This window comes from Devosia psychrophila (assembly GCF_000971275.1).
Classification (GTDB): domain Bacteria; phylum Pseudomonadota; class Alphaproteobacteria; order Rhizobiales; family Devosiaceae; genus Devosia; species Devosia psychrophila.
Genome location: NZ_LAPV01000239.1, coordinates 1 through 53,451 on the forward strand (window position 1 = coordinate 1; position 53,451 = coordinate 53,451).

Sequence of the window (53,451 nt, forward strand, 5' to 3'; positions counted from 1 at the left end):
CCCTCAATCCCTCCCCATTCAGGGGAGGGCGGCGCCAGAACACTGATCACGGCTTTTCCTAATCCCTCCCCCCTGTGGGGAGGTGGCCCCGAAGGGGTCGGGTGGGGTAGGTTTACGCACGGTGTAAACTGTCCCCTTGCGGGATGGCCAGATGCCGCTTGGTGCGCGGGCTAGCATCAATGATTTCGATACAGACTCGCAAAACGCAACTGTGGTTGGCAAATCGGTAACCAACGGGCTGCTACAATTGCAGACAGTTTGTACCGAGTATCCGGCTGTTCCCCCATGATGTTCTCCCGTGCCGAAAAAACGCCTCTGGCGGAGTGGTGGTGGTCGATTGACCGGGAACTGCTCGGCGCACTGATCCTCCTGATGACCTGCGGGATGGTGCTGAGCTTTGCGGCCAGCCCTCCAGTGGCCGAGCGTATCGGCCTGTCGCCATGGTTTTTCGTCATTCGCCATGCGCTGTTCTGCCTGGCGGCATTGCCGGTGATGCTGGTGACGTCGCTGCTCAATCACCGGCAGGCGCGTCTTGCGACACTGGTCACGCTGGTGGTGAGCCTGCTGCTGCTCTGGGCTACGCTGCGGTTCGGCACCGAGGTCAAGGGCGCGCGGCGCTGGATTTCCTTCGCGGGGCAATCGGTGCAGCCCTCGGAATTCGTCAAACCGGGCTTTGCCGTGCTGGGCGCGTGGCTGTTTTCGGAATCGATGATCCACAAAAACGTGCCGGGCAAAATCCTGGCAACGCTGCTGCTCGGCGCCATCGTCGGCGCGTTGTTGCTGCAGCCCGATATCGGCCAAACGGCGCTGGTGATCGGCACCTATGCGGCGCTGCTGTTCCTGTCGGGTATCTCGTGGTTCCTGATTTTTGGGCTCGGCGCTGCGGGCGTCGGCCTGCTGTTTGGCGCCTACATGTTTTTCCCGCACGTATCGCGTCGTATCGATACATTCCTCAACCCGGAAGGTGGCGGCAATACCTACCAGATCGACCGCGCCCTCCAGTCGCTGCTCGAAGGCGGCTGGTTCGGTCGCGGCCCGGGTGAATCCATCGCCAAGAAGCTGATCCCCGACGCCCATGCTGACTATGTGTTTTCGGCAGCGGCCGGCGAGTTCGGCATCCTGTTCTGCATGGTGCTGGTGACGCTGATCGCCTTCATCGTCATTCGCGCCATGATGGGAGCGCAAAGGCAGAGCAGCCTGTTTGCGCGTCTGGCCGCCTCGACGCTGGCCATCCAGTTCGCCATGCAGTCGGGGATCAATCTGGCCGTGAACCTCAACCTCATTCCCCCCAAGGGCATGACGCTGCCATTCGTGTCCTATGGCGGCACGTCGATGATCGCCATCGCCTTCGGCATGGGCCTGATGCTGGCCTTTACCCGAACCAAGCCCGAAGAGCGCATGGCAACTGGTATCCCGAGCTATCGCAGCGCGGTCGCGCCGCTGGCGCCCGCCGAATGAAGACTTTCATGTTGATGGCAGGCGGCACGGGCGGACATCTGTTCCCGGCCATGGCGCTGGCGCAGGAACTGGTCCGTCGGGGCCACCGCGTCGAGTTGATGACCGATCATCGGGTAGAAAGCTATGGCAGCGACTTCCCGGCGGCGCAGATTCATATCGTGCCTTCGGCCACGCCGTCCTTGCGCAATCCGATCAAGTTCGTGACCGCCGGCTTCACGATCCTGCGCGGCATTGCGGTGGCCTTTGGCATGCTGCGCGCCAACCGCCCGGACTGCGTCATCGGCTTTGGCGGCTACCCGACGTTCCCGCCCTTCATGGCGGCGAACCTGCTGGGCATTCCCGGTATCCTGCATGAGCAGAATGCCGTGATGGGGCGCGCCAACCGCGCCCTGGGCCGGTTTGCGGACATACTGGCCCTGAGCTTTGGCGACACCAAGTTCGCGGACAGGCTGGGCCTCGAAAAGGTCATCACCGGCAATCCGGTGCGCGATCGGGTACGGGCCGTTGCGAGCACACCCTATCCGGAACTGACCGAAATTGGTCCGATCCGCTTCGTCATCTTCGGCGGCAGCCAGGGTGCCAAGGCACTGTCCGATGTGGTGCCCGCTGCCATCGGCAACCTGCCCGAAGCGCTGCGCCATCGTGTGCAGATCGTGCAGCAATGCCGGGCCGACGATCTAGACCGTGTCACCGAGAGCTACAGGCAGGCCAAGGTCAATGTCGAGCTGGCCACCTTTTTTAGCGACCTGCCGGAGCGCATTTCGCGTAGCCATCTGGTCATTGGCCGCTCCGGCGCCTCAACCATTGCGGAGCTGACGGTCCTTGGGCGGCCGGCAATCCTCGTGCCGCTGCCCGGTGCGCTCGATGCCGACCAGAAGAACAATGCGCTGGTGATGGAAAATGCCGGGGCGGGCTGGGTCGCCGAACAGGCCACGCTGTCGCCGCAATCGCTAGGCACTCGCCTCACGACCCTGTTATCAGACCCATCAACCCTCATCAAAGCTGCTGCCGCCGCCCGCTCGCTGGGCCAGCCGCGCGCCGTCGAGAAGCTGGCCGATATCGCCGAAATGCTCTCCGGCAGGAACCTCGAAGTGGATACTCGTTCATGAAAATGCCGCGCGATATTGGCCCCGTCCACTTCATCGGCATCGGCGGCATCGGCATGAGCGGTATTGCCGAAATCCTGCACAACCAGGGCTATACGGTGCAAGGCTCCGACGCCGCGCTTAATCCCAACGTGCAGCGCTTGCTCGACATGGGCATCAAGGTAGCGATCGGCCAAAGCGGCGATAATCTCGGCCAGGCCGAAGTGGTGGTGGTGTCCTCGGCCATCAGACGGGACAATCCCGAGCTGGTCGCGGCCCGCGCCAGGGCGTTGCCGATCGTGCGCCGCGCCGAAATGCTGGCCGAGATCATGCGCTTCAAGACCGCCATCGCGATTGGCGGCACGCATGGCAAGACGACGACGACGACACTGGTGGCGACCCTGCTCGATGCCGGCAATCTCGATCCGACCGTGATCAATGGCGGCATCATCAATGCCTATGGCACCAACGCGCGGCTGGGCGCCGGCGAGTGGATGGTGGTCGAGGCCGACGAAAGCGACGGCACCTTCACCAAGCTGCCGGCCGACGTTGCCATCGTCACTAATATCGATCCGGAGCATCTCGACCACTATGGCGACTTCGAGGGGGTCAAGAAGGCGTTCCGCCAGTTCGTCGAGAACGTGCCTTTCTATGGCTTTGCCGTAATGTGCCTCGATCATCCAGAGGTGCAGGCGCTGGTCGGCCAGATCAAGGACCGCCGCGTCATCACCTACGGCCAGAACCCGCAGGCCGACGTGCGGCTGGTGGACCTCGAAACCATCGATGGCGTCAGCCATTTTGCGGTCGAGATCCGCGACCGTATCCGCCAGACCCAGCTGCGTATCGATGGGCTCGAACTGCCGATGCCCGGCGTGCACAATGCGCTCAATGCGACTGCCGCCATCGCCGTGGCCGACCAGTTGCATGTGCCGGCCGAAGCCATCCGCAAGGGGCTCAAGGGCTTTACCGGCGTCAAGCGCCGCTTCACCAAGACCGGCGTGGTTGGCGGCATCACGGTGATCGACGACTACGGCCATCACCCGGTGGAAATTGCTGCGGTGCTCAAGGCCGCGCGCTCCTCGACCAAGAACGACGTCATCGCCGTGGTGCAGCCGCATCGCTATAGCCGACTCAACGATCTGTTCGACGATTTCGCTGCCTGCTTCAACGACGCGGATACCGTTATCGTCGCGCCGGTCTATGCGGCGGGCGAACAGCCGATCCCCGGCGTCACCCACGAAGAGCTGGTCAACCGCATCCGCGCCCGCGGCCATCGCGACGCCCGCGTCATCGACCGCCCCGAAGCTCTGGCGCCACTGATCGCCAGCCGCGCCGCCGATGGCGACTATGTCGTGTGCCTTGGCGCCGGCAACATCACCCAATGGGCCGCAGCACTGCCGGCAGAGCTCGGCGCGCTGATTGGCAAGGAGCCGGAATAATCATGACCAAGCACGTCGCCGTCCTGATGGGGGGGCTGTCCAATGAGCGCCCGGTGTCGCTGAGTTCCGGCGCTGGTTGCGCCGAGGCGTTGCGCAATGCCGGCTATCGGGTGACCGAAGTCGATGTCGGCTATGACATTGCGGAGCGGCTGCGCGAGTTGGCGCCCGACGTCGCCTTCAATGCGCTGCATGGGCGCTTTGGCGAAGACGGCACGATCCAGGGCGTGCTGGAATTCCTGCGCATTCCCTATACCCATTCTGGTGTATTGGCCTCGGCGCTGGCGATGGACAAGCACCAGGCCAAGATCATGCTCAAGGCGGCCGGTGTGCCGGTGACTGACCACGTGATCGCCAGCCGCGCCGAGGTCGGTCGGTCGCACGTGATGGCCACGCCGTATGTGGTCAAGCCGGTGGCCGACGGATCGAGCTTTGGCATCATGATCGTCAAGTCGGACCAGTCGCACCCGCCGCAGGAAATCCTCGGCGAGGACTGGAGGGGCGGCGAAGAACTGATGGTCGAGCGCTACATTCCGGGCCGCGAGCTGACTTGCGCCGTGATGGGCGACGTGGCCCTGGCAGTGACCGAAATCGTCACCGACCTGGCATTTTACAATTACGAGGCGAAATACTCCGCTGGCGGATCACAACATGTAATCCCGGCTCAAATTTCACCGAAAATTTACGACAAAGTCCAAAAGATGAGCCTGAAGGCGCATGCCGCGCTTGGTTGCCGCGGCATCACTCGAACTGACTTCCGCTTCAACGACGCGGCGGGAGAAGATGGTGAGCTTGTCTGTCTGGAAATCAACACCCAGCCGGGCATGACCCCCACCTCCTTGGCGCCTGAACAGGCGCTGCACGCAGGGCACTCCTTCGAAGAACTGGTCGCCTGGATGGTGGAGGACGCGAGTTGCAACAGGTAAAAAGCGAGACTTTTCTCGCTGGCGCAAGGATCGTCGATCCTCGCGCATTGCCTGTTCCTGTCCGCTCCCCACGGCGCAAGCTGCGCAATAACCTTGGCCGCGCCTGGGTATTGCACCGCAGAGGCATGCTGCGCAGCGCGGTCGCTGCGGCACTTCTGGTGACCGCCGCCGTCATCTATCAGGTTCGCGAGCCCATCGCTTTTGGAGCCACTGTGCTGGCTGAAGTAGCGCAGGGCCGCTTTGTCGATGCCGGTTTTGCCATCGGCGAGATTTCCATCACCGGCCAGACGCTGACCAGCGAACAGTCGGTATTCGACGCGCTGGGCATCGAGCCGCATACCTCCACCGTTTCCTTCGACGCCGAAGCCGCACGCCAGCGAATTGCGGAACTACCAGCAGTCGAGACGGTCAGCGTCCGCAAGACCTATCCGGGCGACGTTATCGTCGAGATCACCGAGAAAACCCCGGTTGCCCGGTGGCGTGTCGATGGCATCACCTTCGTGGTGGATGGCGCCGGCGAGCAGATCGGCGAAGATCGCGGCGCCTATGGCGAGCTGCCGCTGGTGGTTGGCGACGGCGCAAATGACGATGCCATGGTGATGATCCGGGCGCTCGACCAGCATCCCTTGCTGCAGGATGGGTTGATGGCCCTGTCGCGTATCGCCGATCGTCGCTGGGACCTGATCTATGATACCGGCCTGCGCATCCAGCTGCCCGAACTCGGCGTGGCTCGCGCTCTGCGCAATCTCGAGGCCTATCAGGCGGAGTATGAACTGCTCGACCGCGATCTCACGGTGATCGACCTGCGCGTTGCCAGCCTCGTCGCCGTCCGCCCGACCAAGACCGAAGAAGAACTGGCAGCAGCCGAGGAGGCCCGCAAGGCGACCATCATCGAGCGCGCCAAGTCGGGCCAGCCCTATCCCATGCCGCCGCGCAACCTTCCCTCCCAAACTTTTTCCGAACCGATGCTCCCGCAATGATGACCGATGCCATGACCTCCCGGCTCCGCCCCGTCCAGCCCGGCAAGACCACGCTGGTAGCGGTGCTTGATATCGGTTCGACCAAGATTTGCTGCGTCATCGCCCGTCTCACCCCGCGGGCCGAGGGCAGGGCGCTCAGGAGCCGTTCGCATCAGGCCGAGGTGATCGGCTTTGGCTACGGCCCGTCCGCGGGCGTCAAGAGCGGCGTCGTTACCGATATCGAAAAGGCTGAGCATGCCATCCGTTCGGTCGTCGGCATGGCCGAGCGCGCTGCCGGGCTGACGCTGGAATCCGTCATCGTCAATGTCACCGCGGGCCGGCTTGGCTCGGAGACCTTCTCGGCGGCGGTGTCGCTCGACGGTCAGGAAGTCGAAAAGGCCGACCTGCATCGCGTGCTGCGCGCCGTCAACGAGCGTAGCGTACGACCAGAGCGTTCGATCATACACGCGCTGCCGATCGGTTACGCGATCGATGGGCAGAAGGGCATTCGTGACCCCAAGGGCATGGTCGGCGACAAGCTTGGCGTCGATGTCGCCGTGGTCAGCTCGGAAACCCTCGCCATGCGCAATCTGGAGCTGGTGCTGCATCGCTGTCACCTGCAGATCGAGGCGTTGATCGCCACGCCCTATGCTTCAGGCCTTGCGACCCTTGTCGATGACGAAGCCCAGCTTGGCGTGGCCTGTATCGACTTTGGTGGCGCGACCACCACCGTCTCGGTGTTCAACGACGGCCACCTGGTCTACGCCGATGCCATCGCCATCGGCGGCCATCACCTGACCCTCGATATCGCCCGCCAGCTCTCGGTCAGCGTCGCCGACGCCGAGCGACTCAAGACCTTCTACGGCTCAGTGCTACCCGGCCAGGCCGACGAGCGTGACCTCATCGCCATCCAGCCGGTCGGTGCATCGCATGACGAAGCCCCAGGGCAGGTGGCCCGTTCGGTGCTGACCCGCATCATGCGGCCGCGCATCGAAGAAATCCTCACCGCCATCCGCGACCGCATGCAGGCAACCGGTATGATGGATGTGTGCTGCCGCCGCTTTGTACTGACTGGTGGCGCCAGCGAAATGACCGGCCTGCCCGAAGTTGCGCGCCGCACACTGGCCCGCAACGTCCGCACCGGCCGCCCGATGGGCATTGCAGGCCTGCCCGAAATGGCCAAAGGCGCCGCCTTCGCCACCGTTGCCGGCATGCTGATCTATCCGCAGGTGTGTTCTCAGGAATATCAGGAGCCCCGCGGTTCCCGCAAGTTGACCGGCACGGACGGCTATTTCCACCGCGTCGGCAATTGGCTCAAGACCAGCTTCTAGGCCAGGGTGTCGGCCGGGATGGCGGGTGTCGGCGCCGTGCGTTCCAGCACGCCCCATTTGCGGGAGCGAAAAGCCAGCACCATATTGTTGGTACCGGCGACCAGTCCCTTTATCATGGCGATTTGCACCGGGTTGGCCGACGACAGCTTGCGCGACAGGTTGTTGTCGATGCCCCAGCACAGGCAGGCGCCGGCAATCAGCAGGCCGCCCGCGGTAAGCGACAGGCCCGTGCCGGTCGAGGACAGCACGGCCGCGCCGAGCACTATGGCAACGGCGCCCAGCAGCAGCCGGCGATCGACATTCTCGCGGAACACCAGCCAGGCGACCGCCATGGTGGCAATACCCTCTAGGTTGAGCAGCAGCGACCCGCTAGACGCAGTGGTTAGCGACAGGCCGAACATCAGCAACAGCGGCTCCAGCAAGCTACCGAACAGGATGACTCCGGCCAGCCGGGGCAGGTCGCCGCGCCGCAACCTGGCTTCGCTTTCACCAGCCGGATCGCGCTGCGCGCCAGATGGACGATGGCAAGCCCCGGGCCCGCGCCTAGATAGCGGATACCCGCCAGCAGCCATGGATCGACCGAGCCGATAGCGCCTTCGCCAAGGCGCGGACAGTCCGAACCGCGCCGCCGAGGCAAGCGCAAGCGGCACGCCCGGAAACAGGGATTGGGATGATCATAAGCCACATCCCATTGTAGCCTGCCACTTTTTTCTGGCTAGCAGGCAGTGATCTTACCCACCCGCATAGGCGCTTTCCAGGTCGGCTACGATCAGCTTGCCCATTTTCAGCATAGCCTGAGTGGCGCGCTGGGAACCAGCTTTGTCGTCTCCCATAACGGTGCTGTAGATTTGCTTGGGCACGACTTGCCATGACAGGCCGAACCGGTCCGCGCACCAGCCGCACATGCTGGCCTTGCCGCCATTGTCGACGAAGCCGTTCCAGAAGTGGTCGACCTCGGCCTGGTCGGCGCATTCGATCATGAAGCTGACGGCCCAGGAAAAGGGAAACTTGCTCGGCTCACCGCCGCTGCCGTTGAGCAGGAAGAATTTCTGGCCTGCCAGTTCGATGACGGCGGTGAATGCGGCTCCGTTGGGATCCTGGCGGTTCAGCTGTATCACCCTCGCGTCCTTGAAGGTCTCGGCGTAAAATTTGACGGCATCGTCGATGCGGTCGTCAAACCACAGGCAGGGCATAATGCTGGTCATAGTCGTTTTTCCTCGTTGGGTCGGCGCTCAAGCGACGAACGGGTCAGGCTCACTTCGACATGAAAAGCGACTTTCTTGGTTTATGAAAGCTGAACAGGTAACCGCCGAGCGTCGCAAATTGCGATCACGTTAACACCGGCGAGACAATTGTTAGGAGCCGGTTAACGTTTGGCAGGGTAAATCTTTACCAACAACGCCACTGCGAGGCCACTCATGACCATCAACCTCACCATCCCCGATATTCAGGAACTGAAGCCACGCATCACCGTCTTCGGTTGCGGCGGCGCTGGCGGTAACGCCGTCAACAACATGATCGAGTCCGGGCTGGATGGGGTCGACTTCGTCGTCGCCAACACCGACGCGCAGGCACTGGCGCTGTCCAAGGCCCAGCGTATCATCCAGCTTGGCGTCAATGTAACCGAAGGCCTCGGCGCCGGTTCGCACCCTGAAGTGGGCCGCGCGGCTGCCGAAGAGAGCTGGGACGAGATCAATGATCATCTGTCCGGCTCGCATATGGTGTTCATCACCGCCGGCATGGGCGGCGGCACCGGCACCGGCGCAGCACCAGTTATCGCCCGCGCAGCCCGCGAACAGGGCATCCTGACCGTCGGCGTAGTCACCAAGCCCTTCAACTTCGAAGGCAATCGCCGCGCCCGCCTGGCTGAAGATGGCATCGATGAGCTGCATCGCCATGTCGATACGCTGATCGTCATTCCGAACCAGAACCTGTTCCGCGTTGCCAACGAGAAGACCACCTTTGCCGACGCATTCGCGATGGCCGACCAGGTGCTGTTCTCCGGCGTCGCCTGCATCACCGACCTGATGGTCAAGGAAGGCCTGATCAACCTCGACTTTGCCGACGTGCGCGCCGTGATGCGCGGCATGGGCAAGGCAATGATGGGTACCGGCGAAGCATCGGGCGAAGATCGTGCCCGCCACGCTGCGGAGGCTGCCATTGCCAACCCGCTGCTTGACGATGTGTCGATGCACGGTGCGCGCGGCCTGCTGATCTCGATCACCGGCGGCCCGGACCTGACCCTTTATGAAGTCGACGAGGCGGCAAGCCGTATTCGTGAAGAAGTCGATCCCGATTGCAACATCATCCTCGGCGCCACCTACGATCCGACCCTTAGCGGCACGATCCGGGTCTCCGTCGTGGCCACTGGCACCGACGCAACCATGGTGCAGGCGCTTGAGCCGGCAAAGCCGCATGCTTCGCGCACGCCGCTGGAAGTGCGCCGCCACGTGCCGGTCGAGCCGACCCGCGCCCAGATCGAACGTGCTGCTGTCGCGACTGCCGCGCCGGTGCCGCAGATGATCGAGCATGATGTCGAAGCCGCCATGGTCCAGGCATTCAATATGGCAACGCATGCTTCGTCGCAGCCGCAGGCCTATGATGCCCGCGAAGACGATGGCGTGTTCGTCGAGCCTTACATTCCGGCTGCCGAAAGCATGCACGAGACCGAAGACTCCCCTGCCATGGATGATTCGCCGGTTCCAAGCGTCTATGTGCCGTCCCACGCCGCTCGCCCCGAGGGTCAGCGCCGCATGCCGCGCACGGAAGAGCTTCCAGTTGTTGCGAGGCGGTCACAGGGGCCGCAGGAACGGCATGAGGCCGAGCCGCGCAATGCGCGTGCGCTGTTCAAAAAACTGGCGTCCAATGTTGGCCTCAACCTGGGCCAGCAGGCGCCTGCCGCCAAGGATGAAACCGCCTATTCGGTAGCCGACGACGCAGCTGCTCGAAGTGCAATTGAGGCAGGCGGCGCAAGGGGTTCCCGCGTTGCTCCGGCCGTCGACGGTGCGCGTGGCAATCTTGATGCCCACGGTCGCCAGCCGACCCCGGCACCACAGAAAGATAGTCTCGAAATACCGGCTTTCCTGCGCAAGCACGGTTAATATCTTAAGTGTAATTTCGAAGAAGATTGCTCGGTGCGACTTTCGCACCGAGTTTTTTTTGGCTAACACCATCCAGGACGTGTTGGGCTTGTGGTCGGAGTCATTCGAGTATGTATAAACTGTCCACGCGTCAGCGTACCCTTGCGGCTGCGATCAATTTCGCCGGCTATGGTGTTCACAGCGGCCAGCCGGTGACGCTGACCATCAGTCCCGGCGCTCCCGATAGCGGCTTGACCATCTGTCGCGTGCGCGGCGATGGCACCATTACCGGCCCCGTCCCGGTGCATTTTTCCCGCGTTACGCGCACCACGCTTTGCACCACGCTCGACCTTGGCGACAGCTTCAGCGTCGCGACCATCGAACATGTCACCTCGGCCCTCAGCGGCATGGGCGTCGACAACGCGCTGATCACGCTCGATGGCGGCGAATGCCCGATTCTTGACGGCAGCGCGCGGCCCTTCGCCGACGCCATACTGGCCGTCGGCCTCGACATCCAGCCGGCGCAGCGCAAGTTCCTCAAGGTGCTGCGAGCCGTTACCGTGCGCAACAATGACGCTTTCGCGGCCCTCGAGCCCTACAATGGTAGAGCGCTCGATCTCGAGATCGACTTCGACAGCAAGGTCATCGGCCGCCAGCGCATGATCTTTGACTGGACGCCGCGCCGCTACTACGAAGATGTGTCCCGTGCGCGCACCTTCGGCTTCGTGCGCGATGCCAAGATTCTCCGCCAGGCCGGCTATGCCCTGGGCTCCAGCCTCGACAATTCCATCACGGTGCACGAAGACCGCATTCTCAATCCGGGCGGCCTTCGCTACGAGGACGAATTCGTGCGCCATAAATTGCTCGACGCGATCGGCGATCTATCGCTGGGCGGGCTGCCGATTTGGGGGCGTTTCCGCTCCTACAAGGGCGGCCACGCGCTCAACGCCCATGTGCTGACCGGTCTCTTTTCCAGTGAAGCCAACTATGAGATAGTTGGCGCCGAAGACCTGCCGCTCGAATACGAGGCTTTCGAAGACCAGCCCAAGGGGCTAGAGGTCAATCATTTCCTGCGGTCCGTGCGCCGGTCCTGATCTGGATGGCGTCGCGCCACAGTTTTGATCAATTTACTAACTACGCCGCCTGCAGGCAGTTTCGTATAAGGACGGGGCACTTCGTGACAGTTGACGCTATTGGTGCTTTCACCGGCCGGGCATCCCGGTTCCTTGCCGTTGCCCTGATGGCAGCCATTCTCGCCGGCTGCAGCATGTTTGGTGCGCCCAAGGTCAAGGACGAGCCGATAATTCCGGCTGCCGCTCTGTATCAGCGGGCGCTGGACGACATGGATCGCCAGTATTTCGCGACGGCCATCAAGTCGCTCGAACAGCTGGACCGGCAGCATCCGGGCGACCCGATGGTCGAGAAATCCAAGTTGATGCAGGTCTATGCCAGCTATCGCAGCGGCAAGTTGCCGGAGGCGATCCTCGCCGCCGACCGTTTCATGGCGCTCTATCCTAATGGCCAGGACGCCGCTTACGTTCTCTATCTCAAGGGCAATGCCTACTTTGCCCAGATCAAGGACATTACGCGCGACCAGCAGCTTTCGGCTGACGCCATCGAAACCTACAGCCTGGTGATTTCGACCTATCCCAAGTCCGAATATGCAACCGACGCCAAGGAAAAGCTGCTGGTGGCCTATGACCAGCTCGCCGGCAAGGAAATGTCGGTTGGCCGCTACTATCTCGGCCAGGGCCAGTATACCGCCGCCATCAATCGCTTCCGCGTCGTCGTGGAAACCTGGCAGACCTCGACCCAGATCGAAGAAGCCCTCTATCGCCTGACCGAAGCCTATCTGCTGCTTGGCCTGACCAATGAAGCCAGCACCGCCGCTGCCGTTCTGGGACACAACTACCCGTCCAGCAGCTGGTATAAGGAAGCCTTCGAACTATTGGGCAAGCAGGGGCTGGCCCCAACCGTCAACAGCGGCAGCTGGATGGCCGGCCTGAAGAAGTAAGGACTTCCAACTAATATGTTGCTAGTTTGTTCCGGGGCGCTACAATGCGTCCCGGTTCGTTTGTACGACCAGTCCTGTGCGTAATGGCGAATCCCGCTTTCGCGGAAATCACTCGGCAATGGTAAGACACGTGCAGTATCCGCGCCTTGCGGCACGAAGTTTGGGAATACGCGCATGCTGAACGCGCTTTCGGTTCGCAACATTGTCCTGATCGACCAGCTCGATCTGGCGCTCGACGGCGGTATGACCGTGCTGACTGGCGAGACCGGCGCCGGCAAATCCATCCTGCTTGACGCGCTGACACTGGCGCTTGGGGGCAGGGGCGATGCATCCCTCGTTCGCAGCGGGCAGGAGAGCGGGCAGGTGGTCGCCGTGCTGCAGCTGGCCAAGGATCACCCGGCCCGCGCTGCCTTGCGTGACAATGCCATTCCAGACGATGAAGACGTCATCTTGCGCCGCGTGCAGTTTGCCGATGGCCGCACCCGCGCGTTTATCAACGACCAGCCTGTCTCGGCGGCGCTGCTGCAAAAAGTCGGCAGCCAGATTGTCGAAATCCATGGCCAGCACGATGACCGCGCGCTGGTTGATGTCGCCACACACCGCTCGGCACTCGATGCCTTTGGTGAGCTGGAAAAGCAGGTCGAGAAGGTCCGCGACGCCTGGCAGGAGCTGAGCGACGCGCAGGACGCGGTCGTGGCGCAGAAGGGGCTGGTCGCGCAGGCTCTCGCCGCCGAGGACTATGCCCGGCACACCGTCGAGGAACTGTCCAAGCTCAAACCGGTGGTCGGCGAGGAGGCCGAACTCGCCGAACGCCGCCAGCACCTGCAACAGGTCGAGCGCTCGGCTTCAGACGTCACCGAAATCGACGACATGCTCAATGGACCCTCGGCGCCGGCGCCGGCCTTGGCCAGCCTGATGCGCCGCCTGATGCGCAAGATCGACGGCGGCTCGACACTGTTCCAGCCCATCGTCGATACGCTCGACGCATCGCTCGTCTCGCTGGACCGCACCAGTGACGCGCTCGAAGAGCTGAAGCGCGAAATGGCATATGATCCGTCCGAGCTGGAAAGCGTCGAGGAACGGCTGTTTGCCATGCGCGCCGCCGCCCGCAAGCACCAGACATCATGTGATGGCTTGGTCGAGGTTTTAGCGAAATACAGCGCCGATCTGGATACGCTGCAAGGCGGGGAGACGCGTCTGGTAGCGCTGGTTGCCGCCGAGGCAAAGGCCTCAGAGACTTATCGCAAGCTGGCCGAGGCGCTGAGCGCGGGCCGCGCCAAGGCCGCAGGCGCGCTGAGCAAAGCCGTCGGCGCGGAACTGCCCGACCTCAAGCTGGGCGCGGCCAAGTTCATCGTCGATCACCAGGTCGACAGGTCCCGCATTGCCGCCTCCGGCTTCGACCAGATCCAGTTCCACGTGCAGACCAATCCTGGCACCACGCCCGGTCCATTGCTCAAAGTCGCCTCCGGCGGCGAGCTCAGCCGGTTTCTGCTAGCACTCAAGGTGGTATTGGCCGACCGAGGCTCGGCGCCCGTGCTGATCTTTGACGAAATCGACACCGGCGTCGGTGGTGCCGTCGCCGATGCCATCGGCAGGCGCCTGGCGAGGCTCGCGGGCAAGGTCCAGGTGCTCGCAGTCACCCACGCGCCCCAGGTCGCCGCCCGCGCCCAGCGCCACCTGCTCATCGAAAAGCAGGCCGTCAAGGAAGGCGCCTTCATGCGCACCCACGTTAAGCCGCTCGACGTCGCCGCCCGCCAGGAAGAGGTGGCGCGCATGCTGGCCGGGGCCAAGGTAACGGATGAGGCGAGGGCCGCGGCGAGCAAGTTGCTCAGCGAAGTGGGGTAGGCTGGAGTATCCCATGACCGACCTGTTCAAAAAACCCGTCGATGACCTGACTCCGGATGAAGCTGAAGGCGAACTCGCACGTCTCGCGACAGCCATTGCCGCAGCCGATATCGCCTATCACCAGAACGACGCGCCTAAACTCACCGACGCGGACTATGACGCGATGCGTCGCCGCAACGACGCCATTGAGGAGGCCTTCCCGGCGCTGGTGCGGCCTGACAGTCCCAACAATGCCGTTGGCGCGCCGCCTGCCGAAGGCTTTGCCAAGATCCGCCACGCAGTGCCGATGCTCAGCCTCGCCAAGGCCTATACCGACGAAGACGTGGTCGACTTCCTCCAACGTGGCAAACGCTTCTTCGAGCGCGACAAGGACCTCGAGATCGCCTTCACCGCCGAGCCCAAGATCGATGGCCTGTCCGCCTCGCTGCTATATGAAAATGGCGTCTTCGTGCGCGGTGCGACACGGGGCGATGGCACGGTTGGTGAGGACATCACAGCAAATTTGCGGACCATCGCCGATATTCCGCACAAGCTGAGCGGCAATGGCTGGCCTGCCAGCATCGAGGTTCGCGGCGAGGTCTACATGACCTATGCGGAATTCCAGGCGCTGAAGGCACGCTCGACCGCTGCCGGCGGGCAGGATTACGTCAATCCGCGCAACACCGCCGCCGGCTCGCTGCGCCAGAAGGATGCCGCGGTCACCGCCAGCCGCAACCTCAAGTTCTTTGCTTATGCCTGGGGCACTACGAGCGAAGACCCGGCACCGACGCAATTCGAGGCGGTGCAAAAATTCGCCGATTGGGGATTCAAGGTCAGTCCACTGATGGTGCGCGCCAAATCGGTCGAAGAACTAATCGCGCAATACCGGTTGATCGAGGAGCAGCGCTCCTCGCTCGGCTATGACATCGATGGCGTGGTCTACAAGGTCGACCAGCTCGAGCTGCAGCGTCGCTGGGGCTTCGTCAGCAGTGAACCGCGCTGGGCCGTGGCGCACAAATTTCCCGCCGAGCAGGCGACCACAGTCGTCAAGAAGATCGACATCCAGGTCGGCCGCACCGGCACGCTGGCGCCCGTCGCCAGGCTGGAACCCGTCACCGTTGGTGGTGTCGTGGTCGAAAACGTCACGCTGCACAACGAGGACTATATCTCCGGAATCGACAGCAACGGCCTGCCGATCCGCGGCGACGAGCCGATCGATATCCGCATCGGCGACACGGTGGTGATCCAGAGGGCAGGGGATGTCATCCCGCAGATCGTTCGCGTGGTGCTGGAAAAGCGACCTGCCCATGCTGTGCCGTATCAATTCCCGCATGAATGCCCGCGCTGCGGCTCTCCCGCCACGCGTGAGATCAACGAGAAGACCGGCAAGGAAGATTCTCGCCGCCGCTGCACTGGCGAGTTGATCTGCCCGGCCCAGGCCGTCGAAGGCTTGCGCCATTTCGTATCGCGCGGCGCGCTGGATATCGAGGGGCTCGGCGCCGAGAATATCGACCTGTTCTTCAATGCTGGGCTGATCAAGACCGCCGCCGACATCTTTACCCTCAAGGATCGCCGCCCCGCCGTCACCAAAGCGCTGGCCGAGCGCCGCGAGGTGCAGGCCAAGGTGCGCGAGGCCGCCTCGGGCAAGGCGCGGAAAAACGTTCGCGGCGTCGAGGACCGCAACTACGAGGGCCTCGACAAGCTGTTCACCGCGATTGATGCGCGCCGCGAGCCCGAACTCGACCGCTTCATCTTTGCTCTCGGCATCCGCCACATCGGCGAAACCACTGCGGCCACGCTGGCCCGCACTTTCTCGACTATGGAAGAGCTGATCCGCGTCGGCAAGGAAACCGCCGCGGCCGAAGACCCCAAGACCGTGTTCCCGTCAGTCGACGGCATTGGCGGCACGGTGATCGAGGCGCTGGTCGATTTCTTCGGCAATGAGCGCAATGACGACGTGCTGGATCGCCTACTGGAGCAGGTTCGTCCCAAGCCCTATCTCGTCAATGTTTCGGCCGACAGCGTCGTAGCGGGAAAAACCGTGGTGTTCACCGGCTCGCTCGAAAAAATGTCACGATCCGAGGCCAAGGCTATGGCGGAGCGGCTGGGGGCCAAGGTGGCTGGTTCGGTTTCGGCGAAAACTGATATCCTGATCGCCGGGCCGGGCGCTGGCTCCAAGCTCAAATCGGCCGAGGCGCTGGGCGTCGAGGTGATTACCGAGGATCAGTGGTTTGAGCGTGTCGGGAAATAGCGTGTCTTGAGGGAAAGTGGACGCAGGATTTGCGTCCGAAACGCGTCAGAGCATAGACTGATCCAGTCCGGGGAGGACAGAATGCGTCAATGGCCGATAGCGACTGCAATCCTTTTGGCCATGGCGCTGCCGGCCGCTGCAAGCGAAGCTGGGGACATGCTTGCCCAGCGCCTCTATGACGGCACGCTCGCCGAGGGCTATGACGATACGATCAGGCTGTGCGATGAATACAACTCCGATGCCTGCTTCGCGGCCGGACTGAGCGAGTTTCTGGGTGGGATCGAGGCACTGTCGCGGGCCATGTATCGCCATGGCGCGACGACCCCGAGCACGCCAGTAGCGGCGCTGTTGCTGGGCATGGACATGATGGGCGAAACCGGTGTGCCCGGCAATTCCAGTCCGGAACCGCTCAGCTACGCGCAGCTGCGGACTATTCTGGGTGACTTTGTTTTCGCGCTCGATACGGCGCGTGCCCACTTCGAGATGGCCGATATCGGCACCGGCTATGTCATCACCATCGACCCGCTCAAGGTACGCGTCGACCTTGACGGGGATGGCACGGCCGAGGCAGTCGAGACGCTGGGTGCACTGCTTGGATCGGTCAATGCATTCGGTGGCATGGCAGCGCCCGACGCTTCACAGGCAGGTGGCAAGGACAAGACGCCGGACAGCGAACCGACCGACACCACCATAGGGTTTGATAATGCCGATGCGATCTGGTTTGCCGGTTACACCCAGGTCGTCGCCGCGCCGATCGATCTGCTGCTGGCGCATGATTTCTCGGACTTCTTCAGCACCTTTCTGCATCGGGTATTTCCCAAGGCGGGGCTGCCGATGCAGGAATATTCGACGGGCGGCACGCTGTTCATGGACGCCGACAGCGACTCCTATATCGCCGACCTCATCGCAGCCATTCACACCGTAGATTTCCCTGTCATCGACGCAGCGCGCCTCGCCGGGGTGCGCGATCGCCTCAAATCCATCACCGCATTGTCGCGGCAGAACTGGAAATCCATCCTGGCCGAGACCGACGATAACCGCGAACTGGTGCCATCGCCCAGACAGACCTCGATAGTGCCCGACATGGCGGTGACCGAGAAAACCGTCGCCGCATGGATGACGACGCTCGATACGTTCGACCAGATACTCGACGGAAAATTGCTGGTGCCTCATTGGCGCTTCGATCAAGGTTTCGATCTTAAGGCCTATTTCGAAACCGCCAGTGAAACCGACCTCGTCCTGCTGATCTCCGGTTCAGCCGCGCTGCCCTACATAAAGCCCGGCCCCATCGCCGACGCCCAAAGCTTCGCCGAAGCCAATGAGGCATTCGGTGCCGACTGGCTCAACTATGCCTTCTGGTTCAACTGATCCGTCCTTTCGTGGAGACTTCCATGCGCCTTGCTCCCCTTGCCGCCGGCCTGTTCCTGGCCTTCGCCGGCTCGGCTTTTGCCCAGTCCTTTACCGAGCCCGCCGACCTGCTCGAAGCCTTCTACAAACCCTATTTCGACGGCAGTTTTCCTGACGACGAGAGCCAGTTTCGCTCGACCGAACTGCAGGCGCTGTATGACAATGATGCCGAAACCACGCCGGAAGGGGAAATGGGCGCCCTCAGCTTCGACCCCTATGTCGATGGGCAGGATTTTGAAATCACCGATTTTGAAATCGGCGCAGCCGGCATCGCAGGCGACTATTCCTCCGCCGACGTCACCTTCAAGAATTTCGGTGAGTCCCGCAGCCTGATGTTCGAAATGGTCCGCGAAGACGGCGGCTGGAAGATCGACGACGTGGTGTCGAACAACCCGGACAATCCCTATCGGCTGAGCGAGATATTCGCCGAGGCTGCCGGGGAAGTGGAATAGCAGAGTAGCAGAGTAGGAAGAATACCCCCACCTAACCTCCCCCTGAAAAGGGGGAGGAATCTATCCAGCTTTTGGCACCATCTTTGTCAATCACCGGCGGAATTCCTCGCCCTATCAGGGGGAGGCGAGGAGGGGGTACCGCAACAAAGACTCTTCTCGGCTACACCCCAACCTTTCCAACTCTTCATCTGCCCGCCGCAAATCCGACACTGGCCAACCACGATCGCGCCGCGAGCCATCGCTAGCCATGAGCCAACGTGATCCGAGGGCAACACGATGCGATTGAGTCTGGCGATAACTGCGCTGGCACTGCTGTCTCCTGCCGTACAGGCGGCCGAGAGCTATGACGATCCCAAGGCGCTGGTGAGCGCCATCTACGACAACTACCAGCTCGGCCGTACCGTTGCCGATCCGTCGGTGTATTACTCGACGCGGTTGAAGGCGATTTTTGACCAGGCGATCGAGAACGACGTGTTCGCCAGCGATGCAGCCATGAGCGGCTCCGAGTTCACGGTGGACGCGGTGTTCAACCCGTTCCTGCCCGACCTCAATGCTTTGCTATTCGACGTCGTTATCAGCGAGCCCGCCTTGGTGGCCGATAGAGCCATCGTAACGGTAAACTACCACAACTTCGACCAGCCCCGCCTGCTCAGCATCGCGATGATCAAGCAGGACGACGGCTGGAAGGTCGATGATGTCAGCTCGATGGGCAATGAGGACCACTGGCTGCTGAGCTGGGCGCTGACGTATGACCCGCTGGGATTTTAAGCGGCCAAGGGGAGATTATTCTAGAGGGTATCCCCACCTCGCCTCCCCCCGATAGGGGGAGGAATTCTGCCGGTGATTTTGGCACAATAGCGCCCGATACTGGATCAGTTCCTCACCGCAGAATGAGGGCAAGGTGGGGGTACCCAACAGGACTTTCCTAGCCTCAGCCCTACAATTCGCCAGTCGCATCCTTCAGCCAGTCGCGCACCTTACCCTTCACCTTCCCGCCGATCGCCTGCCACACCATCTGATGGTAGTCGTCCAGCCAGGCCCGTTCGGCCCCGCCGAGCAGCGACTTGCGGATCAGGCGCTTGTCGATCGGGGCCAGGGTCAGCGTTTCAAATTCCAGATAGCCGGGGAATTTCACGCTCTCGACCACGGTGATCAGGTTTTCGATGCGGATGCCGTATTCGCCGGTCTTGTAGTAGCCGGGCTCGTTCGAGACGACATTGCCGGCTTCCAGCGGCAGCGTGGCGCGCGGGGAAATGCCCACTGGGCCCTCATGCACCCCCAGATAGGCGCCGACGCCGTGGCCCGTGCCGTGATTGTAGGTAATGCCGTCCTGCCAGAGGAATTGCCGCGCCAGCACATCAAGTTGGGCCCCGCTGGTTCCCTTAGGGAAGCGCGCCATGGAAATGGCGATCATGCCCTTGAGCACGCGGGTGTAGCGGTCGCGCTGTTCGTCACTCGGCTTGCCGGTCGATAGTGTGCGGGTGATGTCGGTGGTGCCGGACAAGTATTGCGCACCTGAATCGACCAGCATGATCTCTCCAGCATTGAGTTTGCGGTCGGTCTTGTCGCTTACGCGGTAGTGCACGATGGCGCCATTGGGTCCAGAGCCGGAGATGGTGTCGAAGCTGGCATCAACGCAGCTCTCGTCTTCGCGGCGGAAGGCTTCCAGCGCCGTGACAATGCCGATTTCGGTGAGCTTGCCCCTAGGGGCTTCATCATCGAACCAGGCGAGGAATTTGGCCAGCGCTACACCGTCCAGCGTGTGTGCCTCATGCATGCCCGCCAACTCGGCAGCATTTTTTCGCGACTTCGGCAGCAGCACCGGATCGCGCTTTTCGATCAGCTTGGCGCCGGCGTCCTTAAGCGACACTGCAACAGCTTCCGGCGCCGATGCCGGGTCGATCAGCACGGCCTTGCCGCTTCCGCCCAAGACCTTGAGCGCTGCCGCAAAATCAGTGCTGCTTTCGACGCCGGCAACCCCTGACAGCGATTGCCTGATCTCATCGGTGATCTTCGCCGGATCGAGATAAAGCGTTGGCTCGCCCGACTGTGGCACAATGGCGAAGCCCAGCACGAAGGGCGTGTTGGGAACGTCGCGGCCGCGCATGTTGAACAGCCAACAGATCGATTCGGGTAGTGTCAGCACCGCCGCATCGGCATGGTCGGCGGCCAGCGAGGCCTGGATTTCGGCAATCTTGTCGGCGGAGGTTTGCCCAGCTCGGTTATGGCCGAGGAACTCGATGCTCGACACCGGCGCGCCCGGGCGGTCGGTCCAGATGGAATCGACCAGGTTATCGCTGGAGACCAGCGTCGCGTGACCCTCAAGCAGCTTGGCCGTTTCTCGCACTTCGCCGGGAGTATGCAGCCATGGGTCATAGGCAATCCTGCCGTCCGCTGGCACCAGCGTCTTGGCCTCATCGTTGAGCCCGCCACGATCAGTCTGGAATACGGTGACGAGATCGGTGTCGGTCTGGGCTGGCGCCTGCAGCGTGTAGCGGCTGTCGACGAACAGGCCGGCCTTGTCGTTGCCGACCAGCACCAGCCCGGCCGAGCCGGTAAAGCCCGTGACATAGGCCAAGCGCGCTTCGCCCAGCGGCACCGACTCGCCACGATGGGCGTCGGCGCGCGGAATCAGGAAGCCATCGACACCAGCGGTTGCCATCGCTTCGCGGAGTGCGGCGAGGCGGGGGGCAACATTGGTTTTGTCGGCCTTTTCCTCAAAGCTCTGGAATACTGTGGGCGGAAAGCTCTGGGCGGTCATGGGCGGAATTCCTTTGCCGGAGTGCGCCCCGGTCATGGCTGGCGTGTCGCGATTGGCATGGCAAATTGCCAGCCGCGCACTAGCTTAGTGACATACACAAGGAGAGCGAAGATGGCACAGGACAAGAATTTCATTAGCCGGGCTTTCGACGCGCTGATGGCTGGCCGCGAGCGCCAGGCACAGCTTTACGTCGAGCGGTTCGAGCGCGACTACGGCAAGCTGAACCGCAAATTAACAAAGCGGTAAGGGGACTTGCGAGTCTTGCAGGGCTGGTCTGAGCAATCTGGTCTAACCGAAGTCCCGATATGAGACTATCTAGATTGCGACGGAGGCAATAGACCAAAGTCAAAGTGCATGGAGACTGAAAATGACCGAGAGCAAGAACGATTTCCGCAAGGCCCTGGGATCCGTCATAGACGCCCGTGGCCGTGAATCGAGCCGCCAAGTCAGCTATCGCATGCAGCACCAGCTGATCGGCGCGTTTACCAAGCGCCCATAAGGCCGCTGTAGTTTATAGCTGACGATCTGATCGATCCCCGGAGCATGCTTCGGGGATTTTGCTTTTCTGGTCTTGAAGTGATGCTTCAACACACTCGGCGTCACCCCAGACCCCGGGTCGCGTCGCGCCGGAGGGCAGGCTCTTGAGCCGGGGCCCATCCTGAGATGGATGGCTACGCCGCCAGATCGAACGACCTTTCGGCCGTGATTGGATCTCAAGATGGATCCCGGCTCAAGGCCGGGATGACATCGTGGGTGGGGCATATGTGTGATGGTCACGATTCACCATCGGCACCAGTCAATGCTAACAGTCCGCTAGCGTATTCGCGCCTGTGTCACGGCATTTCGAGGATGAGCGTGGTCCAGTCCTTGCGTTGCAATTTCTGGCTCAGCACCATGCCTTGGCGGGCATAGGCATTGATGACGCCACGCGCCTGATGCTGCAGAATCCCCGACAGGATCACCGTGGCGCCCTTGCCGGCAATCTGGCAGATCGATGGTGCCAGCGCCATCAGCGGACCGGCCAGGATGTTGGCGACGATCAGGTCGTAGGGCGCATTTTGCTTGATGGCAGGGTGGTTTACGCCGGTCGCCTCAAGCGCGATGATCTGCTTGCCGACGCCGTTCTGGGCGGCATTGTCTACCGTCGTGGTCACTGAAATCGGGTCGATATCGCTGGCTATCACCGTCTTGTTGGTGCGCTTGGCCAGGGCGATCGCCAGCACGCCGGTGCCGGTCCCGACGTCGATCATGCGCCGTGGCTTCTTGCGCTTGAGGGTGATGTTGATGGCCTCTAGGCAACCGGTCGTGGTCTCGTGGTGACCGGTGCCAAAGGCCTGAGCCGCATCGATTTTCATTGCCGTCAGGCCACCCGGAACCGGGCCAATCTCGTGGCTGCCATAGACATAGAAGCCGCCGGCGGTCACGGGGGCCAGGCCCTCAAGCGACTTGGCTACCCAGTTGAAATCGGGATCTATCGGCGCGACGGAGAATTCCACTTTCATGCCAAAGGTTTGCTGAGCCAACTGCACGAAAGCGCCGACGTTTGGCGGGCTTTCGCAGCCGGCCTCGAAGAACCATTCGCCGGTCTCTTCATTTTCGTGCGCCGAGGCGGTCAGCGCCAGATTGTCCCGCTCCATGACAGCATCGACCAGCGCATAGGCCTGGTCCTTGGTGAGCGGGCTGGAGGTGAGCTGATCGACGGCCATGGCAGAATTCCCTTGTGTGCCGCCTAGTTGCGCCAACGGGGGCGCGAGGTCAATCGCGCCATCAGGCCTTCTTCACGAAACTCTCGATCACCTTTTTCTGGCCAGCCTTTTCGAAATCGATGGTAAGTTTGTTGCCTTCGATATTGGTGACGGTGCCATTGCCGAACTTGAGGTGGAACACCCGTTCGCCCGAGGCGAAGGCCGAGCGGTCGTTGCCGAGATCGACGGAGCGGGCGACGAGGTCGCCTTCGATGGTCATAGGCCCTCCGCCGCCGCTTTTGCGGGTGGCCTGCTGGGCGCGGGCGCGCTGCCAGCCGGGGGTTTCATAGACGCTCTCGAACGGGTCGGCCTTATTGAAGCGCGATGATGCCCCGCCGCCATAGCCGTAGCCGCCGTAGGAGGAGCCGGTGTCGGTGACCTCGACGGCGTCGGCGGGCAGTTCGTCGAGGAAGCGCGAGGGCATGGCCGACTGCCAGAGACCATGGATGCGGCGGTTCTGGGCGGCAGAAATTCGTACGCGCTTGCGGCCGCGGGTGATGCCGACATAGGCGAGGCGACGTTCCTCTTCTAGGCCCGCACGGCCGCTTTCATCCATCGAGCGCTGGCTAGGGAAGGTGCCTTCCTCCCAGCCGGGCAAAAATACAGTGTTGAATTCCAATCCCTTGGAGCCGTGCAGCGTCATGATGGTGACGGCATCAGCAGCATCTGTATTGTCGCGGTCCATGACGAGCGAAATATGTTCGAGGAAGCCGCCGAGGGTGTCGAAGTCCCCCATGGCGCGGCTTAGTTCCTTGAGGTTTTCCTTGCGGCCTTCCGACTCAACCGACTTGTCGGCACTGAGCGTGTCGGTATAGCCGCTCTCTTCAAGGATCCGTTCCACTAGCTCGAAGGGCTTCATGGTCTGGGCGTGGAAGGCCCAGTCATCGAACTGCGACACCAGGTTCAGCAAGGTGCTGCGCTGCTTGGGCTTGAGTTCCTCGGTTTCCACCAGCATACGGATAGCCGAGAGCAGAGGGACATTGGCGGCGCGGGCGGCGCTGTGGAGTATCTGGACCGTCGAGTCGCCGATGCCGCGCTTGGGCACATTGATGATGCGGTCGAGGGCAAGATCGTCGGCTGGCTGGGCAACTAGTCGTAGATAAGCGATAGCGTCGCGGATTTCCTTGCGCTCGTAAAAGCGCGGGCCGCCGATGACGCGGTAGTTGAGGCCCAAGGTTATGAAGCGCTCTTCGAATTCGCGCATTTGAAACGAGGCGCGGACCAGGATGGCAATGGAATTGAGTGGTTCGCCGGCACGCTGATATTGTTCGATCTGCTCGCCGACCGTGCGCGCCTCTTCCTCGCTGTCCCACACCTGTGTGACAGAGACCAACTCGCCCGTCTCGCCGACATCGGTTTGCAGCGTCTTGCCGAGGCGGTTTTCGTTGAAGGCGATGATGTTGGAAGCAGCTTTGAGGATGTTTGAGGTCGAGCGATAGTTGCGTTCTAGCTTGATTACCTTGGCGCCGGGAAAGTCCTTCTCGAAGCGCAGGATGTTGTCGACCTCGGCGCCGCGCCAGCCATAGATGGATTGGTCGTCATCACCCACGACGCAGATATTGGCTTCGCTCGCGGGCTTGCCTTGCGCAAGAAGCCTTAGCCAGAGGTACTGGGCGACATTGCTGTCCTGATATTCATCAACCAGCATGTATTTAAACTTGCGGTGGTATTCCGCAAGCACGTCCGGATGTTCCTTGAACAGCCGGATACACTCGAGCAGCAGGTCGCCGAAGTCGGCCGCGTTGAGGGCTTTGAGGCGGGCCTGATAGGCCGCGTAGAGCTTGGAGCCATGGCCATTGGCATAACTGCCGCTGTCGGCCGGCGACACATCTTTGGGCAAAAGGCCCTTGTTCTTCCATCCATCCATCATTGAAGCGAACAGCTTGGCGGGCCAACGCTTCTCATCGATATCGGCGGCATCGAGCAGTTGCTTGATCAGCCTGATCTGATCGTCGGTATCGAGGATGGTGAAGGAGCTGGTCAGGTCGACCAGCCCGGCGTTAGCTCGCAGAATACGGGCGCCGATGGAGTGAAAAGTTCCCATCCAGGGCATGCCGTCGAGGCGCGGCACCAGCTTTTCGATGCGCTCCTTCATCTCGCGTGCGGCCTTGTTAGTGAAGGTTACGGAGAGAATTTGGGAGGGCCAGGCGCGATTGGTATTGATAATGTGGGCAATGCGGGTCGTCAGCACGCGGGTCTTGCCGGTGCCGGCGCCGGCCAGCACCAGCAGTGGCCCATCGATGGTCAGCACGGCATCGCGCTGTTCCTCGTTCAGACCCTCTAGGTAATCAGGCGCCTGCGTGTTCCGCTTGAACTGGCCGGTAATTGCGCCTGCGGTGGGGCGGTCGAGTGGGTGGGCTTCACCGGGCATAAAGGGCCTTTCCATCGCGGCGTCCGGGGCAGGGACGCTCTGCGCGGGCATTGACGAATCTTACTTTGTTCTCATCAGCAATATAGGGTCGCGGGTGCGCGATGTATAGGACGGTGGCCTGTCACCGATCCGTCACATGGCTGTCACTGGAGAGTCTTGGCTTGGCCCTAAGCGGGACCCATCGTTTTAATGGGGCACTCCAGATGAACTCGCCAAAATTGCTGACTGCGTTGACCGCAGCCCTGCTGGCCACGACCGTTTCGGTCAATGCCGCTGAGTATTTCAACCGCATTTCGAGCTTTCCGGTTGCCCTGAACAACCCCGAGGCCGAAGCGACCTCGTCGGAAATCATCACCGCGACCGATGACGGCATGACGCTGATATACTCCGACAGCCCGGCTGGCGGCATTGGCTTTATCGACATCAGCGACGCTCATGCGCCCAAGCGGGGCGGCTTCATGGATATGGCTGGCGAGCCAACCTCGGTCACCGTCATCGGCGGCAAGGCCTATGTGGCCGTCAACACCACGGAAGACCTGACCGCACCGTCGGGCAAGCTGGTCGTGGTCGATATTGCCACCAAGGCGATCGACGGCGAGTTCGACCTGGGCGGCCAGCCCGACTCGATCACCCATAACAAGGACAATACCATCCTTGCCATCGCCATCGAGAACCAGCGCGACGAAGACGTCAACGACGGCGCCATCCCTCAGGCGCCCGCCGGTTTTGTCACCATCGTAACGCTGACCGACGGCGCCGTCACCGAAGCCGGCATCAAGAAGGTGGATTTGACCGCCAGTGCCATCGCTCCCGAAGATGCGGAAGCCGAATTCGTCGCCTTCAACGACAATGATGAAATCGCGGTCACGCTGCAGGAAAACAACTATATCGCCATCATCGACGCCAAGACCGGCACCGTGACCGGCGGCTTCGAAGCCGGCGAGACCGGCGTGTCGGGCGTCGATACCAAGAACGACGGCAAAATCGATTTCTCGGCTGACAAGGGCGCTGTCCCGCGTGAGCCTGATGCAATCAAGTGGCTCGACACCGAGCGTCTCGTCGTTGCCAACGAGGGTGACTGGAACGGCGGCTCGCGCGGTTTCACCATCTTCAATCGTGACGGAACGGTCAATTTCGACTCGGCCAATGCGCTTGACGTCAATGCCGCCCAGCTTGGTCACTATCCTGATTTCCGTAACAAGAAGGGCGTCGAGCCCGAAGGCCTGGAAGTCGCAACGTTTGGCGACACCCAGTATATTTTTGTTGCCGAAGAGCGTTCGTCGCTGGTCGCCGTGTACAAGGACACCGGCGCTGAGCCTGAATATGTGCAGTCCCTGCCGTCGGGCCTGTCGCCGGAAGGCCTGATCGCCATTCCCGAGCGCAGTCTGCTCGCCACGGCGAACGAAACCGACCTGCGTGAAGACGGCGGTGTCGGCAGCCATGTCATGATCTATGAACTGGCCGAAGGCGCGGCCGCTTTCCCGACCATCATGTCCGATCTCGACGCAGACGGTCACCCGATCGGCTGGGCCGCCATTTCCGGCGTCGTCGCCGATGCTGCCAAGGCTGCTACGCTTTACGCCGTGTCGGACAATGCGCTCTACGCCGCACCCGCCATCTACACGATCGACGCGACCGTTACACCGGCCCGCATCACCGCCAAGACCATCATCACCCGCGATGGCGACACCGCCCAGAAGATCGATCTCGAGGGCATTACGCTGGATGGCAATGGCGGCTACTGGCTGGCCAACGAAGGTGACTCGGCTTCGCTGACGCCGCATGCCCTGATCCATGTCAATGCCGATGGGGAAATCGAAGAAGAAGTCGGCTTCCCGGTCGAACTGCTGGCCGGCCAGAAGCGCTTCGGTGCTGAAGGCGTGGCGGCTGTCGGCGAGGGCGACGAGCTAGTGCTGTGGATCGCCATGCAGCGCGAATGGGGCAATGACGAAAAGGGTTTCGTCAAACTCGTGTCCTACAAGCCGTCATCGAAAGAGTGGGGCGCTGTGCGCTATCCGCTCGAAGCCGCACCAGAAGGCGGCTGGGTCGGTCTCAGCGAAATCACCGTCCATGGCGACTTCGCCTATATCGTCGAACGCGATAACCAGATCGGCGATAAGGCTGGCCTCAAGGCCATCTACAAGGTTGCCCTGGCTGACCTCGTTCCGGCGGCGCTCGATGGCGAACTGCCGGTGGTGACCAAGACACTGGCTCTCGACCTGATCCCCGGCCTCAAGAGCTTCAATGGTTATGTCGTCGACAAGGTCGAGAGCTTTGCGATCGATGCCGAAGGCAATGGTTTTGTCATCACCGACAATGACGGTGTCGATGACAGCTCCGGCGAGACCCACTTCTGGTCCGTCGGCACCCTCTAATAAGCTGGCATGCATGCAGCTTGAACGGCTGGGCCTCGTGCCCGGCCGTTTCACTTTTGGGCCAATGCCCTGATTTTGATAAGCCGCGGCAATTCACGTCGTGTATTCAAGGCAATGGCGGGCTTGCGCCACTGGCGAGGTTGCCTACACTCTGGCTGGCTTAATCGGGTAGTCACGCGCCGTGCTCAACCGCATCTACATCATCATTGGTACACTTGCGATCATCGTGCTTGGCGGTGCTTTCATCGCTCCCAATTTCATCCGCTGGAGCGATTATCGCGGCCGGATGGAAGAGCTGGCGACGACCATGCTCGGGACGCCGGTGACGGTGCGGGGCGATATCGAGTTCACCCTGTTGCCGCAGCCACGCCTGCGCTTTGCCGATGTTTTAGTGGGTTCGCCCGAGGAGCCGGCAGCCACCGTCGACAGTGTCGAGGCCGAATTCTCGTTGATGGATTTCCTGCGCGACAATTACAACATCACGAGCCTGGTGCTGCGCCGTCCGGTGATCGATTTTACCGTGGATGAAAGCGGCTTTTTTGGCAGCGGCGTTTCGATCGATACCGGCAATGGCGGGGTCGGCCTGGGCCAGACCAGCGTGGTCGAGGCCACCATCCGGCTGATGGACCGGCGCTCGGGCGAGACTTTTGTGGCTGACAGGGTCAGCGGCGACCTGCGTCTCTCCAGCTTCAGCGGTCCACTGTCGTTTACCGGGACGGGCGCATATCAGGGCGAAGACTATAGTTTCCGGCTGAATACCAGCGCTGCCGACGCCGCCGGGAACAGCCAGCTTTCCGCCTATGTGCAGCCGCTGTCGACGGCGTTTTCATTGTCGGCAGAGGGCGTGTTCCAGCCCGGCATGGCGCCCAAATTCGAGGGTGACCTTGTCTATCGCCAGAAGCCGCCCGCAGCCGAAGCGGCCGAGGATATTCGCGGCGACCTGGTGCTCGAGGCCAAGGTGGCCGGCTCGACTGACCGCCTGGTGCTGTCGGGCTATACCTTGCGCCCGGACGAGAACCGCGCCGGCACCCGCCTGACCGGCGCCGCGAGTATCCAGCTCGGCGATGTGCGCAGCTTCGATGCGGTGGTGTCTGGCGGGGTGTTCTCCCTTCCGCCGCGCGATGCCAAGGAGGACGCGACACAACTGCCCTATGAGGCCGTGCGCCTGTTGGCGGAACTGCCGGCGCCGCTCATTCCGCCAATGGCAGGCCGGGTGGGCATCGATCTGGCCGAAGTGGGGCTGCGCGGCTTTTCGCTGCGAAACCTGCGCGTCGATGCGACTACCGATGGCACCACCTGGACTGTCGAGCAGCTGATCGGACAGTTGCCGGGCGATACGGAATTGCGGGCCAGTGGGCAATTGCTGGCGGCCAATGAGCATCCGACATTCCAGGGCGACGTGACGCTGACCAGCACTCGCCTCGATGGGCTGGCGGCGCTCTGGCGTAAGCCCGATGAAAATACGCCGCTGTTCAATGTGCCCGGTTCGCTGTCGGGCCGGGTCATGCTGGTCGGCGAGGCGTTCGGGCTGACCGATGGCGTGCTGACGCTGGAACAGCACAGTCATGCCGTCGAGCTGCGGCTGGGGTTCGGCGCAGAAAAGCGGCTCGACGTGGTCGGGCATTTTGATGAGCTGAGTGCAGGCGACAGCGCCATTCTGGGCGCGCTGCTGCCCGATATCGCTGGCGGCCCAACTTTTGGCACCAGCTTTCCGCAGGGCAGTTTTTCGCTGAGCGGAAAGAGCGCCCGCGTGCTGGGGCTGGATGGCACCAGTCTGGTGGCCGAGGGCCAGTGGCAAAGTGGGCGGATCAACCTTTCGCGGCTGTCCGCCGAGGATTGGGGCGGTATCGGATTTGATACGACGCTGGCGGTTTCCGGCACTCTGGCGGCGCCTGTGCTGTCGGGGGCGGGTCGTTTGCGCGCGGCGTCCGGCACGGCACCGGCGCTGGCAGCATTCTACGACGTTTTGAATACGCCGCCGGCTTGGCGTGAGTTTCTAGCCCGGTCTGCTCCGGCAGAACTGCTGGTCAATCTCGGCGAGCCGATCGACGGGGCGCAGACCATTACGCTCGATGGAGCATTGGGTGCCGGCGACCTCAACCTGCGGGCCGAGCTGAGTGGCGGAGTGTTGGCGATTGTCGATGCGCCGTTGCGCGTCACGGGAGCGGTGGAGTCGACCGATATCGATGGGCTGACGCAGCAAATCGGCTTTGGCGATGCCGAACTGTTCGATGGCGATGGCTCGATGCTGGTCAGTTTCAACCTCGACGGGGCCCCAAGCAATAGCCTCGTTTCCAACGTTACCGCCAGCCTGGGTGACGAAAATGTCAGTTTTTCTGGCAGCTTGCTGGCGGCCGACAATGGAGAAATCCGGGGCACTGGAACGCTGGCTGCAAAGCTTGCCGATGCGGGAGCGCTCGCCCGAATTGTCGGCGCGCGCGGGCTCAGCCTGCCGCTGGCTGATGGCACTGCGCAATTGCACTTCGAAGGCGATCGGCTGGCGCGGCTGACCGAGATTGCGGGCACATCGGGCGACATCGGCTTTGCCGGCGAAATTTCGCTATCGCGCACCGGCACGACGACGGCGGTCAGCGGCGATATTTCCGTCGATGTGGTGTCGGCCGAGGGGCTGGCAGTCACCCTGTTCGGACCGGCGGCTTTTGTCGAGGGCGACGCGGTGTGGCCGGAAGGCCCGCTCGGCACCGATACCGAGACCCGGCGCACCCGCGGCACGGTTGCCGTCTCCGCCGCAGTACTGGCGGCGGGCGGTGTGGAAAAGCTCGGGGCGACCAGCTTCGAGCTGAGCTGGGACGAAACCCGCATGCGGCTGGCCCGCTTCGAGGCGGTTTCGGGCGCTGGAAAATTGGGTCTCGATGTCACTGTTTGCTGCTCTGGGCCACTGGTTGATCGCACCATCAGCGGCCGGATGACGCTGGAGGCGATGCCGATCGACACCATCGCGACGCCGGCCATTGCTGTGTCGCTGGATGGGTTGATCGACGGTGGCGTGCGTTTTGAAGGCTCCGGCGCCAGCATCGCCGAAGTGCTGGCCGCAACCACGGGCGAGGGTAATTTCACCCTGACCAACCTGGCAGCGACGCGTCTATCGCCACAGGTTTTTCCGGCGGTGGCCGGTTTCGACGACGTGCTCAACATGGATATCGATGCCATGAGAATCTTGATGGGGCAGGCTCTGGAGCAGCGAGCGTTCACTGCGCCGACGGCAACCGGCGCGTTCACCATCGCCGGTGGCGTGGTGCGGCTGGCCAATCTGATCGTCGAGGGGGAGGGCGCGAGGATAGCTGGAAGCCTGAACTTGGCACTGGCCTCGCTCGGCCTCAACGGCAGTTTCGCCATGACGCCGCTTGGTTTTGACGATGCCAGTGGTCTCGTCGGCCCAGACACTTCCCGTATTATTACCCGCGTCGGCGGCACGTTGCTGGCGCCTGAGCTCACGCTGGATCTCGATGAGCTCGTCTCTGCCATCGTGGTACGAGCCAATGAAATGGAAGTCGACCGGCTGGAAATTTTGCAAGCCGAAGATGCCGCAAGGCAGCGTGCGGCAGCCGAGGAGCGTAATCGGCTGATTGCGGAACAGCGGCGGAAGGCGGCGGCGGAAGCTCGGGTTGCGGCGGAAGAAGCGGCGCGGGTTGCGGCGGAGGCGCAGCGGCTGCTTTTGTTGCAGCAGCAACAGCAGGTTCAGCCGAGTACGCCTTCGACACCGACACCGACACCGACACCGGCGCCTGCACCAACACCGGCTGCGCCATCCAGCGGGCAGATGAACTTCAACTTTCAGCCGCCGGTGAATCAATCGACCGGCGCGGGCGTCAACCAGCCGTTTTAGTGGCGAAAGTAAGAGGGTACCCCCACCTAGCCTCCCCCTTTTCAGGGGGAGGCTAGGTGGGGGTATTCTTCCTATTGCTCGGACTAGGTCGCTTTGAAACCCTCAGCCTGCCCCTGATACCAGCGCAACACCGCCAGCCTCGCTGCCGATGACAGGTTCGCGGTGTCCCGTTGTTCGTCGATGTCGCGAATGAGTGCCGCCATGGGCTGGGCTTTTTCGGCGGCCATGGCTTCGAGCGCGGCCCAGAATTCAGGCTCTAGCGCTATGGAGGTGCGGTGGCCGGCGATGGACAGGGATCGCTTGTCCATCAGGGGGAAGCTTGTTTTGTCGCGCTTTCGAACCGCAAAACCGTGTCCACTTTTGCTGAAAGCGCTCCGGAAATCAGGGCTTCTTGCGGAAGGCGTCGAGGCTGACGACCTTCTCGCCCGGCTTTTCATCACCCGGTTCAGCGGCAGTAGTTTCGACAGCGTCGTCGGCTTCGGCTTCGACGGCAATGGCACCCGGCGCAGTGGCGGGGTCAAACTGCAGGCCGAACTGCACGGATGGATCAAAGAAGCCCTTGATGGCGGCAAACGGAATGACCAGCGTTTCGGCAATGCCGTCGAACGACAGGCCGACCTCGAAGCCGATCTCGGTGACCCGGAGGTCCCAATACTGGTTCTGGATGACGATAGTCATTTCCTTGTCGTATTGGCCGAGCAGTTTCTCGCTGAGCCGTACGCCGGGCGCGCGGGTCAGGAACGAGATGAAGAAGTGGTGCTCGCCGGGAAGGCCGGTCTTGGCCACTTCGGACAGCACCTTGCGCACGACGCCGCGCAGGGCTTCCTGGGCGAGAATGTCGTATCGCATGTGATCTTCGGCCATGACTACCTTCCAGATGAGTATCGGCCGCAGCTGAACAAATGCGGCATGGGGACATAGAATCCCGAACGGCCCATATCAGCCTCACGTTCCGTGAGAATTCAAGGACAAAGGCGTTTAAGCACGCAAAGAGGAGGTTAGGTGCAGGCTTCTGTTGCCAGGTGCCTGCGGACCCCGCCTGTCACCCGGCTAGGGGTGGAGGACTTAATTTCCCAATGCTAGCACTGCTTACGCAGCGAGAGCGACTGGAGCCTTATTGTTGTCATTTGCAACTATAAGTTTCGGACCGATAACGGTGGTACCTCACCGAGCAAAAGCACACCCTTTACGCCCTCGTCGATCCTGTTTCGCCCCCATTGGCTGCTCGCTTGCGCGGGAAGATGGTGGAGGCGCCGGGTACTGCCCCCGGGTCCGATAGGTTTATTACGATGACAATTTATCGCCATATCTCTCGCGAGCACTCCCAATATAGGCTGGCGCGCCCGCAGATTCAATCGCCCACGACCAACGCAGCCAATTTGCCAGCCAAGTGTTATCGCGAGCGGGAACCCCTAACGCTCCGCGCTGCCGCTAATCCAAGGCCAACCGCCCATGCAAATCCGAGTTGGTTTTTTGCTGAGCTATGACTGCCCAAGCCCCACGCCTATGCTGTTGGCGCTGAACCTGCACCGCTCCCGCCGCCCCGATCTCATCACCCATATGTGCTGAACTTTTCGCCGGCCGTGGAAAGCTGGGATTATGTCGACAGCTACGGCAATGTTTGCACGCGCATCACTGCGCCGCCGGGCAGGATGACGGTGTCATCCGAGTTCGATATCTATGATGTTAGGACGCCTGACATCGTGCCACATGATGCGGCGCAACACAGCATTCGCGATCTGCCCGATGACACGCTGATCTACCTGGTGGGTTCGCGCTACTGTGAGACCGACAAGCTGACCGATATTGCCTGGCAAATGTTTGGGCATGTCCAGCAGAATTGGCCCATGGTGCAGGCTATCCTCGATTTTGTGCATAATCACATAAGCTTCAACTACCAGAACGCCGATCGGACCCGCACGGCGTTTGGTGCCTTTACCGAGCGCACCGGCGTGTGCCGTGACTTTGCCCATCTCGCGCTGACGTTGTGCCGCTGCATGAACATTCCTGCTCGCTATTGCACCGGTTCCCTCGGCGACATCGGCGTGCCTCCCGTCCCACTTCCGATGGATTTTTCCGGCTGGTTCGAGGTCTATCTTGGCGGACATTGGTACACAGCCGATGCGCGGCACAACACACCCCGCATTGGCCGCACCCTGATGGCAATAGGCCGCGACGCAACCGACGTGGCGTTATCCATGCAGTTCGGGCCAGCCCTGTTGTCTGATTTCTCCGTCACGATTTACGAGGTCGTGCCCCAGCCTGATGCGGGTTCCGATAGCGATGCAGGCGGACAAACCGTGTAGATAGTGGCAATCAGCCACAGGACTCATCATGACCGACACGTCGTCCGACATACTCATCAAGGCCGCCGAGCGATTTTTGGGCAAGAGGGAAACTGCGCTGACCGGCGTTGAGCGGCAGGTGCTGCAGCAGGCCATCGGGAAAAAGGCGCTGTCGCTGGACACCAGCGAGGTGTTCGACGAAAAATCGACCTTCGGCCAACGACTCGCCGACCGAGTGGCCTCGTTCGGCGGCTCGTGGACTTTCCTCATCAGCTTTGGCGTGGTGCTGGTCGTATGGGTCAGCCTCAATCTGTTGCTGAGCGGATCCGCGCCCGACCCGTATCCGTTCATCTTTCTCAACCTGCTGCTGTCGATGCTGGCCGCTATGCAGGCACCGGTGATCATGATGAGCCAGAACCGGCAGACCGCAAAAGACCGGTTGGTGACCAGCCACGACTATGAGTGCAACCTCAAGGCCGAGATCGAGATCATGGCGCTGCACGACAAGGTCGATCAGCTTCGCAACGATGATCTCAAGCAGCTGATCGCCAAGCAGCAGGAGCAGATCGAGCTGTTGACGAAGCTGGTGGAGAGACATGTCGGCGAGGGCGAATCGAAGTAGGTTCGTCGGCATGCAGCCCTATCTCAAGCTTATGTCCGATATTCTCGACCATGGTGCCGACAAGTCCGATCGGACTGGTACCGGTACGCGGAGCCTGTTTGGCTACCAAATGCGGTTCGATCTCAATGCCGGGTTTCCGCTGCTGACGACCAAGAAGCTGCATCTGAAATCCATCGTCTATGAGCTGTTGTGGTTCATTCGCGGCGACACCAATGTGCGCTGGCTGCAGGAGCATGGCGTCAAGATCTGGGACGAATGGGCCGACGAGAATGGCGATCTTGGGCCGGTTTATGGCTCGCAATGGCGCAGCTGGCCAGCGCCGGACGGGCGCAAGATCGATCAGCTTGCGCAAGTCATCGAGAGCATCAGGAGCAAGCCCGATTCGCGCCGGCATATTGTTTCCGCGTGGAACCCGGCAGAAGTGGATGAGATGGCTCTGCCGCCGTGCCACTGCCTGTTCCAGTTTTATGTGGCCAACGGCAAGCTCAGTTGCCAGCTGTATCAGCGCTCCGCCGATACGTTTCTCGGCGTGCCGTTCAACACTGCCTCGTATGCGCTGCTGACCCATATGGTGGCGCAGGTGACCGGGCTGGGCGTGGGCGATTTCGTCCACACCTTTGGTGACGTGCATCTTTATTCCAACCATTTCGAGCAGGCCAAGCTGCAGCTGACGCGCGACCCGCGGCCGCTTGCCACGCTCAAGATCAATCCGGATGTGACGCGCATCGAGGATTTCGTGTTCGAGGATTTCACCTTCGAAGGCTACGACCCGCATCCCCATATCAAGGCGGCGGTTTCGGTCTAAACCGCCTGCCTGGCAGCAACCTCAAAGCTGCTGGGCAACCGAGATTTCGGCTTCCGCGGGAAGTGCCGGGTGCTATTGGTATGCGCAATGGAGGACAGGCGATGAAGTCACTACAGGTTTTGGCGGCGGTACTGCTGGCTGTCACGCCCGCGCTGGCCAACGATACCACTGCGGTGATCACCACGGGTGGGCTGGAGTTCGTCACTAATCCGGACATCGTGATGGAGAGCGAGGAGCTGTTCATCTCGAAGGACGAAATCCGGGTGGTCTATCAGTTTCGCAATACGAGCGAGACCGACCAGAACATTCTTGTCGCCTTCCCAATGCCTGACATCGTGCCGAGCTGGTACTCCGACGTCGCCTATCCGATGGGGCTGGAAGACGATCATTTCCAGTTCGAGACCACTCTGAACGGCAGGCCTGTCGAGGCAACCCTGCATGAATATGCCTATGCCTTCGGCGTCGAGCGCAGCAAGCTGTTGAAGCAACTGGGACTGCCGCTATTGCCGATCACCAAGCAGGCCAGCGAAGCGACCGACACTCTCGATGAAGCGACCCGTGCGGAGCTGCTGCATCTGGGCATGCTGACGCCGGATGAGTACGACGAAGGCGAGGGCTGGGAAAAGCATTATTATCCGGCGTGGACCTACAAGGCGACCTACACGTGGGAGGGTGATTTCCCGGCTGGTGAGCTGGTCACGGTCGAGCACAAGTACAAGCCGAGCGTCGGTGGCACCGTGGGCGTCACATTCCTCGGCGAGGCCTATGAAGGCTATGACCCGGCGACTGAATATCGCACCAAATATTGCACCGACGATGGCTTCGTGGCCGCCGTGCGCAAGACGCTGACCAATCCGGACGAGGCGTATTCGGCGCCCTTCACCGAGAGCTGGATTTCCTACATCCTGACCACCGGCGGTAATTGGAGCGGTGGGGCCATCGGCAAGTTTCGCCTCGTGGTGGACAAGGGCAGCACCGACAACCTGGTCTCGTTCTGCGGCGACGACATCAAGAAAATTGGACCGACGACCTTTGAAATGGTCAAGACGGACTTCTGGCCGGAGCGGGAACTGGATATCCTTATCCTCAACCGGAACGGCGATTTGTGAATCCAACCTCGTGGTTTGACAGGCTCACCATGAGGTCTCCCCAGCAGCCATTATCAAAGCAGACCTCATCCTGAGCCTGTCGAAGGACGAGGTCGTGGCACTGACGATCGGGAATAACTAGTGACTGACCAATTATTCATCCGGTCCGCAATTGACGCTGATGCTGGCACCATCGTGCAGTTCATTGCCGATCTTGCCGCTTATGAAAACCTGAGCCACGAGGCCAAGGCCACCGAGACCGACATCCTGCGCGATCTTTTTGGCGGGGATCCGAAGGTGTTTTGCGAGATCGCGGAGTGGGAGGGCAATCCGGTCGGCTTCGCGCTCTGGTTCTACACCTATTCGACCTTCCAGGGCCGCTACGGCATCTGGCTGGAAGACCTCTATGTCGATCCCTCTATGCGCGGCAAAGGCTTGGGCAAGGCAATGCTGGTCAATCTGGCGCAGCGCTGCGTCGCCGAAGGGCTGGGGCGTTTTGAATGGTGGGTGCTCGACTGGAACGAGCCGAGCATCGAGTTCTACAAATCGCAGGGCGGCGTCATGCAGGACGAATGGACCAAGGTCCGCGTCGATTGCGAGGCGCTTTTGAAGTTGGGTGCACCATGAGCATCACCATCGCGATGATTGCCGGGGTGGCCGAAAACGGCGTCATCGGTAGCGAGCAGTCCATTCCGTGGCGCGTGCCGTCCGACATGGCTTTTTTTAAGCGGACTACCATGGGCAAGCCTATAGTGATGGGGCGCAAGCAGTTTGAGACGGTGGGCAAGCCGCTGCCGGGGCGCACCAATATCGTCATAACCCGCCAGCAGGGCTATCAGCCCGAGGGCGTTCTGGTATGTCACAGCGTGGAACACGCGGTCAAAAAGGCCCGCGAAATCGCCTTGGCCGATGGCGCTGACGAAATCATGATCATCGGCGGTGGCGAACTTTATGCTCAGCTTATGCCGCGTGCCGAGCGGCTTTACATCAGCCATATCGACCTGTCGCCGGCCGGTGACGTCCGTTTTCCGGCGATAAAGCCCGAGGAATGGGCGGTTGTGGACCTGCCGGAAGTGGCGCCCAGTCCAAATGACGAAGCCAGCTACCGCGTCAAAGTGTACGCGCGTCGTCAGGGGGCTGCGCATTGATCGCGCCAAGCGCTTGCCTATATAAGTCTTCAACGAAACGAATTGATCCGGAAGGAACGTGATGCCTTGGGAGAATAACGGAGGCGGGGGTGGCCGCAATAATAATGGCGGTCCCTGGGGGCAAGCGCCCGGTGGTAGCGGCGGCGGTGGTCCCCGTCGACCAGGGGGCGGCAATACGCCCAACCTCGAAGATATTCTCAATCGCGGCCGCGATCAGTTCAAGGGCGGCCTTCCCGGCGGTCGTTGGGCTATTGTTGGCGGCGTACTCGCGCTGATCGCCTTCTGGGGCATCAATTCGGTCTATACGATCGATCCGCAGGAAGTTGGCGTCGAGCTGCGCTTCGGCGCGCCCAAGGCCGAACTGTCGGGCCCAGGCCTGCATTTCCTGCTGTGGCCGGTCGATACCGTCGAACGTGCAACCACCACTGTCAACCAGACCCAGATCGGTGCTGCAGAGGACAACACTGCGCGGACGTCAACCGCCGCCAGCGACGGCCTGATGCTGTCGGGTGACCAGAACATCGTCAACGTGCAGTTCTCGGTGTTTTGGGCGATTAGCGATCCAATCGCTTATCTGTTCAACGTGCGCGACCAGGAATCCATGGTCCGTTTTGCCGCCGAAAGCGCGATGCGTGAAGTGGTTGGCCGCCGTCCTGCACAGGATATCTATAGCGATGACCGCAGCGGTATTGCCTCCGAAGTGCTGAGCATTACGCAGTCAACGCTTGAGAGCTACGGCCTTGGCGTTCAGGTCAGTCAGGTGCTGGTCGAAAATGCTGGCCCGCCTGCAGAAGTCATCGATGCCTTCAACGAAGTGCAGCGTGCCCGCCAGGACGAAACCCGTCTGCAGGAAGAAGCTCGTTCCTATGCCAACACCCTGCTGGGTGATGCGCGTGGTCGTGCGGCAGCCCTGCGTGAAGACGCAGCCGCCTACACCAACCGCGTGGTGCAGGAAGCAACCGGTGAGGCCGAGCGCTTCAACGCCATCTATGCCGAATATGTCAACTCGCCTGAAGTGACTCGCAAGCGCCTGTTCCTTGAGACCATGGAAGAGGTGCTGGCTAGCTCTGAAAAGGTGCTGGTCGAGAACGGTGCTGGGGGGCAGGGCGTCGTGCCCTATCTGCCATTGCCTGAGCTGCGCGGCAGGACCAACGCCACCACTCCGGCGGGGAACTAAGCCATGAACAATCGTCTCATCGTCATCGGCGTCGTCATTCTCGCCGCTCTCTACGTGTTCTTCTCGTCGATCTATGTGGTCAACGAGCGCGAACAGGCCATCGTCATGCGCTTTGGCCAAATCACCGACGTCCGCACCGAGCCGGGCGTTTATTTCAAGATCCCGACCGATATCGTGGACAGCGTGCAGATCCTCGAGGATCGCCTGCTGCGCTATGACATCGCCAATATGCGCGTGCAGGTTTCGGGCAACGCCTTCTATCAGGTGGATGCCTTCCTCACCTACAAGATCTCCGACGCTCGCCGCTTCCGCGAACGTGCCACGGGTCAGCTGTCGGTGGCGGAAGCCCGTATCGGCGCCAGCCTCGATGCTGCACTGCGTCAGGTCTATGGTTTGCGTGAGTTCAACGCGGCCTTGTCCGACCAGCGCCAGCAGATGATGCAGGAAACTCGCGACCTGATCCGTCCTGATCTTGCCGAACTGGGTATAAACGTCGTCGACGTGCGTATCCTGCGTACCGATCTTGATGCCGATGTGTCGGCCACGACCTTCGAGCGCATGCGTGCCGAACGTCTTGCCGAAGCGGCTCTGCTTCGCGCTCGTGGACAGGAACAGGCTCAGTCGCTTCGCGCTATTGCCGACCGCCAGGCCGTCGAAATCGTGGCTGCCTCCACCCGTGACGCCGAGATCATCCGTGGTACGGGCGATGCCGAGCGGAACAGGCTGTTCGCTGCGGCTTATGGCCAGGATACGGAGTTCTTCGAGTTTTATCGCTCGATGGAAGCGTACAAGGCGGCGCTGGTGAATACCGGCACGACCATGATGCTCTCGCCCGATAGCGAGTTCTTCAAGTACTTCGGCTCGAATGGCTCGATCCCGGCTGCCAATCCCAACCTGTCGACACCGATCCAGCCGACCGCCGCGCCTATCACGGCACCGGCGAGCACCGAGCCGGCGCTCGATGGTTTGGGTATCGAGGAAAGCACCGTGCCAACCTTGACGCTTGAAGATGGCTCGCAGCTTTCGCCTACCGTGGGCACCGATGTTCCGCCACCAGTCGAAGCGCCTGCTCCGACACCTGCGGCGACGCCGTAATCGGGTATGTCATGGAAACAAAAGCCGGCGCTCAGCGCCGGCTTTTTTTTGTTTGGAAGGGTGCATCTGATCACGCCCCTGGAAGGGGCGCGGTTAAGCCCTACCGAACGATGTCTTCGTCCGTGAAACCCTGCAGATAAAGCAAGGCAGTCAGGTCGCCATGATCGATGCGAATGCCGGCTTCTGCGGCGACGGCAGGCTTGGCATGCAGCGCCACGCCGAAGCCGGCGATGCGGATCATGTCGAGATCATTGGCGCCATCGCCGACCGCGATAGTCTGGCTCAGCGGCACATTGCGTTCGGTGGCGAGTGCCTCCAGCCGCTGGCGCTTGGTGTTTTTGTCAACGATGGGCTTGGCTACTGTGCCGGTCAGGGCATCGCCGTCGAATTCGAGCACGTTTGCCATAGCTTCATGGAAGCCGATGCGCTTGCCGAAATAGTCGGCGAAGAAGGTGAAGCCGCCCGAGACCAGCGCGGTATAGGCGCCATATTCCTTCATGGTTTGCACCAAGGCGCGACCACCTTGAGCAAGGGTGATGGTCTCGCGGCGGATTTCCTCGATGACCTTGCGCTCGAGCCCCTTGAGCAGGGCTACGCGGGTATCGAGCGCCTGGGCGAAGTCCAGCTCGCCCCGCATGGCGCGGTCGGTGATCTCGGCGACCTGTTCCTTGATGCCCAAGGCAGCGGCCAGCTCGTCGATGCATTCCTCGTTTATCATGGTGGAATCCATGTCGGCGATAAGGATCTGCTTGCGGCGGTTTTCGGTCGGCACTACGGCGGCATCGACCCTGCGATGGCCGATGATCTGGCGCGCCAGCGCCAGCGCGTCGGTTGACTTCGGCTCAATGATCTCGCAGGCAATGGAATGGTTGAGCCAATTCAGCTCGCCACCGACTTCTTTGATGACCGCTTCGGCGAGCTTTGGGTCGAGTTCGGAATCGATAGGATTGGCGATGAGGCAAAGGACTGGCATGGGGACTTTTCTGAGGAGAATTGTGTGACAATCCGGGGTCGCGCCGTCCTGATAGCGGGTCCGACTGCCAGCGGCAAGTCGGCGCTGGCGCTTGCCATGGCGCAGGAGCAGAACGGCATTGTGGTCAACACCGACGCGATGCAGATTTATGATACGCTGCAGGTGGTTACGGCACGACCTAGCGGCGCTGAAATGGCGCAGGTGGAGCATCGACTATACGGCACGGTGCCGGCCTCCATGCGGTTTTCGACGGGGCAGTGGCTGACTGCGGTGGCTGAGGTAATCCAGCAAGCCGATCCGGTACGCCCGCTGATTTTCGTTGGCGGAACAGGGCTTTACTTCGATGCGCTGCTAAATGGATTCGCCGACGTCCCCAAAATATCCGCTGAGCTCACGCTTCAAGTTCAAGAAGAGATTCAAGGGCTTGATGGCGAGCAGCGGCTCGATCTACTGCGCTCCGAAGATCCAGTCGCTGCCGGGCGGCTCAAGGTGGCCGACCCGCAGCGCCTGATCCGTGCCTTGGCGGTCAAACGCGCTACAGGCCGCATGCTGTCCAGCTTCCAGGACGAAATGTCTGCAAGCCTGCTGGCTGATTTTTCTACTATTGATCGCATGGTTCTGGACCCGGATCGAGATGTGCTGCGCATGCGAATCGCCCTGCGGTTCGAGGCGATGTTTTCAAATGGGGCCGTGGACGAGGTGACGGCACTGCGGGTGCTCGAACTCGACCCGGCAGTGTCCGTGATGAAGGCGATCGGCGTGCGCGAAATCGGTGACTGGCTCGACGGAGTGATTAGCCGCGACGAGGCGATCAAGCTGGCGACCATCGCTACCCAGCAATATGCCAAGCGACAGCGGACGTGGTTTCGCAACCGGTTCAGCGATTGGACCCGGCGCGCGGTCTAGCGGGCGCGCATCAGCCCGAGACGTTCGCGTAGGGCGAAGCGGGTGACAAGGACGACCGCGACAAAGGCCAGGCCAGCGGCGAGGCCGATCCAGATGCCGACGCCGCGCCAGCCGACGACGAAGCCGAGGATGTAGGCGATGGGCAGGCCCACGGCCCAGTAGCCGAAGATCGCCAAGACCATTGGTATCTTGGTGTCGCTCAATCCGCGCAGGGCATGGGCGGCGGTGACCTGGGCGCCGTCGACGAGCTGGAACACGCCGGCCACGACGAGGAAGGTCGCAGCCAGTGCGAGGGCGTTTGCATTTTCAGGGACGTGCGGGTCGAGGAACAGGGTGACGATACTCGGGCCCATGGTGAGGAACAGGGTGCAGGTCAGCGCCATGAAGCCGGTGCCGAGGACAAAAGCGGTCCAACCGGCCTTGCGAACGCCCTCCGGGTCGCTGCGGCCATAGGCCGTGCCAACGCGAACGGTGGCGGCGATGCCGAGGCCCAGCGGCACCATGAAGGCCATGGAGGCGCATTGCAGGGCGATGGCGTGGGCTGCCACCTCGTCAGTGCCTAGACGGCCCATCAGCAAGGCAGCGGCGGTGAACAGACCGACTTCGGCCAGTACGGTCAGCCCGATTGGCGTGCCGATGCGGAAGATTTCGCGGAATCGGAACCAGTCGGGCTTCCAGAACCGCGCCAGAACGTGGAAGCGCTTGAGCCGGCGATGGCGCAGCACGTAACCCACCATCATCAGGAACATGGCAATGTTGGTCACCAGCGTCGCGATGGCGGCGCCGCGTAACTCAAGCCGCGGAATGCCGAAGTGCCCAAAGATCAGCACATAGGCGATCGCCGCGTTGAGCAGCACGCCGAGCACGGTGATGATCAGGATGGCGCGGGTGGCGTCGAAGGCCGAGAGCAGCGAGCGGAAGGCAATAATACCGAGGGCCGGAAACAGCGACCAAGCGGCGATCTGGATGAAGGTCTCCGCCATGAGTGTCGCTGCCGGGTCCTGGCCCAGCAAGCCGAAGATCGGGCGGATCTGCAGCACGATGGGAACTAGAACCATGGCCAGCGCGATGGCCGCCCAGCATCCCTGCCGGACGATCCGGCGGACGGCCTTGATGTCCCGCGACCCGCGTGCCTGCGCGACCAGTGGCGCGACGGCGCCGACAAGGCCTACGCCGCCGACGAGAAATGGCATCAGGAAAGTGACGGCCAGGGTGCCGGCCGCAAGATAGCTCGAACCGAGCCAGCCGAGCAGAATGACATCGGTGGTATGCAGCGCATTCTGCGCAAGTTGCGCGATGACAAGCGGCCAAGCCAAGGTAAAAGTGGCGCGCAACTCGGCAATCCAGCTAGCCCTGCTAGAAATAGTTTCGGCGGCAACGCTGGGTGCAGCCGTGATCTGGTCGCTCATTTGATTGTCCTACTCGCGGCGATTGATCTAGAGGAAAGCTCTCCAATGCGGAAGAGGGCACACCGATGGCTGGCGATAGGGACACGATGCGGCTGGTGCTGGCAGCAGCCGGGCTGATCGGCGCTGCAGGCGTTGCCAGCGCTGCGGCCGCCTCGCATGCCGGGGAGTCGCGTAACCTGGCTGCCATTGCCGCCATATGCCTCTCGCACGGACCGGCTTTGCTGGCGCTTGGCCTCTTTGGTCAGGGCCGGTTGCTGGGTTTGGCGAGCGTGCTTATTGCTGCGGGCACGATGATCTTTGCCGGCGATCTCGGCATGCGGGAATGGGTTGGCCATGGCCTGTTCCCCGGTGCGGCGCCCATAGGAGGCGTCGGCATGATCGGCGGTTGGCTGGTCATCGTCGTGGCCGGGGCACTGTGGCGTCGGGCCTGACAATTTTAGTTAATTTTGTTTTGGTGTTAGCTGGAACCAATCACAGCGCCGTGCATTTCCGCCTCGATAGTTTTCCTGGAGGGTTTCCAATGCATAAGATCCTGATAATCGCCGCAACCTGCCTGTCAATGGCCGCCTGCACCACCACGCAGCAGGGTGCCGCTATCGGCGCTGTTGGCGGTGGCGTAATTGGCGCTGCTGCAGGCGGTAGCGTGCTCAGCACCGCCGTTGGTGCTGGTGTCGGCGCTGTTGTTGGCGCTGCTGCCGGTGACGTTGTCGGTCGCTCGAGCAGCGGGAACAATGTTTGCGTTTACCAGCGCCCAGATGGCAGCCGCTATCGCGACACTTGCCCACGCGGCTAACGAGAGTTGCAGCATCGCCCCATGCTGCATGCGCCCCAAGGCGCAACAGGCACTCGGCCCGGAGAAATCCGGGCCGAGTGCCTCTTTGAATAATGAACTGACTTGAATTTATGAAATCGAACGGCCATATTTCGACCCTGCGTTTATAATTTGCGCTGACTGGGCTCTAGACTAACAGGCCCAATTTCAACCCTACCCGCTTCGGCGGTGTCCACTGCGAGGACTACTTCTATGGCTGCCATCAACGGTACCGTAAAATTCTTCAACACGACCAAGGGCTTCGGCTTTATCTCGCCCGATAACGGCGGCAAGGATGCCTTCGTCCATATCTCCGCCGTTCAGCGTTCAGGCCTGCAGGGCCTGTATGAGAACGACAAGGTAACCTACGAGATCGAGACCGGCCGTGATGGCAAGGAATCGGCGACCAACCTGACGCTGCTGAGCTAAGCTCAAAAGATCTGTTTTCGAAGGGCCCCACGGGGCCCTTTTTTGTTGGCGTCGCACAGGGGGGATGCGCCGGGGTCGACTCGACAGTCGGGCTGGCGCAAACGTGTCTCCGGAACAAACAGATCGAGGGCGGTCCATGCTGCTTGAATTCCTGCGCCATTGGAGCCCGAGGGTCGACCACATCCCTGGCACCAGGCAGTCGGGCGCTCTGCCCTATAGCGTCATCGAGAATCGCGTGGTGTTCCTGCTGGTGACTTCACGGCGCACCGGACGCTGGATTTTTCCCAAGGGTTCGATCAGCACCGGCATGACGGCCTGGGACAGCGCCGCCAAAGAAGCGCTGGAAGAAGCCGGCGTCACTGGCCAGATCGCTAAGGAGCCCGCCGGCAGCTATCAAAATTCGGACAAGGGCATGGTGGTCGATGTCGACCTGTATCCACTCCGCGTCGATGCGCAGCATGAGACGTGGGACGAGATGGACCAGCGGCTTCGACACTGGGCCCTGCTAGCAGAAACGCGCCGCCTGCTGGATGATCGTTCGCTGGTGCGGATTGCCGAGAGCTTTCACAAGCAACTAGCGACTTAGCACGTCACCCAGTGAAGGCAAGCAGGACGCGGTAGACCGTGGCTGCGAGAATGGCGGACGCGGGCAGGGTAACTACCCAGGCCGCTGCTATCTGGGCAACCTTGAGGCGCCTCACCAGATAACGTCGTTCATTACGGCGCTCGCGTGCCAAGGCCTGTTCGGGCCGGTCGTTGAGCGTGGACGCATCCACCAGGCTTGCCCTCACCGGCACGGCGGCGCCGTTCATGTTGCGGATGGCGAGGAATTCGCGCACGAAGCCGACGCCAAACACTGCGCCGACCGCGACATGGGTTGACGAGACGGGCAAGCCCAAAACCGATGCGGTCAGCACTGTAACCGCCGCTGACAGGGCGACGCAGAAGGCGCGGATTTCATTGAGCTTGGTGATCTGCTCGCCGACGGTGTGGATGACGCGGGGGCCGAACAGCGCGATGCCTACCGCAATGCCGGCCGCGCCGATTGCCAGTTCCCAGGGCACCACATGAAATGCATCGTTGGCCGCGAGATGCGCGGCGCGCACGATGGCGACCAGCGGCCCCAGCGCATTGGCAACATCGTTGGCGCCGTGGGCAAAGGACAACAATGCGGCGGCCACGATCAGCGGCGGCCGGAACAGCGTGGCCACCTGCTTCTTGCGGTTGTTCAGCCCGAGCGAGCGCATCCGCACCCAAGGCATTGAAATCAGGTAGCCGATAGCGGCGGCGGCGAGGCCCACCAGCAGCGTTGGCACCAGACCGGGCTGCCACCATTGGGTCAGTGCCTTGGTCGCCAGATACATGGCAAAAATGCCGGACATGGCGGCGACGAGAATGGGCACCCAGATACGGGCTGCGGCGAGCTTGTTGGCCCGGCGGGTGATGGTGCGGCGAATTGCGGAGTGAAGGCCCGCTGCAAACACCGCGCCGAGCACAGGCGACAGCATCCAGCTCACTGCTATCATGCCGACCGTGGGCCAACTTACCGCGCCCATACCCGCGGCAGCTACGGCAGCGCCGACAATGCCGCCGATTATGGCGTGGGTGGTCGAAACCGGAGCGCCGACAAAGGTGGATGCGTTGACCCAGAGCGCTGCGGCAAGCAAGGCCGAGATCATGACCTGGATCATCGTCAGCGAGGAAAAGCCGGCATTGAGCGAAATGATGTCGTTGGCGACCGTATCGACCACATCGCCACCGGCCAGCAGCGCGCCCGCAGCGTCGAAACTTGCCGCAATGGCCAGCGCCATACCCATGGTTAGCGCCTTGGCGCCGACCGCAGGCCCCACATTGTTGGCGACATCATTGGCGCCGATATTTAGCGCCATGTAGCCCGCCGCAACGGCGCCAATAATGACCAGCCACTGCATCGGCCCGGCGGGCAGGACCATGCCGGCGGTGATCGCCGCCAGCGCCAGGAAAATCATTGCAATGCCAAGAGGCAGGATAGTCCGTGGCATTGGTGGCTTGGCGGTCCTGAAGGTTTGAAGACGCTTCTATGGACTATGGTTTGATGGCTTTGTCGATTCAAATGCGGGACTAGTTGTTGCCTAGTTTTTGGCCAGTTCGCGCCCCAGGGCATCCAGCAGGTCGGAGGTGCCGCGCTTGCGCTGTTCCATGTTGTCGAGGCCGTCGAGGAAGCAGCCGTGTTCGGTGACGGTCATGCGGGTGCCGCTGCCTTCGGCAAACAGCTCGATGGCGGCGACGGACACCGAAATGCGCTTGCCGCCCATGGTCATGTAATAGGTGTAGATGATGCGATTGTTCTCGACGATGTCCTGGTAGAGGACGTCGAAGCCAAACTCGCCGTCACCTTCACCGCCCATGACCAGCTCGCGTCCGCCCTCGCGGAAATCGAACTCGGCCGGGGCGGTGCCGTCGCCAAACCAGGTTGCCTTGACCGCCGGGTCGGACCAAGCGCGGAATACGCGTGCAGGACTGGCGGGATAGGTGCGTTCCAGCACGAAGGTGCCATGGGCGATGGATCGGTCGGTCATTGGTGGTCTCCTTATTGACTGTTAAGCGCTACGTTAAGTGATCGTATCTGAGCGGTCAATAGTTAGGCGGAACATTTAGTGTTTGGCCGGGGCCTTGACACATTCGGCGCAATGACCCTATCAGTACGTCCGTAATTTCAAGGAGAGGTCCCGTGCGGGCACTCATTCTCGTAGTAGGCAGGCGCATCAGCAACGTGGGATAAGTTCCCGCGCGATAGCTGGTGCGCCGAAAACAGGTCCCGAACGGGGCCTTTTTTATTGCCCGGTTTTTGCCGCTACGAGACTGGGCTCCCAACTAGACTTTTGGAAGGAAGAGACGATGGCCGAAAAAATGACCGGCGCCGAGATGGTGATACAGGCCCTGATCGATCAGGGGGTGGAGCATGTTTTCGGCTATCCGGGCGGCGCGGCCCTACCGATCTATGATGCGATGTTCCAGCAGGACACGGTGCAGCATATCCTCGTGCGGCATGAGCAGGGCGCGACGCACATGGCCGAGGGCTATGCGCGCTCGACCGGCAAGCCCGGCGTGGTTCTGGTCACCTCCGGCCCCGGCGCCACCAATGCGGTCACTGGCCTCACCGATGCGCTGATGGACTCGATCCCGCTGGTCTGCATCACGGCGCAGGTGCCGACGACGCTGATCGGTTCGGACGCGTTCCAGGAATGCGACACCGTCGGCATCACCCGGAGCTGCACCAAGTATAATTATCTGGTGAAGCGGATCGAAGACCTGCCGCGCATCATGCATGAGGCGTTCCTCATCGCCACGACCGGCCGGCCCGGTCCGGTGGTGGTCGATATTCCCAAGGACGTGCAGTTCGCATTGGGCGACTATTACAAGCCCGATTTCGACACGCTGCGTCACCAGAGCTATCGTCCGCAGATGGACGGCGATGCGGCTGCCATCGAGGCGGCGGTCGACCTGATGCTGAAGGCCGAGCGGCCGATTTTTTATACCGGCGGCGGCGTAATCAACGCTGGCCCGGCAGCGTCCGAGCACCTGCGCGAACTGGCCGAGCTCACAGGCTTCCCGGTGACCTCGACGCTGATGGGGCTTGGCGCTTTCCCGGCGTCCAATTCGCAGTGGATGGGCATGCTGGGGATGCATGGTACCTACGAGGCAAACCTGGCCATGCATGACTGCGATGTCATGATCAATATCGGCGCACGCTTCGATGATCGCATCACCGGCCGCATCGATGCCTTTTCGCCCAACAGCGCCAAGATCCACGTCGATATCGATCCGTCTTCGATTAACAAGGTGGTCAATGTCGATATCCCGATCATCGGTGATTGCGCGCGCGTGCTGTCCGAGATGGTCCGCGTCTGGCGCAGCAAGACCAACCAGTCGCGCAGCGAAGCGTTGGCGCCGTGGTGGAAGCAGATCGAAACGTGGCGGGCGGTGAACTCGCTCGGCTACAAGAATTCCGAGACGATCATCAAGCCGCAATATGCCATCGAGCGGCTGTATCAGGCGACCAAAAAGCAGGCCAAGGAGGTGTATATCACCACCGAAGTCGGCCAGCACCAGATGTGGGCGGCGCAGCATTTCCACTTCGACCAGCCCAACCGCTGGATGACCTCGGGTGGCCTTGGCACCATGGGCTATGGCCTGCCGGCTGCGGTCGGCGTGCAGGTGGCGCATCCCGAGGCGCTGGTGATCGATATCGCCGGCGAGGCCTCGGTGCAGATGACGATGCAGGAAATGTCGACAGCGGTGCAATACCGACTGCCGGTCAAGATCTTCATCCTCAACAATGAGCGCATGGGCATGGTCCGGCAGTGGCAGGACCTGCTGCATGGCTCGCGCTACGCCCATTCCTATTCGGAGTCGCTGCCCGATTTCGTCAAGCTGGCCGAGGCTTATGGCGGCAAGGGCATCCGCTGCAGCAATCCGGCCGAGCTCGATGCGACGATTGCCGAAATGCTCGATTACGACGGCCCGGTGCTGTTCGACTGCATGGTCGAGAAGGACGAAAACTGCCTGCCGATGATCCCGTCGGGCAAGCCGCACAACGAGATCATCCTGCCCGATACCGCCAATATCGGGGACATCATCGACGAGAAGGGACGGCAGCTCGTTTAGGGCGCTGCAGAGGACATAATCATGAACGCACATCTGCAGCCGACCGGATCGGCTTACTTTCTGACCAAGGAAACCCAGGATATCGAGCGGCATACGCTGTCGGTGCTGGTCGATAACGAGCCGGGTATACTGGCCCGAGTCGTCGGCCTGTTTTCGGCGCGCGGCTACAATATCGAAAGCCTCACCGTCAGCGAGACGGAACACGGGCGGCGACTTAGTCGCATCACCGTCGTCGTCATCGCCACTCCCAAGACGCTGACCCAGATCAAGCTGCAGCTCGAGCGGCTGATCCCGGTACACAAGGTGCATGATCTTACCGCCGAAGGCGCCTCGCTGGAGCGCGAACTGGCGCTGATCAAGGTGGCCGGTTCGGGCGACAGCCGGGCCGAGACGCTGCGCCTGGCCGATGCGTTCCGGGCCCAGATCGTGGATGCGACAGTGGAAAGCTTCGTCTTTGAGGTCACAGGCAAGCCGGCCAAGATCGATAGCTTCATCGCCCTAATGCAGCCGCTTGGCCTCGTCGAAGTGGTCCGCACCGGCCTCGCCGCCATCTCGCGCGGCCCGCAGGGCATGTGATCACCTGGGGTGATCGCTGCCATCACAACGTAGGATTGGGCGGTTCGCCCAGTCTGCTATAGAGCAGGGACATCGCTTTTCGAGTCCCTGCCATGACACTGCTTTCCGTCAATCTCAATGCCGTCGCCCAGCTTCGCAACCGGCGCGACCTGCCGTGGCCGAGCGTGGTCGGCATTGCCCGCGTAGTGCTCGATGCAGGGGCCAGCGGCGTTACGGTGCATCCGCGGCCCGATGAGCGGCATATCCGGCGAGGCGACGTATTTGATCTGGCAGCATTGCTGCGCGAGGAATATCGGGAGACCGAGTTCAATATCGAAGGCTATCCCAGCGAGGACTTTTTCGCATTGGTTGACCAGGTCAAGCCGGCTCAGGTGACGCTGGTGCCCGACGATCCGGCGCAGGCGACTTCGGACCATGGCTGGGACTTTCGCGGCAAGGGCAATTTCCTGACTTCGGTGGTGCAGCGCCTCAAGGCGCCCAACCGACGGATATCGCTGTTCTGCGATCCCGATGCCGGTGTCGAGGGGGTGGCCGCTGCCAAGGCGACAGGTGCCGACCGGATCGAGCTTTACACTGGCCCCTATGGCGGCTGCTATGACGACCCGGATCGTGCGGTGCGCGAACTTGCGGCCCTGGCGCATACTGCGCAGGCGGCCCACGCGGCAGGCATGGGCGTCAATGCCGGGCATGATCTGACGCTCGCGAATCTAGCTGCTTTCCAGTCGGCGGTGCCGCATGTCGCCGAAGTTTCCATCGGCCATGGCATTACGGCGGACGCCCTCCTAATGGGCTTCGCCGAAGCAGTGCAGCAATACCGGGATGTGCTCGGTAGCTAGGCCGCGCCGCATTGTATTGCACTCGTCGAACAGTCAGTCTCGGCGGGTAATACACTCGCTGCCAATTGGTCAATTTGCCTGCCATTTCCCGAAAAAACCCAAACGATACCAATACTTACTAAAGTGTGCCTTAGGGTGATTGCTGTACCCGCACCACAACAAGGTGCCTCCTTGCGACTATTCGGCTTAGGCACATATATCGCCTCAGTTACGATTTGTTACCAAGGAGGGCATGTGATGTCCAAACTCAAGATTGCTATCGTTATTGGCTCGACCCGTCCGACCCGCTTTGGCGACCTGCCTGCAAAGTGGATTCTCGACAAGGCCAATGAACGCGCCGAGATCGACGCCGAAATCGTCGACGTACGCGACTTCGACCTGCCGCTGTTTGACGAAATAGCTTCCAATGCCTGGATGCCTTCGGCCAACCAGAACGCGGTCAAGTGGCAGAACAAGATCAGTGAATTCGACGGCTACATCTTCATCACCGCCGAGTACAACCGCTCGGTGACTGGCGCTCTCAAGAATGCCCTCGACCAAGCCTATATCAACTGGAACAAGAAGGTATTCAGCGCCGTGGGTTACGGCACTGTAGGTGGCGCGCGTGCCGTCGAGCACCTGCGCAACATTGGCGTCGAACTGCAGATGGTCCCGACCCGTTCGGCCGTCCACATCGGTGGTGCTGATTTCGCTGCCGTTCACCCTGGCTTTGGCGGCACCAAGGGGATTTCCGAGATCGAAGGCTCGATCGGCAATTCGGCCAAGGACATGCTGGACCAGATTATCTGGTGGGGCAACGCAACCAAGGCTGCTCGCGCAAACGACGTTGTGACCGCCCAGGCTGCCGAATAACAGTTCGAAGACCTCCAAATCTTCGTTTACCGGCTGGGCCGCTCCAAAAGGGGCGGCCCAGCTGTTTTGCGTTAGTCACCTGGCCACAGGGGGTTGGGGCCGCTTTGAACCATTGTGAGGGGATTGTGTTGTATGCGACGATAGGCCGGTGTATAGCGGCGCCGCCTTCGACCGAGAGAGCAACAGGTTCATGACGCAGACGAATACGCCCGGCAGCAAGTCTGCCGGTGTCGATGCGGGCGGCCACTCCAAAGCCCGCAAAGATCTTCCCGTGCTTATTCTCGGCGCACTAGGCGTGGTTTATGGCGATATCGGCACCAGCCCGATTTACGCCTTCCGCGAGGCCATGCATATCCGGCCCGGCGCTGCCTCCAGCGTCACCGAAATCCTGGGGCTGCTGTCGCTGATCGTATGGGCGCTGACCCTGACGGTTTCGCTCAAATACGTATTCTTCGTGACCCGCGCCGACAACAATGGCGAAGGCGGCACGCTGTCGCTGGTCGCGTTGGCGCGCAAGACTTTCACCAATCCGCCGGTGTGGATCACCGTGCTGGGTGTGCTGGGGGCAGCGCTGTTTTATGGCGACGCCATCATTACGCCGGCCGTGTCGGTGCTGTCCGCCGTGGAAGGCATCGAACTGGTTGCACCCAGCCTGACGCGATGGGTGGTGCCGATCACGCTGGTCATCATCGTCGGCATCTTTCTCGTACAGCGGCTTGGCACGGCCAAGGTATCGATCGTTTTCGGCCCGGTGACAGCGCTGTGGTTTCTGGTACTCGGGTTTTCCGGCCTGGTCCACGTTATCGGCAATCCAGCGGTGTTGTGGGCGTTCAACCCGCTGCTGGGGCTGCAGTTTCTGACCACGCACTTCGGCATCGCCTTCGTGGTGATCGGCGCCATTTTCCTGGCGGTCACCGGTGCGGAGGCGCTGTATGTCGATCTTGGACACTTTGGTCGCAGGCCGATCGTTCTTGCCTGGTTCGGGCTGGTGTTTCCGTGCCTGCTGCTCAACTACTTCGGCCAAGGCGCTTTCGTGCTTCAGGTGGGTGTTGAGAACGTCGAAAGTCCATTCTTTGAAATGCAGCCTGAGTGGGCGCTGCTGCCTTTCGTTGGCCTGGCCACACTCGCTACGATCATCGCCAGTCAGGCGGTCATTTCCGGCACCTATAGCCTGACCCAGCAGGCCATCGCCCTCAATATTTTGCCGCGCATGGTGGTGACGCATACCTCGGAAACCCAGAGCGGGCAGATTTACATGCCGCAGATCAACACCATGCTGATGATCGGCGTGCTGGTTTTGGTGCTGATGTTCCGCAGTTCCAGCGCGCTTTCGGCCGCTTATGGCATTGCCGTGTCCGGCGTCATGATCGTGACGCTGTCGCTGTTGCTGGTCGTGATGTGGCGCAACTGGAAATGGCATCCGGCCGCGGTCATCGCATTTGGCGTGGTGTTTGCCATCATCGATGGCGGCTTCTTTGCGGCCAATGCTGCCAAATTGTTCCAAGGCGGCTGGGTGCCAGCCGTGGTTGCGGTGGTCGTGGCCGTGATCATGTGGAGCTGGATGGCAGGCCGCAAGCGACTGGCGGAAAAGACCCGTCGCGACGAGGTGCCGTTGCAGTTCCTGGTAGACAATCTGGCCAAGAAAAAGCCAACGCTGGTGCCCGGCACTGCCGTGTTCCTGACCAGCGATATCGAGGGCGCGCCGACGGCGCTGCTTCATAGTCTGAAGCACTATAAGGTGTTGCATGAGCAGAACGTCATCCTGACGGTCCGCACCTCGCCATCGCCGCGCGTGCCGGACGATGAGAAGGTCACTATAGACGCCTACAACGAGCTGTTCAGCCGCGTCGTCGTCACCTTCGGCTATATGGAAAGCCCGAATATTCCGAAGGCACTGGTGCTGGCGCGCAAGCTGGGCTGGAAGTTCGACATCATGTCGACCTCGTTCTTCCTGTCGCGCCGCTCGCTGAAGGCAGGACCGAAGCCGGGAAATCCGCTACGCTTCTGGCAGGACCGGCTATTCACGCGCCTCGCCAAGAACGCCAGCGACGCTACGGAATATTTCCATATCCCGACCGGTCGTGTGGTGGAAATTGGTACTCAGGTGGTACTTTAGGTTCCTTCGTACAGCAGCCATTTCATCCCGGCTACACGACCCCACCCTCATTCCCTCCACACAGGTGGGAGGGAGGCGATGAACACCGGCCTATGCGCTGGCGCCTCCCTCCCCTGAGCAACCGTGTTTGATGTCAATCGCTTTTGCCCTTCCATGGTGCATCGTTGGCGATGACGGCGTTGGCTGTGGTGATGAGTTTGCGCATGGCGGCGACGATGGCGAGCTTGCCGGGTTTTCCCTGGTCGCGCAGGCGCTGGTAGAAGTCTCGGATCGGGGGATTGGCGCGGATGGCGGAGAGGCTCGCCATGTAGAGGGCGCAGCGTACCGAGAGACGGCCACCGGCAATATGGGCCT

Annotated in this window: 46 protein-coding genes, 1 other RNA gene and 2 pseudogenes; 36 read left to right on the forward strand and 13 right to left on the reverse strand. The window is 61.6% G+C overall.

What is annotated here, in order from left to right:
• Positions 1-288: 288 nt before the first annotated feature.
• The 6 genes from WH91_RS22025 to ftsA are packed head-to-tail and all read left to right on the forward strand — an operon-like array spanning position 289 to position 7,195.
• Complete coding sequence (locus WH91_RS22025) at positions 289-1,458, forward strand: FtsW/RodA/SpoVE family cell cycle protein (protein WP_046173198.1); 1,170 nt, start codon at positions 289-291, stop codon at positions 1,456-1,458.
• A complete protein-coding gene (gene murG / locus WH91_RS22030) occupies positions 1,455-2,567 on the forward strand; it encodes an undecaprenyldiphospho-muramoylpentapeptide beta-N-acetylglucosaminyltransferase (protein WP_046173162.1) in 1,113 nt (370 codons plus the stop codon). Before WH91_RS22025 ends, murG begins: the two co-directional genes overlap by 4 nt.
• On the forward strand, positions 2,564-3,982 hold the full coding sequence (gene murC, locus WH91_RS22035) for a UDP-N-acetylmuramate--L-alanine ligase (protein ID WP_046173163.1): 1,419 nt from the start codon (positions 2,564-2,566) through the stop codon (positions 3,980-3,982). The genes murG and murC overlap by 4 nt, the downstream gene beginning before the upstream one ends.
• A complete protein-coding gene (locus WH91_RS22040; RefSeq protein WP_143078165.1) occupies positions 3,982-4,905 on the forward strand; it encodes a D-alanine--D-alanine ligase in 924 nt (307 codons plus the stop codon). The genes murC and WH91_RS22040 overlap by 1 nt, the downstream gene beginning before the upstream one ends.
• Positions 4,893-5,885 carry a cell division protein FtsQ/DivIB gene (locus WH91_RS22045; protein WP_143078157.1) on the forward strand — a complete coding sequence of 331 codons (993 nt, stop codon included), beginning with the start codon at positions 4,893-4,895 and terminating at the stop codon, positions 5,883-5,885. Before WH91_RS22040 ends, WH91_RS22045 begins: the two co-directional genes overlap by 13 nt.
• 11 nt (positions 5,886-5,896) lie before the next feature.
• Entirely contained in the window at positions 5,897-7,195 is a 1,299-nt protein-coding gene (gene ftsA / locus WH91_RS22050; RefSeq protein ID WP_046173200.1) for a cell division protein FtsA, read from the forward strand.
• Here ftsA and WH91_RS22055 read toward each other — a convergent pair.
• Together WH91_RS22055 and WH91_RS22060 are read right to left on the reverse strand one after the other, a co-directional pair.
• Complete coding sequence (locus WH91_RS22055; protein ID WP_342028111.1) at positions 7,192-7,767, reverse strand: DMT family transporter; 576 nt, start codon at positions 7,765-7,767, stop codon at positions 7,192-7,194. The genes ftsA and WH91_RS22055 overlap by 4 nt on opposite strands.
• 159 nt (positions 7,768-7,926) lie before the next feature.
• Positions 7,927-8,400, reverse strand: a complete 474-nt coding sequence (locus WH91_RS22060) for a VOC family protein (protein ID WP_046173165.1) — start codon at positions 8,398-8,400, stop codon at positions 7,927-7,929.
• Positions 8,401-8,613: 213 nt separating this feature from the next.
• On the opposite strand from WH91_RS22060, the gene ftsZ reads away from it, so the two are divergent.
• The 8 genes from ftsZ (at position 8,614) to WH91_RS22100 (ending at position 18,991) form a co-directional block, all read left to right on the forward strand.
• Positions 8,614-10,296, forward strand: coding sequence for a cell division protein FtsZ (gene ftsZ, locus WH91_RS22065; protein ID WP_046173166.1), 1,683 nt, complete (start codon positions 8,614-8,616; stop codon positions 10,294-10,296).
• 110 nt (positions 10,297-10,406) lie between these two features.
• Positions 10,407-11,369 (forward strand): UDP-3-O-acyl-N-acetylglucosamine deacetylase, encoded by a 963-nt coding sequence (gene lpxC, locus WH91_RS22070; RefSeq protein WP_046173167.1) that lies wholly within the window; start codon positions 10,407-10,409, stop codon positions 11,367-11,369.
• 83 nt (positions 11,370-11,452) lie between these two features.
• Complete coding sequence (locus WH91_RS22075) at positions 11,453-12,289, forward strand: outer membrane protein assembly factor BamD (RefSeq protein ID WP_052953057.1); 837 nt, start codon at positions 11,453-11,455, stop codon at positions 12,287-12,289.
• A gap of 174 nt (positions 12,290-12,463) precedes the next feature.
• Positions 12,464-14,134 carry a DNA repair protein RecN gene (recN, locus tag WH91_RS22080; protein ID WP_046173168.1) on the forward strand — a complete coding sequence of 557 codons (1,671 nt, stop codon included), beginning with the start codon at positions 12,464-12,466 and terminating at the stop codon, positions 14,132-14,134.
• A 22-nt stretch (positions 14,135-14,156) separates the two neighbouring features.
• Positions 14,157-16,364, forward strand: a complete 2,208-nt coding sequence (ligA, locus tag WH91_RS22085) for an NAD-dependent DNA ligase LigA (protein ID WP_046173202.1) — start codon at positions 14,157-14,159, stop codon at positions 16,362-16,364.
• Positions 16,365-16,445: 81 nt separating this feature from the next.
• Positions 16,446-17,732, forward strand: a complete 1,287-nt coding sequence (locus tag WH91_RS22090; RefSeq protein ID WP_046173169.1) for a hypothetical protein — start codon at positions 16,446-16,448, stop codon at positions 17,730-17,732.
• 23 nt (positions 17,733-17,755) lie between these two features.
• Complete coding sequence (locus tag WH91_RS22940) at positions 17,756-18,223, forward strand: DUF3828 domain-containing protein (protein WP_052953058.1); 468 nt, start codon at positions 17,756-17,758, stop codon at positions 18,221-18,223.
• Positions 18,224-18,499: 276 nt separating this feature from the next.
• Positions 18,500-18,991, forward strand: coding sequence for a hypothetical protein (locus tag WH91_RS22100; RefSeq protein ID WP_046173170.1), 492 nt, complete (start codon positions 18,500-18,502; stop codon positions 18,989-18,991).
• Between the two features lie 169 nt (positions 18,992-19,160).
• On the opposite strand, the gene WH91_RS22105 is transcribed toward WH91_RS22100, so the two are convergent.
• Positions 19,161-20,984 carry an aminopeptidase P family protein gene (locus WH91_RS22105; protein WP_046173171.1) on the reverse strand — a complete coding sequence of 608 codons (1,824 nt, stop codon included), beginning with the start codon at positions 20,982-20,984 and terminating at the stop codon, positions 19,161-19,163.
• Positions 20,985-21,095: 111 nt separating this feature from the next.
• Here WH91_RS22105 and WH91_RS25885 point away from each other — a divergent pair, with 111 nt between their 5' ends.
• Together WH91_RS25885 and WH91_RS25890 are read left to right on the forward strand one after the other, a co-directional pair.
• Entirely contained in the window at positions 21,096-21,230 is a 135-nt protein-coding gene (locus WH91_RS25885) for a hypothetical protein (protein ID WP_280140237.1), read from the forward strand.
• A gap of 121 nt (positions 21,231-21,351) precedes the next feature.
• Positions 21,352-21,483, forward strand: coding sequence for a hypothetical protein (locus tag WH91_RS25890; protein WP_263574796.1), 132 nt, complete (start codon positions 21,352-21,354; stop codon positions 21,481-21,483).
• Between the two features lie 334 nt (positions 21,484-21,817).
• Here WH91_RS25890 and WH91_RS22110 read toward each other — a convergent pair whose 3' ends face one another.
• On the reverse strand, positions 21,818-22,690 hold the full coding sequence (locus WH91_RS22110) for a 50S ribosomal protein L11 methyltransferase (RefSeq protein WP_046173172.1): 873 nt from the start codon (positions 22,688-22,690) through the stop codon (positions 21,818-21,820).
• A gap of 61 nt (positions 22,691-22,751) precedes the next feature.
• Entirely contained in the window at positions 22,752-25,100 is a 2,349-nt protein-coding gene (locus WH91_RS22115; RefSeq protein ID WP_046173173.1) for an ATP-dependent helicase, read from the reverse strand.
• Between the two features lie 203 nt (positions 25,101-25,303).
• Between WH91_RS22115 and WH91_RS22120 the strand changes: the two genes are divergently transcribed.
• Positions 25,304-27,475: an esterase-like activity of phytase family protein gene (locus WH91_RS22120; RefSeq protein ID WP_046173174.1), complete on the forward strand. Its 2,172-nt coding sequence runs from the start codon at positions 25,304-25,306 to the stop codon at positions 27,473-27,475.
• A 181-nt stretch (positions 27,476-27,656) separates the two neighbouring features.
• Positions 27,657-31,322 carry an AsmA family protein gene (locus tag WH91_RS22125; RefSeq protein ID WP_046173175.1) on the forward strand — a complete coding sequence of 1,222 codons (3,666 nt, stop codon included), beginning with the start codon at positions 27,657-27,659 and terminating at the stop codon, positions 31,320-31,322.
• Positions 31,323-31,405: 83 nt separating this feature from the next.
• Here the strand turns inward: WH91_RS22125 and WH91_RS22130 are convergent, their stop codons facing one another.
• The 3 genes from WH91_RS22130 to ssrA form a co-directional block, all read right to left on the reverse strand.
• Entirely contained in the window at positions 31,406-31,630 is a 225-nt protein-coding gene (locus tag WH91_RS22130; protein WP_046173176.1) for a ribbon-helix-helix domain-containing protein, read from the reverse strand.
• Positions 31,631-31,703: 73 nt separating this feature from the next.
• On the reverse strand, positions 31,704-32,186 hold the full coding sequence (locus tag WH91_RS22135; protein WP_046173177.1) for an SspB family protein: 483 nt from the start codon (positions 32,184-32,186) through the stop codon (positions 31,704-31,706).
• Between the two features lie 137 nt (positions 32,187-32,323).
• Positions 32,324-32,681: a transfer-messenger RNA gene (ssrA, locus tag WH91_RS23955) on the reverse strand.
• Positions 32,682-32,774: 93 nt separating this feature from the next.
• Here ssrA and WH91_RS22140 point away from each other — a divergent pair.
• The 8 genes and pseudogenes from WH91_RS22140 (at position 32,775) to hflC (ending at position 39,542) form a co-directional block, all read left to right on the forward strand.
• A pseudogene (locus tag WH91_RS22140) lies at positions 32,775-33,628 on the forward strand (transglutaminase-like domain-containing protein).
• A 28-nt stretch (positions 33,629-33,656) separates the two neighbouring features.
• Positions 33,657-34,229, forward strand: coding sequence for a DUF1003 domain-containing protein (locus WH91_RS22145; RefSeq protein WP_046173178.1), 573 nt, complete (start codon positions 33,657-33,659; stop codon positions 34,227-34,229).
• Positions 34,230-34,239: 10 nt separating this feature from the next.
• On the forward strand, positions 34,240-35,034 hold the full coding sequence (locus WH91_RS22150) for a thymidylate synthase (RefSeq protein ID WP_046173179.1): 795 nt from the start codon (positions 34,240-34,242) through the stop codon (positions 35,032-35,034).
• Positions 35,035-35,135: 101 nt separating this feature from the next.
• A complete protein-coding gene (locus WH91_RS22155) occupies positions 35,136-36,143 on the forward strand; it encodes a DUF4424 domain-containing protein (RefSeq protein ID WP_046173180.1) in 1,008 nt (335 codons plus the stop codon).
• Positions 36,144-36,263: 120 nt separating this feature from the next.
• Positions 36,264-36,749 carry a GNAT family N-acetyltransferase gene (locus tag WH91_RS22160; protein ID WP_082102336.1) on the forward strand — a complete coding sequence of 162 codons (486 nt, stop codon included), beginning with the start codon at positions 36,264-36,266 and terminating at the stop codon, positions 36,747-36,749.
• A complete protein-coding gene (locus WH91_RS22165; RefSeq protein WP_046173181.1) occupies positions 36,746-37,270 on the forward strand; it encodes a dihydrofolate reductase in 525 nt (174 codons plus the stop codon). The genes WH91_RS22160 and WH91_RS22165 overlap by 4 nt, the downstream gene beginning before the upstream one ends.
• Positions 37,271-37,331: 61 nt before the next feature.
• Entirely contained in the window at positions 37,332-38,447 is a 1,116-nt protein-coding gene (gene hflK, locus WH91_RS22170) for an FtsH protease activity modulator HflK (RefSeq protein WP_046173182.1), read from the forward strand.
• Between the two features lie 3 nt (positions 38,448-38,450).
• Positions 38,451-39,542, forward strand: a complete 1,092-nt coding sequence (hflC, locus tag WH91_RS22175; RefSeq protein WP_046173183.1) for a protease modulator HflC — start codon at positions 38,451-38,453, stop codon at positions 39,540-39,542.
• 100 nt (positions 39,543-39,642) lie between these two features.
• On the opposite strand, the gene serB is transcribed toward hflC, so the two are convergent.
• Complete coding sequence (gene serB, locus WH91_RS22180) at positions 39,643-40,515, reverse strand: phosphoserine phosphatase SerB (RefSeq protein ID WP_046173184.1); 873 nt, start codon at positions 40,513-40,515, stop codon at positions 39,643-39,645.
• A gap of 96 nt (positions 40,516-40,611) precedes the next feature.
• On the opposite strand from serB, the gene miaA reads away from it, so the two are divergent.
• Entirely contained in the window at positions 40,612-41,421 is an 810-nt protein-coding gene (miaA, locus tag WH91_RS22185) for a tRNA (adenosine(37)-N6)-dimethylallyltransferase MiaA (protein WP_244542388.1), read from the forward strand.
• Here the strand turns inward: miaA and WH91_RS22190 are convergent.
• Positions 41,418-42,830 carry an MATE family efflux transporter gene (locus tag WH91_RS22190; RefSeq protein ID WP_046173186.1) on the reverse strand — a complete coding sequence of 471 codons (1,413 nt, stop codon included), beginning with the start codon at positions 42,828-42,830 and terminating at the stop codon, positions 41,418-41,420. The two genes, miaA and WH91_RS22190, sit on opposite strands and share 4 nt — an antisense overlap.
• A 65-nt stretch (positions 42,831-42,895) precedes the next feature.
• Between WH91_RS22190 and WH91_RS22195 the strand changes: the two genes are divergently transcribed.
• From WH91_RS22195 to WH91_RS22210, 4 genes are all read left to right on the forward strand, one after another.
• On the forward strand, positions 42,896-43,261 hold the full coding sequence (locus WH91_RS22195; RefSeq protein WP_046173187.1) for a DUF423 domain-containing protein: 366 nt from the start codon (positions 42,896-42,898) through the stop codon (positions 43,259-43,261).
• An 89-nt stretch (positions 43,262-43,350) separates the two neighbouring features.
• The gene (locus WH91_RS23960; protein WP_074797533.1) at positions 43,351-43,623 is read left to right on the forward strand and encodes a YMGG-like glycine zipper-containing protein; all 273 of its coding nucleotides are present in this window, start codon (positions 43,351-43,353) and stop codon (positions 43,621-43,623) included.
• 231 nt (positions 43,624-43,854) lie between these two features.
• Positions 43,855-44,070, forward strand: a complete 216-nt coding sequence (locus WH91_RS22205; protein WP_046173189.1) for a cold-shock protein — start codon at positions 43,855-43,857, stop codon at positions 44,068-44,070.
• Between the two features lie 136 nt (positions 44,071-44,206).
• The gene (locus tag WH91_RS22210) at positions 44,207-44,656 is read left to right on the forward strand and encodes an NUDIX hydrolase (RefSeq protein ID WP_046173190.1); all 450 of its coding nucleotides are present in this window, start codon (positions 44,207-44,209) and stop codon (positions 44,654-44,656) included.
• 4 nt (positions 44,657-44,660) lie between these two features.
• Here WH91_RS22210 and WH91_RS22215 read toward each other — a convergent pair whose 3' ends face one another.
• Both WH91_RS22215 and WH91_RS22220 read right to left on the reverse strand, forming a co-directional pair.
• A complete protein-coding gene (locus tag WH91_RS22215) occupies positions 44,661-46,091 on the reverse strand; it encodes an inorganic phosphate transporter (protein ID WP_046173191.1) in 1,431 nt (476 codons plus the stop codon).
• A gap of 90 nt (positions 46,092-46,181) precedes the next feature.
• Positions 46,182-46,628 carry an SRPBCC family protein gene (locus tag WH91_RS22220; RefSeq protein ID WP_046173192.1) on the reverse strand — a complete coding sequence of 149 codons (447 nt, stop codon included), beginning with the start codon at positions 46,626-46,628 and terminating at the stop codon, positions 46,182-46,184.
• 319 nt (positions 46,629-46,947) lie between these two features.
• Here WH91_RS22220 and WH91_RS22225 point away from each other — a divergent pair, with 319 nt between their 5' ends.
• The 5 genes from WH91_RS22225 to WH91_RS22245 all read left to right on the forward strand — a co-directional run bounded on the left by WH91_RS22225 (position 46,948) and on the right by WH91_RS22245 (position 53,097).
• Entirely contained in the window at positions 46,948-48,717 is a 1,770-nt protein-coding gene (locus tag WH91_RS22225) for an acetolactate synthase 3 large subunit (protein WP_046173193.1), read from the forward strand.
• A gap of 21 nt (positions 48,718-48,738) precedes the next feature.
• Positions 48,739-49,293, forward strand: coding sequence for an acetolactate synthase small subunit (gene ilvN / locus WH91_RS22230; protein ID WP_046173194.1), 555 nt, complete (start codon positions 48,739-48,741; stop codon positions 49,291-49,293).
• Positions 49,294-49,385: 92 nt separating this feature from the next.
• A complete protein-coding gene (locus tag WH91_RS22235) occupies positions 49,386-50,129 on the forward strand; it encodes a pyridoxine 5'-phosphate synthase (RefSeq protein WP_046173195.1) in 744 nt (247 codons plus the stop codon).
• Between the two features lie 237 nt (positions 50,130-50,366).
• The gene (locus WH91_RS22240; RefSeq protein WP_143078155.1) at positions 50,367-50,981 is read left to right on the forward strand and encodes an NADPH-dependent FMN reductase; all 615 of its coding nucleotides are present in this window, start codon (positions 50,367-50,369) and stop codon (positions 50,979-50,981) included.
• A gap of 190 nt (positions 50,982-51,171) precedes the next feature.
• Entirely contained in the window at positions 51,172-53,097 is a 1,926-nt protein-coding gene (locus WH91_RS22245) for a potassium transporter Kup (protein ID WP_046173197.1), read from the forward strand.
• Between the two features lie 133 nt (positions 53,098-53,230).
• On the opposite strand, the pseudogene WH91_RS23965 reads toward WH91_RS22245, so the two are convergent.
• Positions 53,231-53,451, reverse strand: a pseudogene (locus WH91_RS23965) (IS110 family transposase); the annotation flags it as partial.

Coding starts and splice junctions, on each gene's coding strand:
- WH91_RS22025 (WP_046173198.1), top strand. CDS start 289: ATGTTCTCCCGTGCCGAAAAAACGCCTCTGGCGGAGTGGTGGTGGTCG.
- murG (WP_046173162.1), top strand. CDS start 1,455: ATGAAGACTTTCATGTTGATGGCAGGCGGCACGGGCGGACATCTGTTC.
- murC (WP_046173163.1), top strand. CDS start 2,564: ATGAAAATGCCGCGCGATATTGGCCCCGTCCACTTCATCGGCATCGGC.
- ftsA (WP_046173200.1), top strand. CDS start 5,897: ATGACCTCCCGGCTCCGCCCCGTCCAGCCCGGCAAGACCACGCTGGTA.
- WH91_RS22055 (WP_342028111.1), bottom strand. CDS start 7,767: ATGGCTGCTGGCGGGTATCCGCTATCTAGGCGCGGGCCCGGGGCTTGC.
- WH91_RS22060 (WP_046173165.1), bottom strand. CDS start 8,400: ATGACCAGCATTATGCCCTGCCTGTGGTTTGACGACCGCATCGACGAT.
- ftsZ (WP_046173166.1), top strand. CDS start 8,614: ATGACCATCAACCTCACCATCCCCGATATTCAGGAACTGAAGCCACGC.
- lpxC (WP_046173167.1), top strand. CDS start 10,407: ATGTATAAACTGTCCACGCGTCAGCGTACCCTTGCGGCTGCGATCAAT.
- recN (WP_046173168.1), top strand. CDS start 12,464: ATGCTGAACGCGCTTTCGGTTCGCAACATTGTCCTGATCGACCAGCTC.
- WH91_RS22090 (WP_046173169.1), top strand. CDS start 16,446: ATGCGTCAATGGCCGATAGCGACTGCAATCCTTTTGGCCATGGCGCTG.
- WH91_RS22940 (WP_052953058.1), top strand. CDS start 17,756: ATGCGCCTTGCTCCCCTTGCCGCCGGCCTGTTCCTGGCCTTCGCCGGC.
- WH91_RS22100 (WP_046173170.1), top strand. CDS start 18,500: ATGCGATTGAGTCTGGCGATAACTGCGCTGGCACTGCTGTCTCCTGCC.
- WH91_RS22105 (WP_046173171.1), bottom strand. CDS start 20,984: ATGACCGCCCAGAGCTTTCCGCCCACAGTATTCCAGAGCTTTGAGGAA.
- WH91_RS25885 (WP_280140237.1), top strand. CDS start 21,096: ATGGCACAGGACAAGAATTTCATTAGCCGGGCTTTCGACGCGCTGATG.
- WH91_RS25890 (WP_263574796.1), top strand. CDS start 21,352: ATGACCGAGAGCAAGAACGATTTCCGCAAGGCCCTGGGATCCGTCATA.
- WH91_RS22110 (WP_046173172.1), bottom strand. CDS start 22,690: ATGGCCGTCGATCAGCTCACCTCCAGCCCGCTCACCAAGGACCAGGCC.
- WH91_RS22115 (WP_046173173.1), bottom strand. CDS start 25,100: ATGCCCGGTGAAGCCCACCCACTCGACCGCCCCACCGCAGGCGCAATT.
- WH91_RS22120 (WP_046173174.1), top strand. CDS start 25,304: ATGAACTCGCCAAAATTGCTGACTGCGTTGACCGCAGCCCTGCTGGCC.
- WH91_RS22130 (WP_046173176.1), bottom strand. CDS start 31,630: ATGGACAAGCGATCCCTGTCCATCGCCGGCCACCGCACCTCCATAGCG.
- WH91_RS22135 (WP_046173177.1), bottom strand. CDS start 32,186: ATGGCCGAAGATCACATGCGATACGACATTCTCGCCCAGGAAGCCCTG.
- WH91_RS22145 (WP_046173178.1), top strand. CDS start 33,657: ATGACCGACACGTCGTCCGACATACTCATCAAGGCCGCCGAGCGATTT.
- WH91_RS22150 (WP_046173179.1), top strand. CDS start 34,240: ATGCAGCCCTATCTCAAGCTTATGTCCGATATTCTCGACCATGGTGCC.
- WH91_RS22155 (WP_046173180.1), top strand. CDS start 35,136: ATGAAGTCACTACAGGTTTTGGCGGCGGTACTGCTGGCTGTCACGCCC.
- WH91_RS22165 (WP_046173181.1), top strand. CDS start 36,746: ATGAGCATCACCATCGCGATGATTGCCGGGGTGGCCGAAAACGGCGTC.
- hflK (WP_046173182.1), top strand. CDS start 37,332: ATGCCTTGGGAGAATAACGGAGGCGGGGGTGGCCGCAATAATAATGGC.
- hflC (WP_046173183.1), top strand. CDS start 38,451: ATGAACAATCGTCTCATCGTCATCGGCGTCGTCATTCTCGCCGCTCTC.
- serB (WP_046173184.1), bottom strand. CDS start 40,515: ATGCCAGTCCTTTGCCTCATCGCCAATCCTATCGATTCCGAACTCGAC.
- miaA (WP_244542388.1), top strand. CDS start 40,612: ATGGCGCAGGAGCAGAACGGCATTGTGGTCAACACCGACGCGATGCAG.
- WH91_RS22190 (WP_046173186.1), bottom strand. CDS start 42,830: ATGAGCGACCAGATCACGGCTGCACCCAGCGTTGCCGCCGAAACTATT.
- WH91_RS22195 (WP_046173187.1), top strand. CDS start 42,896: ATGGCTGGCGATAGGGACACGATGCGGCTGGTGCTGGCAGCAGCCGGG.
- WH91_RS23960 (WP_074797533.1), top strand. CDS start 43,351: ATGCATAAGATCCTGATAATCGCCGCAACCTGCCTGTCAATGGCCGCC.
- WH91_RS22205 (WP_046173189.1), top strand. CDS start 43,855: ATGGCTGCCATCAACGGTACCGTAAAATTCTTCAACACGACCAAGGGC.
- WH91_RS22210 (WP_046173190.1), top strand. CDS start 44,207: ATGCTGCTTGAATTCCTGCGCCATTGGAGCCCGAGGGTCGACCACATC.
- WH91_RS22215 (WP_046173191.1), bottom strand. CDS start 46,091: ATGCCACGGACTATCCTGCCTCTTGGCATTGCAATGATTTTCCTGGCG.
- WH91_RS22220 (WP_046173192.1), bottom strand. CDS start 46,628: ATGACCGACCGATCCATCGCCCATGGCACCTTCGTGCTGGAACGCACC.
- WH91_RS22225 (WP_046173193.1), top strand. CDS start 46,948: ATGGCCGAAAAAATGACCGGCGCCGAGATGGTGATACAGGCCCTGATC.
- ilvN (WP_046173194.1), top strand. CDS start 48,739: ATGAACGCACATCTGCAGCCGACCGGATCGGCTTACTTTCTGACCAAG.
- WH91_RS22235 (WP_046173195.1), top strand. CDS start 49,386: ATGACACTGCTTTCCGTCAATCTCAATGCCGTCGCCCAGCTTCGCAAC.
- WH91_RS22240 (WP_143078155.1), top strand. CDS start 50,367: ATGTCCAAACTCAAGATTGCTATCGTTATTGGCTCGACCCGTCCGACC.
- WH91_RS22245 (WP_046173197.1), top strand. CDS start 51,172: ATGACGCAGACGAATACGCCCGGCAGCAAGTCTGCCGGTGTCGATGCG.